This window comes from Ensifer sp. (genome assembly GCF_035999135.1).
Taxonomy (GTDB): Bacteria; Pseudomonadota; Alphaproteobacteria; order Rhizobiales; family Rhizobiaceae; genus Ensifer.
Map to the genome: position 1 here is coordinate 1 of NZ_DASYGZ010000146.1, position 56,317 is coordinate 56,317.

The 56,317-nt window shown below is 63.2% G+C and carries 56 protein-coding genes (1 of these 56 cut by a window edge); 21 read left to right on the plus strand and 35 right to left on the minus strand.

From position 1 onward, the window contains the following. The first annotated feature begins 88 nt into the window (after nt 1–88). On the plus strand, nt 89–2,737 hold the full coding sequence (gene pepN, locus VGO12_RS18630; RefSeq protein ID WP_327514243.1) for an aminopeptidase N: 2,649 nt from the start codon (nt 89–91) through the stop codon (nt 2,735–2,737). Between the two features lie 181 nt (nt 2,738–2,918). Next, complete coding sequence (locus VGO12_RS18635) at nt 2,919–5,246, plus strand: ATP-binding protein (protein ID WP_327514244.1); 2,328 nt, start codon at nt 2,919–2,921, stop codon at nt 5,244–5,246. 20 nt (nt 5,247–5,266) lie between these two features. Here the strand turns inward: VGO12_RS18635 and VGO12_RS18640 are convergent, their stop codons facing one another. The 12 genes from VGO12_RS18640 to VGO12_RS18695 all read right to left on the minus strand — a co-directional run bounded on the left by VGO12_RS18640 (nt 5,267) and on the right by VGO12_RS18695 (nt 19,713). After that, entirely contained in the window at nt 5,267–8,221 is a 2,955-nt protein-coding gene (locus VGO12_RS18640) for a bifunctional [glutamine synthetase] adenylyltransferase/[glutamine synthetase]-adenylyl-L-tyrosine phosphorylase (protein ID WP_327514245.1), read from the minus strand. Nucleotides 8,222–8,302: 81 nt separating this feature from the next. Next, nucleotides 8,303–9,706, minus strand: coding sequence for a sensor histidine kinase (locus tag VGO12_RS18645; RefSeq protein ID WP_327514246.1), 1,404 nt, complete (start codon nt 9,704–9,706; stop codon nt 8,303–8,305). Then, a complete protein-coding gene (locus tag VGO12_RS18650; RefSeq protein WP_327514247.1) occupies nt 9,703–10,401 on the minus strand; it encodes a response regulator transcription factor in 699 nt (232 codons plus the stop codon). The genes VGO12_RS18645 and VGO12_RS18650 overlap by 4 nt, the downstream gene beginning before the upstream one ends. Before the next feature lie 192 nt (nt 10,402–10,593). Beyond that, nucleotides 10,594–12,150, minus strand: a complete 1,557-nt coding sequence (locus VGO12_RS18655) for a Do family serine endopeptidase (protein WP_327514248.1) — start codon at nt 12,148–12,150, stop codon at nt 10,594–10,596. A 324-nt stretch (nt 12,151–12,474) separates the two neighbouring features. Continuing rightward, nucleotides 12,475–12,930, minus strand: a complete 456-nt coding sequence (locus tag VGO12_RS18660; RefSeq protein WP_327514249.1) for a cytochrome c-type biogenesis protein — start codon at nt 12,928–12,930, stop codon at nt 12,475–12,477. Further along, a complete protein-coding gene (locus VGO12_RS18665) occupies nt 12,927–14,924 on the minus strand; it encodes a heme lyase CcmF/NrfE family subunit (protein ID WP_327514380.1) in 1,998 nt (665 codons plus the stop codon). The genes VGO12_RS18660 and VGO12_RS18665 overlap by 4 nt, the downstream gene beginning before the upstream one ends. 62 nt (nt 14,925–14,986) lie before the next feature. Continuing rightward, entirely contained in the window at nt 14,987–15,439 is a 453-nt protein-coding gene (ccmE, locus tag VGO12_RS18670) for a cytochrome c maturation protein CcmE (RefSeq protein ID WP_327514250.1), read from the minus strand. Further along, nucleotides 15,436–16,578, minus strand: a complete 1,143-nt coding sequence (gene ccmI / locus VGO12_RS18675) for a c-type cytochrome biogenesis protein CcmI (RefSeq protein WP_327514251.1) — start codon at nt 16,576–16,578, stop codon at nt 15,436–15,438. Before ccmI ends, ccmE begins: the two co-directional genes overlap by 4 nt. 129 nt (nt 16,579–16,707) lie before the next feature. Next, nucleotides 16,708–17,148 (minus strand): hypothetical protein, encoded by a 441-nt coding sequence (locus VGO12_RS18680; RefSeq protein WP_327514252.1) that lies wholly within the window; start codon nt 17,146–17,148, stop codon nt 16,708–16,710. Nucleotides 17,149–17,368: 220 nt separating this feature from the next. Next, the gene (locus tag VGO12_RS18685) at nt 17,369–18,754 is read right to left on the minus strand and encodes a HAMP domain-containing sensor histidine kinase (RefSeq protein WP_327514253.1); all 1,386 of its coding nucleotides are present in this window, start codon (nt 18,752–18,754) and stop codon (nt 17,369–17,371) included. Next, complete coding sequence (feuP, locus tag VGO12_RS18690; RefSeq protein WP_327514254.1) at nt 18,744–19,415, minus strand: two-component system response regulator FeuP; 672 nt, start codon at nt 19,413–19,415, stop codon at nt 18,744–18,746. Before feuP ends, VGO12_RS18685 begins: the two co-directional genes overlap by 11 nt. 43 nt (nt 19,416–19,458) lie before the next feature. Beyond that, nucleotides 19,459–19,713, minus strand: coding sequence for a hypothetical protein (locus tag VGO12_RS18695; RefSeq protein ID WP_327514255.1), 255 nt, complete (start codon nt 19,711–19,713; stop codon nt 19,459–19,461). A gap of 904 nt (nt 19,714–20,617) precedes the next feature. On the opposite strand from VGO12_RS18695, the gene VGO12_RS18700 reads away from it, so the two are divergent. Together VGO12_RS18700 and VGO12_RS18705 are read left to right on the plus strand one after the other, a co-directional pair. Further along, nucleotides 20,618–20,758: a hypothetical protein gene (locus tag VGO12_RS18700; RefSeq protein WP_327514256.1), complete on the plus strand. Its 141-nt coding sequence runs from the start codon at nt 20,618–20,620 to the stop codon at nt 20,756–20,758. Nucleotides 20,759–21,015: 257 nt separating this feature from the next. Further along, nucleotides 21,016–21,354: an MmcQ/YjbR family DNA-binding protein gene (locus tag VGO12_RS18705; protein ID WP_327514257.1), complete on the plus strand. Its 339-nt coding sequence runs from the start codon at nt 21,016–21,018 to the stop codon at nt 21,352–21,354. A 63-nt stretch (nt 21,355–21,417) separates the two neighbouring features. Here VGO12_RS18705 and VGO12_RS18710 read toward each other — a convergent pair whose 3' ends face one another. Then, the gene (locus VGO12_RS18710; protein WP_327514381.1) at nt 21,418–21,885 is read right to left on the minus strand and encodes a YcgN family cysteine cluster protein; all 468 of its coding nucleotides are present in this window, start codon (nt 21,883–21,885) and stop codon (nt 21,418–21,420) included. A 266-nt stretch (nt 21,886–22,151) separates the two neighbouring features. On the opposite strand from VGO12_RS18710, the gene VGO12_RS18715 reads away from it, so the two are divergent. The 3 genes from VGO12_RS18715 (at nt 22,152) to VGO12_RS18725 (ending at nt 25,623) form a co-directional block, all read left to right on the plus strand. Then, the gene (locus tag VGO12_RS18715; RefSeq protein ID WP_327514258.1) at nt 22,152–24,353 is read left to right on the plus strand and encodes a transglycosylase domain-containing protein; all 2,202 of its coding nucleotides are present in this window, start codon (nt 22,152–22,154) and stop codon (nt 24,351–24,353) included. Nucleotides 24,354–24,497: 144 nt separating this feature from the next. Next, on the plus strand, nt 24,498–25,085 hold the full coding sequence (locus VGO12_RS18720) for a DUF1214 domain-containing protein (protein ID WP_327514259.1): 588 nt from the start codon (nt 24,498–24,500) through the stop codon (nt 25,083–25,085). After that, a complete protein-coding gene (locus VGO12_RS18725) occupies nt 25,078–25,623 on the plus strand; it encodes a DUF1254 domain-containing protein (RefSeq protein ID WP_327514260.1) in 546 nt (181 codons plus the stop codon). Before VGO12_RS18720 ends, VGO12_RS18725 begins: the two co-directional genes overlap by 8 nt. 215 nt (nt 25,624–25,838) lie before the next feature. Here the strand turns inward: VGO12_RS18725 and VGO12_RS18730 are convergent, their stop codons facing one another. The 3 genes from VGO12_RS18730 to VGO12_RS18740 form a co-directional block, all read right to left on the minus strand. After that, complete coding sequence (locus VGO12_RS18730) at nt 25,839–26,012, minus strand: hypothetical protein (protein ID WP_327514261.1); 174 nt, start codon at nt 26,010–26,012, stop codon at nt 25,839–25,841. Between the two features lie 356 nt (nt 26,013–26,368). Then, on the minus strand, nt 26,369–26,650 hold the full coding sequence (locus tag VGO12_RS18735; protein ID WP_327514262.1) for a hypothetical protein: 282 nt from the start codon (nt 26,648–26,650) through the stop codon (nt 26,369–26,371). Between the two features lie 137 nt (nt 26,651–26,787). Continuing rightward, nucleotides 26,788–27,516 carry an SH3 domain-containing protein gene (locus VGO12_RS18740; RefSeq protein ID WP_327514263.1) on the minus strand — a complete coding sequence of 243 codons (729 nt, stop codon included), beginning with the start codon at nt 27,514–27,516 and terminating at the stop codon, nt 26,788–26,790. Nucleotides 27,517–27,810: 294 nt separating this feature from the next. Between VGO12_RS18740 and VGO12_RS18745 the strand changes: the two genes are divergently transcribed. After that, nucleotides 27,811–28,869 carry a DUF2336 domain-containing protein gene (locus VGO12_RS18745; RefSeq protein ID WP_327514382.1) on the plus strand — a complete coding sequence of 353 codons (1,059 nt, stop codon included), beginning with the start codon at nt 27,811–27,813 and terminating at the stop codon, nt 28,867–28,869. Nucleotides 28,870–28,924: 55 nt separating this feature from the next. On the opposite strand, the gene VGO12_RS18750 is transcribed toward VGO12_RS18745, so the two are convergent. From VGO12_RS18750 to VGO12_RS18765, 4 genes are all read right to left on the minus strand, one after another. Beyond that, nucleotides 28,925–29,848, minus strand: a complete 924-nt coding sequence (locus VGO12_RS18750; protein ID WP_327514264.1) for a MerR family transcriptional regulator — start codon at nt 29,846–29,848, stop codon at nt 28,925–28,927. A gap of 65 nt (nt 29,849–29,913) precedes the next feature. After that, nucleotides 29,914–30,273 (minus strand): DUF1491 family protein, encoded by a 360-nt coding sequence (locus VGO12_RS18755; RefSeq protein ID WP_327514265.1) that lies wholly within the window; start codon nt 30,271–30,273, stop codon nt 29,914–29,916. Nucleotides 30,274–30,365: 92 nt separating this feature from the next. Beyond that, entirely contained in the window at nt 30,366–31,331 is a 966-nt protein-coding gene (locus VGO12_RS18760) for a peptidoglycan-binding domain-containing protein (protein WP_327514266.1), read from the minus strand. Continuing rightward, nucleotides 31,303–32,871 carry a HAMP domain-containing sensor histidine kinase gene (locus tag VGO12_RS18765; protein WP_327514383.1) on the minus strand — a complete coding sequence of 523 codons (1,569 nt, stop codon included), beginning with the start codon at nt 32,869–32,871 and terminating at the stop codon, nt 31,303–31,305. Before VGO12_RS18765 ends, VGO12_RS18760 begins: the two co-directional genes overlap by 29 nt. A 637-nt stretch (nt 32,872–33,508) precedes the next feature. On the opposite strand from VGO12_RS18765, the gene VGO12_RS18770 reads away from it, so the two are divergent. The 3 genes from VGO12_RS18770 (at nt 33,509) to VGO12_RS18780 (ending at nt 35,509) form a co-directional block, all read left to right on the plus strand. Further along, nucleotides 33,509–33,985, plus strand: coding sequence for a DUF5330 domain-containing protein (locus VGO12_RS18770; RefSeq protein ID WP_327514267.1), 477 nt, complete (start codon nt 33,509–33,511; stop codon nt 33,983–33,985). Nucleotides 33,986–34,170: 185 nt separating this feature from the next. Beyond that, a complete protein-coding gene (locus VGO12_RS18775) occupies nt 34,171–34,908 on the plus strand; it encodes a hypothetical protein (protein WP_327514268.1) in 738 nt (245 codons plus the stop codon). 178 nt (nt 34,909–35,086) lie between these two features. Further along, on the plus strand, nt 35,087–35,509 hold the full coding sequence (locus tag VGO12_RS18780; RefSeq protein WP_327514269.1) for a SufE family protein: 423 nt from the start codon (nt 35,087–35,089) through the stop codon (nt 35,507–35,509). A 170-nt stretch (nt 35,510–35,679) separates the two neighbouring features. On the opposite strand, the gene mucR is transcribed toward VGO12_RS18780, so the two are convergent. The 8 genes from mucR to VGO12_RS18820 all read right to left on the minus strand — a co-directional run bounded on the left by mucR (nt 35,680) and on the right by VGO12_RS18820 (nt 42,444). Further along, nucleotides 35,680–36,111 (minus strand): exopolysaccharide biosynthesis transcriptional regulator MucR, encoded by a 432-nt coding sequence (gene mucR, locus VGO12_RS18785; RefSeq protein WP_327514270.1) that lies wholly within the window; start codon nt 36,109–36,111, stop codon nt 35,680–35,682. A gap of 400 nt (nt 36,112–36,511) precedes the next feature. Beyond that, nucleotides 36,512–36,847 (minus strand): monovalent cation/H(+) antiporter subunit G, encoded by a 336-nt coding sequence (mnhG, locus tag VGO12_RS18790; RefSeq protein WP_414650750.1) that lies wholly within the window; start codon nt 36,845–36,847, stop codon nt 36,512–36,514. 20 nt (nt 36,848–36,867) lie between these two features. After that, a complete protein-coding gene (locus tag VGO12_RS18795; RefSeq protein ID WP_327514271.1) occupies nt 36,868–37,251 on the minus strand; it encodes a cation:proton antiporter in 384 nt (127 codons plus the stop codon). After that, a complete protein-coding gene (locus VGO12_RS18800) occupies nt 37,248–37,724 on the minus strand; it encodes a Na+/H+ antiporter subunit E (RefSeq protein ID WP_327514272.1) in 477 nt (158 codons plus the stop codon). The genes VGO12_RS18795 and VGO12_RS18800 overlap by 4 nt, the downstream gene beginning before the upstream one ends. Beyond that, on the minus strand, nt 37,721–39,283 hold the full coding sequence (locus VGO12_RS18805) for a Na+/H+ antiporter subunit D (protein ID WP_327514273.1): 1,563 nt from the start codon (nt 39,281–39,283) through the stop codon (nt 37,721–37,723). Before VGO12_RS18805 ends, VGO12_RS18800 begins: the two co-directional genes overlap by 4 nt. Nucleotides 39,284–39,290: 7 nt before the next feature. Further along, a complete protein-coding gene (locus VGO12_RS18810; protein ID WP_327514385.1) occupies nt 39,291–39,668 on the minus strand; it encodes a Na+/H+ antiporter subunit C in 378 nt (125 codons plus the stop codon). Continuing rightward, nucleotides 39,668–40,087 (minus strand): Na(+)/H(+) antiporter subunit B, encoded by a 420-nt coding sequence (locus VGO12_RS18815; RefSeq protein WP_327514274.1) that lies wholly within the window; start codon nt 40,085–40,087, stop codon nt 39,668–39,670. Before VGO12_RS18815 ends, VGO12_RS18810 begins: the two co-directional genes overlap by 1 nt. Next, nucleotides 40,084–42,444 carry a putative monovalent cation/H+ antiporter subunit A gene (locus tag VGO12_RS18820; RefSeq protein ID WP_327514275.1) on the minus strand — a complete coding sequence of 787 codons (2,361 nt, stop codon included), beginning with the start codon at nt 42,442–42,444 and terminating at the stop codon, nt 40,084–40,086. The genes VGO12_RS18815 and VGO12_RS18820 overlap by 4 nt, the downstream gene beginning before the upstream one ends. A 462-nt stretch (nt 42,445–42,906) precedes the next feature. On the opposite strand from VGO12_RS18820, the gene VGO12_RS18825 reads away from it, so the two are divergent. From VGO12_RS18825 to VGO12_RS18835, 3 genes are all read left to right on the plus strand, one after another. Then, the gene (locus VGO12_RS18825) at nt 42,907–44,499 is read left to right on the plus strand and encodes an EAL domain-containing protein (protein ID WP_327514276.1); all 1,593 of its coding nucleotides are present in this window, start codon (nt 42,907–42,909) and stop codon (nt 44,497–44,499) included. An 85-nt stretch (nt 44,500–44,584) separates the two neighbouring features. Next, nucleotides 44,585–44,992, plus strand: coding sequence for a peptide-methionine (R)-S-oxide reductase MsrB (msrB, locus tag VGO12_RS18830; protein WP_327514277.1), 408 nt, complete (start codon nt 44,585–44,587; stop codon nt 44,990–44,992). A 133-nt stretch (nt 44,993–45,125) separates the two neighbouring features. Continuing rightward, nucleotides 45,126–45,650 carry a hypothetical protein gene (locus VGO12_RS18835; protein WP_327514278.1) on the plus strand — a complete coding sequence of 175 codons (525 nt, stop codon included), beginning with the start codon at nt 45,126–45,128 and terminating at the stop codon, nt 45,648–45,650. A gap of 39 nt (nt 45,651–45,689) precedes the next feature. Here VGO12_RS18835 and trhA read toward each other — a convergent pair whose 3' ends face one another. Beyond that, nucleotides 45,690–46,352: a PAQR family membrane homeostasis protein TrhA gene (trhA, locus tag VGO12_RS18840; RefSeq protein ID WP_327514279.1), complete on the minus strand. Its 663-nt coding sequence runs from the start codon at nt 46,350–46,352 to the stop codon at nt 45,690–45,692. Nucleotides 46,353–46,587: 235 nt separating this feature from the next. Here trhA and VGO12_RS18845 point away from each other — a divergent pair, with 235 nt between their 5' ends. After that, nucleotides 46,588–47,076 carry a GNAT family N-acetyltransferase gene (locus VGO12_RS18845; protein WP_327514280.1) on the plus strand — a complete coding sequence of 163 codons (489 nt, stop codon included), beginning with the start codon at nt 46,588–46,590 and terminating at the stop codon, nt 47,074–47,076. Between the two features lie 8 nt (nt 47,077–47,084). Here the strand turns inward: VGO12_RS18845 and VGO12_RS18850 are convergent, their stop codons facing one another. After that, nucleotides 47,085–47,429: a TraR/DksA C4-type zinc finger protein gene (locus tag VGO12_RS18850; protein WP_327514281.1), complete on the minus strand. Its 345-nt coding sequence runs from the start codon at nt 47,427–47,429 to the stop codon at nt 47,085–47,087. Between the two features lie 65 nt (nt 47,430–47,494). After that, entirely contained in the window at nt 47,495–47,917 is a 423-nt protein-coding gene (locus VGO12_RS18855) for a universal stress protein (RefSeq protein ID WP_327514282.1), read from the minus strand. A gap of 304 nt (nt 47,918–48,221) precedes the next feature. Between VGO12_RS18855 and VGO12_RS18860 the strand changes: the two genes are divergently transcribed. Next, the gene (locus tag VGO12_RS18860) at nt 48,222–49,100 is read left to right on the plus strand and encodes a VOC family protein (RefSeq protein ID WP_327514283.1); all 879 of its coding nucleotides are present in this window, start codon (nt 48,222–48,224) and stop codon (nt 49,098–49,100) included. 53 nt (nt 49,101–49,153) lie between these two features. Here VGO12_RS18860 and VGO12_RS18865 read toward each other — a convergent pair whose 3' ends face one another. Further along, nucleotides 49,154–49,510: a helix-turn-helix domain-containing protein gene (locus VGO12_RS18865; RefSeq protein ID WP_327514284.1), complete on the minus strand. Its 357-nt coding sequence runs from the start codon at nt 49,508–49,510 to the stop codon at nt 49,154–49,156. 133 nt (nt 49,511–49,643) lie between these two features. On the opposite strand from VGO12_RS18865, the gene VGO12_RS18870 reads away from it, so the two are divergent. Both VGO12_RS18870 and VGO12_RS18875 read left to right on the plus strand, forming a co-directional pair. Next, nucleotides 49,644–50,483 (plus strand): SDR family oxidoreductase, encoded by an 840-nt coding sequence (locus VGO12_RS18870; protein WP_327514285.1) that lies wholly within the window; start codon nt 49,644–49,646, stop codon nt 50,481–50,483. 221 nt (nt 50,484–50,704) lie between these two features. Further along, nucleotides 50,705–52,864 carry a right-handed parallel beta-helix repeat-containing protein gene (locus VGO12_RS18875; protein ID WP_327514286.1) on the plus strand — a complete coding sequence of 720 codons (2,160 nt, stop codon included), beginning with the start codon at nt 50,705–50,707 and terminating at the stop codon, nt 52,862–52,864. Nucleotides 52,865–52,932: 68 nt separating this feature from the next. Here the strand turns inward: VGO12_RS18875 and VGO12_RS18880 are convergent, their stop codons facing one another. Continuing rightward, a complete protein-coding gene (locus VGO12_RS18880; RefSeq protein ID WP_327514287.1) occupies nt 52,933–53,298 on the minus strand; it encodes an SH3 domain-containing protein in 366 nt (121 codons plus the stop codon). 161 nt (nt 53,299–53,459) lie between these two features. Then, on the minus strand, nt 53,460–53,732 hold the full coding sequence (locus VGO12_RS18885; protein WP_327514288.1) for a DUF2798 domain-containing protein: 273 nt from the start codon (nt 53,730–53,732) through the stop codon (nt 53,460–53,462). Between the two features lie 147 nt (nt 53,733–53,879). Between VGO12_RS18885 and VGO12_RS18890 the strand changes: the two genes are divergently transcribed. Further along, a complete protein-coding gene (locus tag VGO12_RS18890; RefSeq protein ID WP_327514289.1) occupies nt 53,880–54,800 on the plus strand; it encodes a LysR family transcriptional regulator in 921 nt (306 codons plus the stop codon). Between the two features lie 28 nt (nt 54,801–54,828). Here the strand turns inward: VGO12_RS18890 and VGO12_RS18895 are convergent, their stop codons facing one another. Then, nucleotides 54,829–55,230 carry a helix-turn-helix domain-containing protein gene (locus tag VGO12_RS18895; RefSeq protein ID WP_327514290.1) on the minus strand — a complete coding sequence of 134 codons (402 nt, stop codon included), beginning with the start codon at nt 55,228–55,230 and terminating at the stop codon, nt 54,829–54,831. Between the two features lie 135 nt (nt 55,231–55,365). Here VGO12_RS18895 and gstA point away from each other — a divergent pair, with 135 nt between their 5' ends. Together gstA and VGO12_RS18905 are read left to right on the plus strand one after the other, a co-directional pair. Beyond that, nucleotides 55,366–55,980 (plus strand): glutathione transferase GstA, encoded by a 615-nt coding sequence (gene gstA / locus VGO12_RS18900; RefSeq protein ID WP_327514291.1) that lies wholly within the window; start codon nt 55,366–55,368, stop codon nt 55,978–55,980. Further along, a protein-coding gene (locus VGO12_RS18905; protein ID WP_327514292.1) for a nuclear transport factor 2 family protein crosses the window boundary here: on the plus strand, nt 55,977–56,317 show its 5' portion. It continues 55 nt past the right edge of the window; 341 of the gene's 396 nt are visible here — the first part of the coding sequence; it begins with the start codon at nt 55,977–55,979; its stop codon lies off the right edge, out of view. Before gstA ends, VGO12_RS18905 begins: the two co-directional genes overlap by 4 nt.

Below are 56,317 nucleotides of genomic sequence, written 5' to 3' on the forward strand. Positions count from 1 at the left end.
AATATCCGGCTTTTCGCCCCTTGGCCTTTTCACCATCACAGGCGCCCACTACAAATTCTCCAGTAGAACGGCGCAAGCGGGACTGACCATGCGGACAAATACTGGCCAGATCATTCATCTGGAAGACTACCGGCCGACCGATTTCGTTCTGGAGAGAGTGGACCTGACCTTCGAGCTCGACCCGAAGGAGACCAAGGTCGAAGCCCGGCTGATCTTCCACCGTCGTGAAGGCGTCGACAGCGCAGCACCGCTCGTGCTTGACGGCGACGAGCTCACGATGACCGGCCTGCTACTCGACCAGGAAGAGCTCGCCGCCACGCTCTACGACGTCGCCGACGACACGCTGACGATCCGCGGACTGCCCGAAACCGCCCCCTTCGAAATCACCGTCACGACACTGCTTTCGCCCGAGACCAACACCCAGTTGATGGGTCTCTACCGCACCAACGGCGTCTACAGCACCCAGTGCGAGGCCGAAGGCTTCCGTCGCATCACCTACTTTCCCGACCGCCCGGATGTGCTTGCCGTCTACACGGTCAACATCATCGCCGACAAGGCGTCCGCTCCCCTCCTGCTCTCGAACGGCAACTATCTCGGCGGCGCCGACATGGGTGACGGCCGCCACTTCGCCGCATGGTTCGATCCGCATCCCAAGCCAAGCTATCTCTTCGCGCTTGTTGCCGGCGATCTCGGCGTCGTCGAGGACACGTTCACGACGATGTCCGGCCGCCACGTCGCGTTGAAGATCTATGTCGAACACGGCAAGGAGCCACGCGCCTCCTACGCCATGGACGCGCTCAAGCGCTCGATGAAGTGGGACGAAGAGGCCTTCGGCCGCCAATACGATCTCGACATCTTCATGATCGTCGCCGTCTCCGACTTCAACATGGGGGCGATGGAGAACAAGGGCCTCAACGTCTTCAACGACAAATACGTGCTCGCCGACCCGGAAACGGCGACCGATGCCGACTACGCCAACATCGAGGCGATCATCGCGCATGAGTATTTCCACAACTGGACCGGCAACCGCATCACCTGCCGCGACTGGTTCCAGCTGTGCCTGAAGGAAGGTCTCACGGTTTACCGTGACCACGAATTCTCCGCCGACATGCGCTCGCGCGCGGTCAAGAGAATCGCGGAAGTGCGGCACCTGAAGTCCGAGCAGTTCCCCGAGGACGCAGGTCCGCTTGCCCACCCGGTTCGTCCGACGAAGTATCGGGAAATCAACAACTTCTATACGACGACCGTCTACGAAAAGGGTTCAGAAGTCACCCGGATGATCGCGACGATCCTCGGCCGCGACCTGTTCAAGACGGGCATGGACCTCTATTTCGACCGGCATGACGGCCAGGCCGTGACGATCGAGGATTTCGTCGCCTGCTTCGAAGAGGTAAGCGGTCGCAATCTCCGGCAGTTCGCACTCTGGTACCATCAGGCCGGAACACCGCTGGTGACCGCTTCGGGCGCCTACGACGCGGCGAACCGGACTTTCACGCTCTCGCTCGAGCAGACCGTGCCGGCGACGCCGGGACAGGGCGCCAAGGAGCCGATGCACATTCCGCTGAAGATGGGCCTTCTGCTGGACGACGGCAGCGAGGCCAAACCGTCGGCCGTCTCCGGCGCCGACATGACCGATGACGTGCTGCATCTCACCGAGCGCAAGCAGACGGTCGTCTTTTCCGGCATCCCGTCGCGGCCGGTACCCTCGTTCAACCGCAGCTTCTCCGCGCCGATCAACCTGCATATCGAGCAGAGCGCTGAAGACCTGGCGCTGATCGCCCACCACGAAAGCGATCTGTTCGCCCGCTGGCAGGCGCTCAATGCGATCGCGCTTGCCAATCTCGTCGAGGCGACGGCCAATGTTCGCGCCGGCAAGCCGGTCACCTGCGATCAGGCACTTATCGACGGCCTGATCCGCGCTGCCGCCGACCAGAGCCTTGAGCCGGCCTTCCGCTCGCAGGCGCTGGCCCTTCCGAGCGAATCCGACATCGCCCGGGAAATCGGCACCAACAACGACCCCGACGCCATCCACGCCGCGCGCCAGCAGGTTTTGACGGCAATTGCCGTTGCCGGCCGTGACACCTTCCTGAAGCTGGTCGACGAACTCGTTTCGACGGGTGACTTCAGCCCGGATGCCGAAAGCGCCGGACGACGCGCGCTGCGCAACACTGCGCTCACCTACCTCGTCCAGGCCGAAGGCGAGCCGGAACGGGCTGCCAAGGCGTTCGCCACCGCCAACAACATGACCGATCTCAGTCACGCGCTGGCCCTGCTTGCCCACCGGTTCCCGGATGCGAAAGAGACAGCCGAGGCGCTTGCGGCCTTCCGTGCGCGTTTCGCCGACAATGCGCTCGTCATCGACAAATGGTTCGCGGTTCAGGCGACCATTCCGGGCGCGGGCACGCTCGACCGGGTCAAGGCGCTGATGGCCGAACCGCTGTTCAACGGCAACAACCCGAACCGCGTGCGCTCGCTGGTCGGCACCTATGCCTTTGCCAACCCGACCGGCTTCAACCGCGCCGACGGCGAGGGCTACCGGTTCCTCGCGCGCCAGATCCTCGACATCGACCCGCGCAATCCGCAGCTTGCCGCCCGTATCCTGACCGCCATGCGCTCCTGGCGCTCGCTTGAAGACAAGCGTGCCGGGCATGCGCGCAAGGCGCTGAAGGAGATCGCGGCGGCAACGAAGCTGTCGGCCGATGTCGGCGACATCGTTGAACGCATGCTGAAAGCCTGACGGCTAAGCAATTGAACGTCTTATCAGGCCGGGCCGCGCGAGCAGCCCGGCCTATTATTTTCCAACGATAAGAAATGGTTAAGAAATCTTTACCGGCACGTATGGACAAGGAGAATCGCCCTGTGATTCATTGAGTCAGATTCGGGCGAGCGGCGCGCCGAATCATCAGAGGGTTTGAGAATTGGGAAAGATGGCGGACGCGCGACGGGCGAGCGCAGCCGACGGACGGTTGCGACTCAAGCTGCCGGGCCTTGCTGGCCTGGAGCAGGAGTTTATCTCGCGGGCGAAGATCTTCGCCGGCCCCGCTTCGCGACGCCTTGCCAATGCCGAGCCGGTGCTCAAGCGCTCCATTCCGATCCTGATCATCGCCTTCCTGATCATCGTCGCGGTCTCGCGCATGTCCAGCATCATGGGCGAACATGCCCGCATGGAAGAGAGCGCGCGCCAGGCGGTCGGTCTCGCGGCGGCGACAGCCGTCGCCGCCTTCCAGGCGGATGGCGCGGCACTCTTCGACGAGGGCCGCCGGGGCGAGGCCGAGCAGCGATTCAGCCAGTATCTGCCGACCGGGCTGCTTGATCCCGGCACCTTCATCCTGGCCGTTCGCAAGGACGGCAGGATCTTTGCCAGCACCCAGGAGGGCGGTCCCCTGATCGGCCGGACGCTGGCGGCGATGGCACCCGAGATCGCCACGCTGCAATATTTCGGCGAACATTCCAGCACCATGAAGACACCGATCGGTGGCGTCGAGCACATCGTGTCACTGGCGCAACTGCCCGACGCTGCAGGCGTCGTTCTCGCGGCCACGCCGATCACGCGGCTGGAGACGACCTGGCGCGATGAGGTCTCGCTCAATGTCACGCTCTTCGCCGGCATTTCGGCGATCCTGCTGATGGTGCTCTACGCCTACTATATCCAGGCCAAGCGCGCCCGCGATGCCGACTCGGACTTTGCCGAGTCCAACCTGCGCGTCGAGACGGCGCTGTCGCGCGGCCGCTGTGGCCTGTGGGATTTCGACCTCGCCAACCGGCGGCTGTTCTGGTCGCGTTCGATGTACGAGATGCTCGGCATGCCGGGCGAAAGCAGCGTGCTGTCGTTCGGCGACGCCGCAAGGCTGATGCACCCCGACGATCATGGCATCTACAGCGTGGCGCGCACGATCGCGCGTGGTGACGCGCGCCAGATCGACCAGGTGTTCCGCATGCGGCATCAGGACGGCCACTATGTGTGGCTTCGCGCCCGCGCCGAGATCATTCGCACCGCATCCGGCCGCGCGCACCTGATCGGTATCGCCATGGACGTGACCGAACAGCATCGTCTCGCGCAGCGCTATGCCGAAGCGGACCAGCGGCTCGCCGATGCCATCGAATGCACCTCGGAGGCCTTCGTGCTCTGGGACAAGCAGGACCGGCTGGTCATGTGCAACACCCATTTCCAGGAGGCCTACAAGCTTCCCGACCACGTGCTCGTTCCGGGCACCGAGCGCATCGCCGTACAGACGGCGGCGGCACGACCGGTGGTCGAACGCCGAATCGCCGATCCGGATCACAGCAACCAGTCACAGACGAGCGAGGTGCAGCTGGCAGACGAGCGCTGGCTGCAGATCAACGAGCGGCGCACGCGCGACGGCGGCCTCGTCTCCGTCGGCACCGACATCACGCTTCTGAAGCGTCACCAGGTGCGCCTGCGCGAATCCGAGCGGCGGCTGATGGCGACGATCGGCGACCTGTCGGCCTCGCGCATGACACTGGAGCGGCAGAAGACCGAGCTTTCGGTCGCCAACTCCAACTACCAGGCGGAGAAGGATCGCGCCGAGGCGGCCAACCGCGCCAAGTCGGAGTTTCTGGCAAACATGTCGCATGAGCTGCGGACGCCGCTCAACGCGATCCTCGGCTTTTCCGAGATCCTTCAAAACCAGATGTTCGGCCCGCTCGGTTCGGAAAAGTACAACGAGTACTCGCGTGACATCCACGACAGCGGAAAACATCTGCTCAACGTCATCAACGACATCCTCGACATGTCGAAGATCGAAGCGGGGCACATGCGCATCAGCCGCGAGACGATCGACCTCGCGCCGCTGATCGAGGAAACCCTGCGCTTCACCTCTATCCCCGCCGAGCAGAAGAACATTCACGTCGTGCAGCAGATTTCTTCGGGCCTCACCATCGTCGCCGATCGCCGGGCGATGAAGCAGGTGCTGCTCAACCTCTTGTCCAATGCGGTCAAGTTCACCAACGAAGGTGGGCGGATTTCGCTGCGGGCGCGCAAGGTGACGGGCGCGGTGACGCTGACGATCGCCGATTCCGGCATCGGCATTCCGCGCGACGCCCTGCAGAAGATCGGCCAACCCTTCGAGCAGGTGCAAAGCCAGTATGCCAAGAGCAAGGGCGGATCCGGCCTCGGGCTGGCGATTTCGCGCTCCCTTACCCGCCTGCACGGCGGCAGCATGAAAATTCACTCGGCCGAAAACGTCGGCACCATCATTTCGGTCCGTATCCCCGACCGCACCTGAGGCGCGGGCGGGCGAAGGCGCTAGGCCGAAACGACGGACTGGAAGACACGCCGCACCGCCTTCGACAGCCGGCGGACATCGCCCTCCAGCGTCTTCAGGTCCGGATAGTCCCCTGCGCGGCAGACGAGATCGATCAGTCCCGCCGGCGCCTCCTTCGGCTCGAATTCTCCCTCGATGCAGAGCCGCACGATCTGCGACAGCTCGGTAAACAGGTGCAGCGCCTCCAGCGCGACGTCGAGATCGTTGGGGTTCATCAGCGCGTCGCCGAGCAGTTTCAGCGCGTCGGCCGTACTTGTGCCTGCGCGCAAGGGCGGAACGCCCTTTGCCGGGGCAACGAGTGCCAGATACTGGGTGATGAACTCGATGTCGACGAGACCGCCCGGAATGAGCTTGAAGTCCCAGATGTCGCTTGGCGGCTTTTCGCTGTCGATCATCTCCCGCATCGAGATCACATCGGCGCTGACCTTGGCGGTATCGCGGCTGCGCGCTAGGATTTCGGCAAAGATTGCATCGGCCTCGCCGATCAACTTCTCGTCGCCGCAAAGGCAGCGCGCCCGCGTCAGCGCCAGATGCTCCCAGGTCCAGGCCTCCTCGCGCTGGTACTTGGCAAAGGCGTTGATCCTTGTCGCGACCGGCCCCTTGTTGCCCGACGGGCGTAAACGCATATCGACCTCGTAGAGCACGCCTTCGGCGGTCGGCGCCGATAGGGCTGCAATCAGGCGCTGGGTCAGCCGCGTGAAGTAACGGGTCGGATCGAGCGGCTTCGGGCCATCGGACTCGGTCGCGGCCTCGTCGTAGTCATAGAGCAAGATGAGATCGACGTCGGATCCCGCGGTCAGCTCGTGGCTGCCGAGCTTTCCCATCCCGACGACGGCGATGCGGCCGCCGGGGAAATCGCCATGGGCCGAACGCACTTCGTCCTTTACCGCCTTCACCGCCGCCGCGATGATCAGGTCGGCGAGATCGGTGAAGGCGCGACCGGCCTGAGCACCCGAAATCGCGCCCGTCAGCAGCCGGATGCCGATCAAAAACCGCTGTTCGGCGGCGATGATCCGCAGCCGGTCGAGCGCATCCTCATAGTGGCGCGCGCCGCCGACAAAGTTGGCGATGCGCGGCGCGAGATAGTCCCTGGTCGGCAACTCTGCCAGCAGCCCTGGATCGAGCATGCCGTCGAAGACATGCGGACGCGCGGCGATGATCTCCGCGAGCCTCGGGGCCGACGACATGACGTTGACGATCAGCGACAGCAGGGCCGGATTGTTGCCAAGCAGCGAGAACAGCTGGATGCCCGCCGGCAGGCCGGAGATGAAATTGTCGAAGCGCAGCAGCGCCTCGTCGGCGCGCCGGCTTTCACCGAAGACGCGAAGGAGCTCCGGCGTCAGTTCGGTCAGGCGTTCGCGCGCTTCGACCGACTGCGTCGCGCGGTAGCGGCCGTAGTGCCAGGTGCGGATCGTGTGGGAAATATCCGATGGCCGCTGGAAGCCGAGTTTCTTCAACGTCTCCAGCGTGTCTGGATCGTCGCGCTGGCCGGTAAAGACAAGGTTGCCGGTCTCGGTCGAAAGTTTCGCTTCCTGCTCGAACAGCTGGGCGTAACGGCGTTCGACGGTCTTCAGCACGCGCGACAGCGCCTTGGAAAACTGGGCCGTATCCTCAAAGCCGAGCATGTAGGCGATCCGCTTCAGCTCGGCTTCCGTTTCAGGCAGAACATGGGTCTGCTCGTCGCGCACCATCTGGATCCGATGCTCGACATCGCGCAGGAACCAATAGGCCTCGACGAGTTCGTCTGCCGTCTCCCCGTCGATCCAGCCGGCTTTGACGAGGGCGCGCAGCATCGGCTCGGTCGCGCGCTGGCGAAGATCCGGCATGCGCCCGCCGGCGATCAGTTGCTGGGTCTGGACGAAGAATTCGATCTCGCGGATGCCGCCGCGCCCGAGCTTGATGTTGTGGCCCTTGACCGCGATCTCGCCGTGCCCCTTGTGGGCATGGATCTGGCGCTTGATCGAATGGATATCGGCGATCGCCGCATAGTCGAGGTACTTGCGGAAAACGAAAGGCGTGAGCTCCTTCAGGAAGCGTTCGCCGGCATCGATATCACCAGCGACGGGCCGGGCCTTGATGAAGGCGGCGCGCTCCCAGTTCTGGCCCCTGCTCTCATAATAGAGCATCGCGGCCTCCACAGGGATCGCCAGCGGCGTCGAGCCCGGATCCGGCCGCAGCCTGAGGTCGGTGCGAAAGACATAACCGTCGCCCGTGCGCTCCTGCAGGATGCGGATCAGGCGCCGCAACAGCCGCGCGAATGTTTCGGACGCGTCATCGCGATCGACGATGATGCCCGATTGCGGATCGTAAAAGACGACGAGATCGATGTCGGAGGAGTAATTGAGCTCGAAGGCGCCGAGCTTGCCCATGCCGAGCACGATGACGCCTGAGCCGGCGCTCGGACTGGCAACGTCCTTGACGGCCAGCTTGCCGCCCTCGTGTGCGCTCAACAGCAGGTGATCGATCGCAGCCGACACGGCAGCACCTGCAAATTCGCTGAGCCACCGCGTCGTCTCGCGCCCGTCGATATGACGCGACAGGTCGGCGAGCGCGACGGCGAAGGCGAGCTCGCGTTTCGCCCGGCGGAGGCGGGTCATGACCTCGGTGTCGGGCAAGGCGGACCCACCCTCGGGCGGCCTCCACGCGTCGCGGGCGCGACGCACTCGCTCGCTCAGAAAGCCAGACAGGTCCGTGGACAGCAGTTCTTCGAGAATGGCCGGCTGGCTGCCGCCGGTGTCGCGCAGGAAGGGCGAAAGGGCAAAGGCCGAAACGACGAAGGTCTTGAACGGCGTTTCGGAGGCAAGCAGGCCGGAGATCCGCTCATGACCCTTGGCCATGTCCTTCAGCACCGAGAGCGCCGCCTTGGCATCGGCCTGGCTCGCCGGCCGTATCGGCACTGTCTCGATCGCCCAGCACTGCTGCACCTGTTCCTGCATGCCTTCCCCCTTCAGGAAGAGCGGGCGCCGACGGAATCCCGCCCGCACATCTCCTCATACCGCTCCTCGGAAACCGGTCTATCAGGTTGCGGCCGTCGGGAAAACCATCTGCACCGTCAAGCCCTTGCCTTCGGTGGACCCTGGCACCGTGTCGGTCAGGTGCAACGCCCCGTGATGCATTTCCATCACCGCTTCGACGAGCGACAGGCCAAGGCCGGTACCAGGTTTGGAGCGGCTTTCGTCCAGGCGGACGAAGCGCTTGACCACCTCGTCGCGCATCGCCTCGGGAATGCCTGGACCGTGATCGGAAACCGACAGGACCACCTGGTTATCCCGCTTTTCGAGCGCGACCCGAATGAGCGGATTTTGCGCACCCTCGGCATATTTGATCGCATTGTCGATCAGGTTGCCGAGAGCCTGCCCGACGAGTTCGCGGTTGCCCGAAATCGTGACGTTGCCGACAACTTCAGATTCGAGCCTCAGACCGACATCTTCCACCACGGGTTCATAGAGCTCGGCGCAGTCGGCGACGATCTGCGAGAGGTCGATCTCGCTCATCTCGGCGGCGGACGAGCCGGCCTCAACGCGTGAGATCATCAGAAGCGCGTTGAAGGTGCGGATCAGCTGGTCGGATTCGCCGATGATCTCTTCGAGCGCCCCGCGCTGGCTGGTGCCCTTGCGCGCAAGTGCTGCCTCTGCCTTGTTGCGCAGACGCGTCAGCGGCGTCTTCAGATCGTGGGCGATGTTGTCGGAGACTTGGCGCAGGCCTTCGTTCAGCTTTTCGATGCGGCCGAGCATGGCGTTCAGCGATTCCGAGAGACGATCGAATTCGTCGCCGGAGCCGCTCATCGGCAGGCGTTGCGACAGGTCCCCCGCCATGATCTTGGTGCTCGCTTCCGACATGCGGTCGATGCGCTTCAGCGCATTGCGGCCGATGCCGAACCAGATGACGAGCGCGCCGAGACCCATGACGCCGAGCGCCACCATCAGCGCCTGCCGCACCAGGGCGCGGAACTTCTGCGGTTCCTGCAGGTCGCGGCCGACGAGGATGCGCAGTCCGTTGTCGAGCACCAGCACATGGGCAAGCGCCACATGGCTGTCCTGCTTGGTCTCGTCGGTGTAGCGCTGGTAGGCGAACGGGCGCTCGGTCCAGCCTTCGCTGTCGAGCAGGCCCGGCTCGAGGCTCGCGACGTTGCCGGCGAGGATCTCGCCGCTCGGTCCGGCGATGACATAGAGATTGGCGCCCGGCTGACGCGCCCGACGCTCCAGCGAACGCAAAAGGCCATTCATGCCGGCGCGGTTGTAGACCTGCTCGATCTGCGCCACCTCGGCGGTGACGGCGTCACGGGTCTGCTGTTGCAGCAGCCGCTCGGACATGCCGGTGACATAGATGACCAGGAAAGCGGCACAGAGCGAAAAGAGGATCAGGTAAAGGGCGGAAAGCCGGACTGCGGTCGTTCTGAAGAGAACGCGAAGCTTGCTCATGCGGGCGCCCGGTCATCCTTGATCATGTAGCCGGCGCCACGAACGGTCCGAAGCAGCGGCACCTCGAAGTCCTTTTCGATCTTGGAGCGCAGCCGCGAGACGTGCACGTCGATGACATTCGTCTGCGGGTCGAAGTGATAGTCCCAGACGTTTTCGAGCAGCATGGTGCGGGTAACGACCTGGCCGGCATTCTTCATCAGATATTCGAGCAGCCGGAATTCGCGTGGCTGCAGCGGGATCTCCTTGCCCTGGCGCCGCACAGAATGCGAAAGCCGATCGAGTTCAAGATCGCCGACACGGTAGACCATGTCCTGCTCGGGCGTACCCTTGCGGCGGCCGAGCACTTCGACGCGGGCGAGCAGTTCGTTGAAGGCGTAGGGCTTCGGCAGATAGTCGTCGCCGCCGGCACGCAAGCCCGTGACCCGGTCATCCACCTGGCCGAGGGCGGACAGGATCAGCACCGGCGTGTGGATATCCTTGCGCCTGAGTTCGGTGATGACGGACAGGCCGTCGCGGCGCGGCAGCATGCGGTCGATCACCAGCACATCGTAGCTGTTCTCGCTGGCCATGAAGAGGCCGCTTTCGCCATCGCTGGCATGGTCGGAGACGATGCCCGCCTCGCGAAAGGCCTTCGCCAGATAGGCCGCCGCCTCGATATCGTCTTCAATGATCAGAATCTTCATACGCGCGACCATAGTCCCGGACCCCTGTCTGTCTCAACCGGTTTCGACTTTGGCGACAACCGGATTGGCGAGTACTCTCGTGAGGCAGAGCGGGACGCGGATGGTATACCGCGCACAAAAATTCTCTGATCCCGCTCCAAACGGCGAACGCCGCGATATCACCAGGAAATCGCGGCGCTCCGGTCATTCATTGGCCTGCCGCGATCAGCCCTTGTCGATGGGAAGGGCCACGAAGCGGCTGCCGTTATCGGCCTCGATCTGGAAGAGCGCCTTGCTACGGCCGTCCTTCTTGGCAGTGTTGATGACCTTCAGGATGTCGTCTGCGGACTTCACTTCCTGATTGTTCACCGAGACGATCTTCTCGCCCTGCTTCAGGCCGCGGTCGCCGGCGTCGGAATCTTCGTCGACAGAAGCGATGGTGACGCTCTTGCCGTCTTCGGACGGCACGACGGTGACGCCGAGGTCGGCGAGCGCCTGCTCGCTCGACGGCTGCGCCTCGTCCGTCTGGCTGTCGTCGCTCTTGGCGGCATCCTTGTCGTCCTTCGGCAGCGTGCCGATTTCGAGCTTGACGGTTTCAGCCTTGCCGTTGCGCCACAGCGCCAGGTCGACCGTGGTGCCGGGGCGGATCGCTGCAACCTTGCGAGCCAGATCACGCGGGTCCTTGACAGTGTCGCCGTTGAGCGCAGTCACGACGTCGCCCTTCTTGATACCGGCCTTTTCGCCCGGCGAACCGGCCTGCGGCTCGACAACCAGTGCACCGCTCGCTTCGGCCAGGCCGAGCGATTCGGCGATGTCCTTGGTCACCGGCTGGATCTGCACGCCGAGCCAGCCGCGGGAAACCGAACCGTCCTTGATCAGGTCGGCCACGACATCCTTGGCAGTGGCAGCCGGAATGGCGAAGGCGATGCCGACATTGCCGCCCGACGGCGAGAAGATCGCGGTGTTGATGCCGACCACTTCGCCCGAGAGGTTGAAGGTCGGGCCACCCGAGTTGCCGCGGTTCACCGCCGCGTCGACCTGCAGGTAATCGTCATAGGGGCCGGAGCCGATATCACGGCCACGGGCCGAGATGATGCCCGAGGTCACCGTGCCGCCGAGGCCGAACGGGTTGCCGACGGCAACCACCCAGTCACCGACCCGCACCTTGCTGTCATCGGCCCAGCCGACATAGGTGAACTTGCGCTTGTCGTCGACCTTGAGCACGGCAAGGTCGGTACGGCTGTCCTTGCCGACCAGCTTGGCGTCAAGCTCGGTACCATCGTTGAGAATGACCGTGAAGGCCGAGCCATCGGAAACGACGTGGTTGTTGGTGACGAGATAACCGTCCTCGGAAATGAAGAAGCCGGAGCCTTGCGACGTCGGACGCAGGCGACCTTCACCGTGCGGCGGGCGACGACCGGGGCCGCGGTCGGCACGGTCACCGTCGCGCGGGCCAAATTCCTTGAAGAAGCGCTTCAGCGGGTGGTCGTCCGGCAGATCATCGAAACCGCGGCCGTTGAAATCGAAGGAGAAACCGTTGCCCTCGTCGGAAACCGGATTGGCGCGCGACTGCACGCGGACCGAAACGACGGCCGGCGAGACTGCTTCGACCACATTGGCGAAGCTCGGCACCGAGGGCGCCTCTACCTTGACGGCCTCCGCGAACGACTGGGAAACACGAGCCGGCAGACCGGAGGCCAGCATCACGACAGCAAGGCCGGCAACCGTCGAGGCCTTGAGAGTGGTCTTGAGGGAGGGACGCAGGGATTGAGTCTTAAACATCCGTTTTGCCTTTTCTCTTCCTTGATGCAGCCTGAAAAGCCGCATCGAAACCTGGTTGCGAAACCCGCCTCAGGGAGGGAGGGCTCGTTTGGCTGACTGGAGGAACAGCCGATGAAGAAAGGTGTAACGGATGGGACCTTACTGAGTTCTGTCCGGAAGATGAATATTTGGTAATGTTGTCGAGAGGTGGCCAAGGTTGGCCGCGCGTTCGCCGCTGACAGCGCCTTGACGGCCGCGTAAACAGCTCTCGGCGGGAGCAATCGCCAGCGATATCAAGGCGTAACGAGCAGATACCGTCGCAAGGAGCCGCCCGCGCGCGGCCGGTCAGGGCTGAAGCAGCTTCTGCAGCTTTTCCTTCTCGTCCTCGGACAGCGGCGTGCCTTTCGGCTGCCGCGCGCGACGGCGGACTGCAACGACAAGAGTGATCGCTCCGATCAGCAACAAGGTCGCCGGCATGCCCCATAGGACGAGCGTCTTCGTCTCGAAGCGCGGTTTCAGAAGGACGAACTCGCCGTAGCGCGACACGACATAGTCGATCACCGCCGCGTCGCTGTCGCCGTTGGCCAGGCGCTCGCGCACCAGCACGCGCAGGTCCTTCGCCAGCTCGGCGTTGGAATCGTCGATCGACTGGTTCTGGCAGACCATGCAGCGCAGCTCGGCCGAGATCGCTCGCGCCCGCGCCTCGAGCCCAGGATCCGAAAGCACCTCATCCGGATTGACGGCGAAGGCCGGACCGAGCGAGCCGGCGAACAGCAGACATGCAAGCAGCAGGCGTTTCATTCGGCCGCCTCCACCCGGGCGGCCTTTGGCCGCTTGGCGCGCGACGGCGCGCCGACCCGCAAGCGACGATCGCTGAGAGACACGAAGCCACCCGCCATCATGAACAGCGTTCCGCCCCAGATGCACAGGATCATCGGCTTCCACCAGATGCGCACGACGATGCCGCCCTCGCCGATCTGGTCTCCGAGCGAGACGTAGAGCTGGCTCAAACCGAAGGTACGGATGCCGGCTTCCGTCGTCGGCATGCGGCGCGCCTGGTAGAGGCGCTTGGAAGACCAGACCTCGCTGACGGCAACGCCACCGCGGCTGATGGTGAAATGTCCGGATTCCTCGGAATAGTTCGGGCCGCTGCCATTGCGCATGCCGTCGAAGCGCAACGTATAGCCGCCGGCTTCCACCGTCATGCCGGGTTTCATCTCGACGACCGTTTCGGTCTCGAACGCGGTGACGGCAACGACACCGATCAGGGTGACGCCGAGACCGATATGGGCGAGCGCCGTGCCGAAAGCCGAGCGCGGCAAGCCGGAGAAGCGCTTCCAGGCGATATTGCTTGCGACCTTGCCGAGACCGGAGCGCAGCGCCAGGTCCGTGAGCGAGCCGGCAATGAGGTAGACGCCGAGCGCGATGCCGAACAGCGCCAGAACCGGACCGCCGTTCATGGCGTAATAGTAGGCCGTGCCGAACAGGAGACCGATCGCAACGGATGCGAAGAGGCGCTGCGAAACGCCGGCAAGGTCACCGCGCTTCCAGGCCAGCAATGGACCGAACGGCACCGCAAAGAGCAGCGGCAGCATCAGGAGACCGAAGGTCATGTTGAAGAAGGGCGGACCAACGGAGATCTTGTCGCCGGTCAAAGCCTCCAGCACCAACGGATAGAGCGTGCCGGTCAGGACCGTCGCCGTCGCCGTCGTCAGGATCAGGTTGTTGAAGACCAGAGCGCCCTCACGCGAAATCGGCGCAAAGATGCCGCCGGCTTTCAGGTGCGAGGCGCGCAGCGCGAACAGGAAGAAGGCGCCACCGATGAAGAAGACGAGGATCGCTAGGATGAAGATGCCGCGCGTCGGGTCGGTCGCAAAGGCGTGCACGGACGTCAAGACACCCGAGCGGACCAGGAAGGTACCGAGCAACGACAGCGAAAAGGTCATGATCGCCAGAAGCACGGTCCAGATCTTCAGCGCCTCGCGCTTCTCCATGACGAGCGCCGAGTGCAGCAGCGCCGTGCCGGCGAGCCATGGCATGAAGGAGGCGTTTTCGACCGGGTCCCAGAACCACCAGCCGCCCCAGCCAAGCTCGTAATAGGCCCAGTAGGACCCCATGGAGATGCCGGCGGTGAGGAAGGTCCAGGCGGCGAGTGTCCAGGGGCGGACCCAGCGCGCCCAGGCGGCATCGATGCGGCCTTCGATCAGTGCGGCAATGGCGAAGGAGAAGCAGACGGAGAAGCCGACATAGCCGAGATAGAGCAGCGGCGGATGGATGGCGAGACCGACATCCTGCAGGATCGGGTTCAGGTCCTTGCCTTCGCCGGGCGCCGGCACGAGCCGCGCGAACGGGTTGGAGGTCAACAGGATGAACAGCGCAAAGGCCGAGGCGATCCAGGCCTGCACGGCAAGCACATTTGCCTTCAGCGTCTCTGGCAGGTTGCGCCCGAACGCGGCAACCAGCGCCGAGAAGAACGTCAGGATCAAAAGCCAGAGCAGCATCGATCCCTCGTGGTTCCCCCACACGCCCGAGATCTTGTAAATCATCGGCTTCAGCGAATGGGAGTTTTCCCAGACGTTTCGCACCGAGAAATCCGAGGTCACGTAAGCGAAAGTGAGAGCGGCGAAGGCGAAAACGACGAGCAGGAAACAGGCAACGGCTGCGCTCGAGGCCAGCTCCATCAGACCGCGATCGTTGAGCCGCGCACCCAGGAGCGGCAGGGCGGCCTGAATGACCGCCGTCGCCAGCGCCAGAACCAGAGCGTAGTGCCCGAGCTCGATGATCGAAGCCTGCATCTGGGCGAGAACCGCCTGCACCAGGTCGAGCGCGTGGTATGCGGCTTCGGTGATCTCATTGATCATCGAACGGTCTCCTTCCCGCTGAGCTCGACGCCCTGCGCCTTCAGGCGATCGGCGACGTCCTTGGGCATGTAGGTCTCATCATGCTTGGCGAGCACCGAATCCGCCACGAAAACCGAACTGCCCGCCACAAAGGTCCCCTCGGTCACCACGCCCTGCCCTTCCCGGAAGAGATCGGGCAGGATGCCGGTATAGGTGACCGGCACGCCGTTCAGCGTGTCGGTCACGGTAAAGGTCACCGTCTTGCCGTCGCCGCGCTTGACCGACCCGGCTTCGACCAGGCCGCCGAGACGGATGCGCGTGCCGGGTGGAACGTCCGCCTTGGCAAGATCGCTCGGCACGTAGAAATAGGCAATCGCCTGGCTGAAGGCGAACATGACGAGGAAGGCCGCGAGCACGAGGAAACCGACACCGCCGCCGATGATCGCCAGTCTTTTCTGTTTGCGCGTCATTGCGTCACTCCGTCGGTCGCAATCCCCAGTTCACGGGCTAGCGCCAGCAACTGCTTGCCGCCATCACCTTCGGCCGGAAACGCCCTCAGCCCTTCCTTCAGCGCCGCCGCCGCCTTGTCGCGCTGATCGAGCACGACGTGGGAGCGGATCAGGCGCAACCACCCTTCAAGGTTGTCGGGGTTTTCCTTCAGCCGGCTCTCAAGGCTGCCGACCATGCCGCGGATCATTTCCTGGCGATCGCCGGCCGTCATGCTCTGAGCGGCCGCCACATCGTCGGCACTGGGGTTGCCGGGCGCAGCTCCGCTACCGGCCGCCCCACCCCCCAGTTCGGCGACATGCTGCCTGACGAGCGGCAACCAGGGCGCATCGGCAGGGGACGTCGCGGCCAGCCTTTTGAACGCCTCCAGCGCCTCCGCCTTTTTGCCTTCCTGCTTGAAGCCGAGCGCAAGGTAAAACTCCGAGCGCGGGTCGTTCGGATCGAGAGCAAGCGCCTGTTTCAACGCGTCTTGTGCCTTCGTCGTCACCAGACCGCCGGACTGTACGACCAGGGCCTCTGCGTATCCGCCAAGGCGCGCCGGGGTCGGCCCGAGCAGCCGGATCGCGCGGTCATAGGCATCGACCGCGTCCTCGACGCGCGCGGTGCGCATGTAGATCGGTGCGAGCAGGTCCCAGCCGGCACCATCATCGGGGTTCAAGGCCAGGTGGTTCTCGGCCTTGGCGATCAGAATGTTGATGTCGGTGTTGGGATCGGCAAGCCGAGCCGCGAGCGGCTGCGCCGGCAATTCCGGGCTGCCTGTCTGCAAGTAAAGACAGAGCCCTATAACGGGAAGACAGAGAAGCACGAAGGCCTGGGCCAGGCGGCTGACTGTGCGCCGCGGCGGCGCCACCGGCTGTCCGTCGCGATCACTGTCGCCCGCCGCAAGCAGCCGGCGCGCGACTTCGGCGCGCGCGAGCTCCGCATCATCGGCACCGATCAGCCCGCTGTCCTGGTCGCGCTTGAGCTCGTCGAGCTGGTCGCGATAGACCTCGACGTCATGGCTGTGAGGAGATGATGGGGCATCCCCTGACCGCATCAGCGGCAGGATGAGCACGATAGCGACGGCCGCCGTCAGGGTGGCGACAAGGATCCAGAACAACATGGACGCTCAATACTATGGGGCCCATGGCATTCCAACTCGAAAACCCCTGATGACGGAGATTTGAGGCGTTTCGCCGCAATGCGGATCAAGCCGACACGGCATGCTTCGCGCACGCCGGAAGCCTGACGCTCAGGTCAGCGGCGTCCAGCTGCCGTCGGCATTGCGGCAGGCGGCGCCCCGCGCCGTCTTCGGCTGGCCCTTGACGGTAACGGTGTGGCTGTACTGGCGGCAGTTCTGCGATCCGACCTGATAGGGCGCCGCGGCGACCACCGAACCGTTGACGCCGCGCCCGGCCCACTCGACCGGCTGTCCGCCCGGAGCCGCTTCCAGCGCGCGGTACTCCGCCTCCAGAGCCCTCTGGCGATCCGATGTGCCGATGTCGAGATCGCTCAAGCGCCCGATCACGCCACCCTGCAGCGCCGCAATATAGGTCGTGGAGGAGGCGCCGCGCGTGCCCGTCGAACCGAGACTTGCGCCAGCGCCCTTGCTGCCCGTCGTGCCGCAGCCGGCAAGCGCTACGGCCGACGCGATCACCGCGATCCTGCCGCCAACGACAAAAGCCCGTGTCATTTCTGCCTGGTTCCTCATGATCCGCGACACTCAACCATCCTATCCGCAGCCGCATTCGTGACGCTCGTTCCATTCGAGCAGAGCTGCGACTTGTCCTTGATTTTCTTTTGGCATTCCCAGCCGGCCGAAGCAACGGCGGGTCCTCTACCGCGCGACATTTTCAGGCGTGGGTGTGCCCCCCCGATCACGATGGGCATGGCCTCGCCTACCCGACACCAGCCTAAACCGCAGCCGGCAGGACAAGTTCGGCGCGCAAACCGCCCTCGTCGCGCCGCGAAAGGGTCAGGCTGCCCTGATACTCGCGCACGATCTCGCTGACGATCGAGAGTCCGAGGCCCGTCCCGGGCTTGCTCTCATCGAGCCGCTTGCCGCGTTTCATCGCGAGTGCGATCTGATCGGGATTGAGCCCCGGCCCGTCGTCGTCGACATCGAGCACGATCCATTGCCGGCCGGGCTCCTTGGCATGAACCTCGCTCGGCGCCGGCCTGACGTTCAGCCACACCTCGCCGCGAGCGTGACGGGCCGCGTTTTCGAGCAGGTTGCCGACCGTCTCTTCGACGTCCTGCAGTTCCATCGCCAAGACAAGGCCCGGCGGATCGATCGACAGATGAACCTGCTTTTCAGGATTAAGCTTGCGCACGACACGCACGAGGCGCTCGAGCGCCGGCTGCGCCTCCGTCCGCGCCAACACCGATTCACGCTGCGCGGCGATCCGGGCGCGGCTGAGATAGGATTGAACCTGCATCTGCATCGCGTCGACCTGGCTTCTGACCAGTTCGCCATGCGACGCTTCGAGCACCCGCGCCTCGTTGAGCAGCACGGCAATGGGCGTCTTCAGCGAATGGGCAAGATTGCCGACCTGCATGCGCGCGCGCTCCACGATGCGCCGGTTGCTGTCGATCAGGGCGTTGACTTCGTTGGCAAGGGGCTGGATTTCGCGCGGGAACGCGCCATCGAGCCTCTCGCTCTCGCCGGCACGGATCTTCTCAAGCGAGCGGCGTACCTGATCGAGCGGCCTGAGGCCGAAGAGAATGGTCAGCGCGTTGACGCCAAGTCCGCCAAGACCGAAGATCGAGAGCGCGATCGTCAGGTTGCGGGTGAAGCGGTTGATATCGGCTTCGAGCACGTCGCGATTGCCGGCCACACGAAAACGCGCCGTGTGGCCCTGGATATCGAGAACGACTTCGGTCTCGGAAACCTCGACTTCGTTCCCGAACGGGTCCTTGGTGGTGTAGAAACGGACATAGCCCGTATCGAAAGGCACCTCATCGACACTGGCGATCGGCAGTTTGCCGTTGCCGAGCGACGTCGAGATCAACGGCGGCGTATCGAACTCGCCGATCGGGTCGACCACCCAGTACCAGCCGGTCTGCGGCTGCGAGAAACGCAGATCGCCAAGCTGCGGGCTGCCTGAAAGCACCGTCTTCTCGTTGACCGAGATCGAATTGACGACGTTGAACAGCTGCGCCCGCAACAGATCCTTGAAGCCGCGCTCGGAACCCTGACGATAGAGCTCGGAAATCACCACTCCGATCACGACCAGCGAGACGACCGCCCAGACGGTGGAAACCGCCAGAACGCGGGCTGTGAGCGATCTAATTGCCATTGCCCGGCGCTTGCATTCGGTATCCGAGGCCGCGCACAGTCTCGATCAGATCGTTGCCGATCTTCTTGCGCAGTCGTCCGATGAAGACTTCGATGGTGTTGGAATCGCGATCGAAATCCTGGTCGTACATGTGCTCGACCAGCTCGGTGCGCGACACGACCTGACCCATGTGATGCATGAGATAGGACAGCAGGCGGAACTCGTGCGACGTCAGCTTGAGCGCCACGCCGTCGACGGTCGCCTTGGAACCCTTGGTGTCGAGGCGGACCGGACCGCAGACGATTTCCGAGCTTGCATGGCCCGCCGCACGACGGATGAGCGCGCGGATGCGCGCCAGCACCTCTTCGACATGGAAGGGCTTGGCGACATAGTCGTCTGCACCCGCGTCGATGCCGGCCACCTTGTCGCTCCAGCGATCGCGCGCCGTCAGGATGAGTACCGGCATGGTCTTGCCGTCGCCGCGCCATTTTTCGAGAACCGTGATCCCGTCCATTTGCGGCAGGCCGATATCAAGGATCACCGCGTCGTAGGGCTCGGCATCGCCGAGATAATGCCCCTCCTCGCCGTCATAGGCCTGATCAACGACGTAGCCGGCCTCTTTCAGCACTTCGGCCAGCTGCCGGTTCAGGTTGACGTCGTCCTCGACTATCAGAATGCGCATTCGTCTTTATTTCCCTCTCGTCGCCATCCGCCCTCGGGATAGCTTACATCGGCACCTTGACGGTCACCTTCTTCGGTCGCCCGCCATTGCCGGGAACAAGCACGGTGATCACACACTGGCCATCGGACGTCGGCTGCGCAGACAGGAGCTCGCCGCCGGTATCAGCGACGACCTGCGCTGCGGCAGCGCTGCAATCGCCGGCCACACGAACGACAACATCCGACGGCACGCTGATCGCCGGCGGACTGAAGCCCGAGAGGCTTGCAGCAAGCGCGGCTATGATCACTGGTGAAGACATGAACGCACTTTCGACTTGGGAAGCAACATGGCAGAAGCAATAACCGAACGAGGCTGAATGGCAAATGAATGTCAGCCTTGCCGGCCGGCAGACACCTGTCGGAGACTGCACCGCGCCCGCCCGACTGAGACCATAGATTGCAGCGATTCCATCTCGGACGGAACCCGTTGCGGCGGGATTGTCGCCCAAGCCTGGCGGTTGCGCGGCCCGCAATACCGCGCACCACATCCCGGCAAAGGGTATCGCCGCAAGCTGTGACAGCCTTTTGTTAAGGCTGTTTTGGTAGATCGAACTGCACGACAAGGATTAGGCCCGCCCCTCGCCAAGTCGTTCCCGACGGCGTCTAGCCTGCCTTTGGATCCCGTGCGGGACGAGGCAATTTCGCAATCCTGCGAATCCGTTGGCGACCGTCTCTCGCAATCTGATTCAGCCGCCTGCCCGAGTGATTGAAGGCGATCACAATTTGATTCCGGCAAGCGGCCCAAGCCCCTGATATGCTTCAACGGTGGCGTGACAACCGCGCAGCGGCGCGCCCTCTTTAGACCTTCCCCATTTCGGCCACGCTCCACATTTCACCGGCACAGAGGCGCCGAAATACTTTTCACCGGCCCATGTATTCGTCGAGCATTTGCGAGATAAACCGGGAAAGACGTGCAGTAGTTATCTCAACCATCTCCCGTACAACGAGATGCGGAAATGACGGCAATTTACTTCAAAAGAACAACTACAGACCGACGCCATATTCTCCATTGACAATCGGCTGTGGATCAACGAAAAATTAATCGATTTAAATATTTTTCAATCGTTTAAATGATTTAAGCTGCTGATTTACAAAGCCTTTACGATGTGAAATTGTCCGTTCTATTAAACGTTCACGAAACCGTCACAGCCCCGGGAGGATCGGATGCAGACACAAGCGAACAGCCAGACAGCATCTCAGGACGCCAAGGTACCGCAATCGCTGCTTGACCGCTTCGAAAACGAATGGCGCGCGATGCGTGCGGCCAACGACACAGCGCCGAAGCCGATCCAGCCGGCCGAGTAACGGCGTGAGCCAGGTGGGCCGGACGTGCCCGCCATCCACGCTTCAGCCCTCTTCTCAATAAAATCTGTACCAGCACCGCCAGGCAGCGCCTGACAGCGGTGCTGTGCGTTTTGGCCCTGCGGAAGCATGGCTTCTTCGACGCCGGGCAGCCGTTGCCGTCCGCACGGCAATCAGCCGGTGGTTGTCGGACGTCCCGTCGTTCTTGCCGTGATCTTCGGTCTTTTGGCCATTCGGCAAAACCATGTTACTCTTGCCGGATGCTGACCGAAGAGATCGAAAAACTCGCGCTAAGCTTGCCGGGAACGGAGGAAAACGCGCATTTCGGCACCCGGGATTTCCGTGTGGGAAAACGCATTTTCATGACCTTGCCGGAGGCCGGCCGCGCGGTGTTCAAGTTCACGCCCGACCAGCAGCGCATGCTCCTGGAAATGGAGCCGGGCGTCTGCGCCGCCGTGCCCGGCGGCTGGGGCGACAGAGGCTGGACCTCGTTCTACTTCGTCGAGGCGGATGAAGATCTCGTGCGCCAATCCATGGAGACGGCGTGGCGCAACGTCGCCCCCAAGAGCCTTGTCAAGAAAAACGGCAACGGACACTGAGCCGAGACTGCAGCTTGCGCACGATCGGCTGCATCTCCAGTCCGCAGCCCTGCTCAAGCCCTCTCAATCAACGCTTTCCTCACCCACCTCCAGCGGCCAGGTAACGAGGTAGTCTTCATAGTCCTCGACGTCGATGCCGTCTTCGGCGACGGTGCGGCCGCGCACCGATATTCCGGCCGCATGGACCGTCTGCGGATCGCCCGATATCAGCGGATGCCACCAGTAGAGGTCGCGGCCCTCGGCGACCAGCCGATAACCGCATGTCGGCGGCAACCAGGTGATCTCGCGCACGGCGTCTGGCGTCAGCTGAATGCAGTCCGGCACGGTTGCCTGACGGTTGACGTAGTCCTTGCAACGACAGCTCTCGCCGTCGAGCAGGGTACAGCGGATCGAGGTCCAGGCGATCTCGCCGGTTTCCCAATCTTCCAGTTTGTTGAGACAACAGAGACCGCAGCCATCGCACAGGCTTTCCCACTCGGTATCGGTCATGTCCTCAAGGCTCTTCGCCTTCCAGAAAGGCATTTCGCCCATCGTCATCACACTTTCGTCAAATCGTCCGCGCACCTCGTCAGGCTGGTCATAGCAGACGCGCACGGATCGCAGTAGCAAATTGGGTTTCCGGATGCCTGTCCTGCGGCCGATAAGGCTCAAAGGAAACAGCCAGACGAGAATTTTCGCAGAAAATTGCCGGTTTTTTAAGGCTGGCGGCGCGATATGCAAGTAGATTGGAATTTGACGCCGTGCAAATATTGGGCGGCGCCGGCATGATGCCGTAGAGCCTTCAGGACGTTGAGACCGTGCGGGAACCGAGGAAAGACGACAACCGGCCAAAGAAGCGGCACATCTTTCTGAGAATCGACTCCTTTATCGATTCGACGGTCTGGAATGCCGGCTTCAAACTCGGGCAATGGTGGGAAGACACCACCATCTTCTTTCGCCGTTTCCGCGTCACCGGCTGGAAAAAAGTGGTCTTCGAGGTACTCGGCGAAGGCATGAACTGGGGCAGCGTCGGCGCGGTGCTGATGCTGGCACTGGCGCTTCCCGCCTTTGAAGAGACCAAGGGCAACTGGCGCGCCCAAAGCGATTTTGCCGTCACCTTCCTTGACCGATACGGCAACGAAATCGGCCACCGCGGCATCATTCACGAAGACTCCGTACCGATCGACGAATTGCCAGATCACCTGATCAAGGCGGTGCTGGCCACCGAAGACCGGCGTTTCTTCGACCATTGGGGCATCGACTTCCTCGGCCTTGCGCGCGCCATGACCGAGAACGCCCGCGCAGGCGGCGTCGTCCAGGGCGGCTCGACGCTGACCCAGCAGCTTGCCAAGAACCTCTTTCTGTCCAACGAGCGGACGATCGAGCGCAAGATCAAGGAAGCATTCCTCGCCGTCTGGCTCGAGTGCAATCTCTCGAAGAAGGAAATCCTCAGGCTCTATCTCGACCGCGCCTATATGGGCGGCGGCACCTTCGGCGCGGCAGCGGCGGCGCAGTTCTATTTCGGCAAGTCGATCACCGACGTCAATCTCGCGGAATCGGCGATGCTCGCCGGCCTGTTCAAAGCGCCGGCGCGCTATGCACCGCACGTCAACCTGCCGGCCGCTCGCGGCCGCGCCAACGAGGTTCTGACCAATCTCGTCCAGGGCGGGCTGATGACCGAGGGACAGGTGATCGCCGCGCGCCTCAATCCTGCAACCGTCGTCGACCGCGCGCAGGTGAAGGCGCCCGACTTTTTCCTCGACTGGGCTTTCGACGAAGTCCAGCGGATCGCCCGTCCCTTCGCTCAGCATTCGCTGATCGTGCGCACCACGATCGACATGGGCCTGCAGAACGCGGCCGAGGATTCGGTGGAATCGAGCCTGCGCCAGTACGGCGAGAGTTTTCGCGTGAAGCAGGGTGCCCTGGTCATGGTCGAAAACGGGGGCGCGGTGCGCGCCATGGTCGGCGGCCGCGACTACGGCGAAAGCCAGTTCAACCGCGCGACCCGCGCCCTCAGGCAGCCCGGCTCATCCTTCAAGGTCTATACCTATGCGGCCGCAATGGAAAAGGGCATGACGCCGGAAACGGTGGTCGTCGATGCCCCAATCACCTGGCGCGGCTGGTCGCCGCAAAACTACGGCCGCAGCTATGCCGGCCGGATCACGATCCTGACGGCCATCGCCAAGTCGATCAACACCATCCCCGTTCGTCTCGCCAAGGACAAGCTCGGCACCGAGCTTATCGCGCAGACGGCCAAGGAGATGGGGATCGAAACGCCCATTCGTACCGACAAGACCATGCCGCTCGGCACATCGGAGGTGACGGTGCTCGACCAGGCGACGGCCTATGCGGTCTTCCCGGCCGGGGGTCTGCAGTCGCGCCGCCACGGCATCAGCCAGATCCTCAATTACGATGGCGACATCCTCTACGATTTCGGTCGGGATGCTCCGCCGGCCCGGCGCATTCTTTCCGAAACCGCCACCGCGTCGATGAACTCCATGCTGACGCAGATCCCGATCATCGGCACGGCCCGAAAGGCGGCACTCGACAATGGCGTCGTCGTCGGCGGCAAGACCGGCACCACGCAGGCCTATCGCGACGCCTGGTTCGTCGGCTTCACCGGCGACTACACGACCGCTGTCTGGTTCGGCAATGACGACTATACCTCGACGAACAACATGACCGGCGGTTCGCTGCCGGCGATGACCTTCAAGCGGCTGATGGATTATGCCGAGCAAGGCATAGAGCACCGCGCTATCCCCGGCGGCATCGCACCGGCGGCGCCCGCAAAGCAGCCGCAGGTCGCGACAGCCAAGCCCGACGAAAACGCCCTGCCGCCGCTCGTGCGGCCACGCTCGCTGTCGAGCGACGTCACCCGCCTTTTGCGTGTAATCGGCGAGACCTTCGAAAAGGCGCCGGCGCTGAAAGCGCCCGAGAAAGCCGGCGGCAAGCTCGCCGCACTCGGTGCGGCGGAAGAACAGATGACCGGACACGCGAGGCGCGATGGCACGAGCAACTGATCGCTCCCTGAGTTCCGCCACTGCGCGGCGTCGCGCCGGTGATGGCCGGCTCGCGGCTGCCGTTGCACCGGCGGCTGATTTCGGCGAGATAGAGAGGCAACCCCGTGATGCCTCGCCGCAAGACCTTATCCGATAGAGCCGCCCTTGTTTCGAATTCCCTTCCTCGTCGCCTTCACCCTTGCCATCGCCTTTGGCGGCGGCATTGCGTCGGCCGTGTGGGCGCTCAAGGCGACGGTCGGGTTCGGCGCGATCGCCATCGGTCCCTGGGTCGCCTTCCCCGAAGCGCAGACGGCCAATGCCGACCCCTATGCCAAGGCGCATCGCGCGCGCGCCGGCGAGCTTCTTTATGGCGGCGCCGAAGGCCTGATGTTCACGGCCCAGGTCGACGACAAGGGTGAAAAGCTGCAGGCGGCCTGCTCCTATGACGTGACCGGCCTCACGCCACAGGCGCGCTTCTGGACGCTCTATGCGGCCAATGACGACGCACAGCCGCTGCGCCCGGGGTCGGATCTGCCGTCCGCTCTCAATTCCTGGACGGTGCTGCGCGGCGAAAACAGCAACTTCACCATCCATGTTTCTGCGAACGCGCAACCGGACAACTGGCTTGCCATCCGTCATTCGGGCACGTTCCGCCTCGTCCTGACGTTGCTCGATACGCCGACGGCGGGCTCGTCCGGTCTGATCGACCTCGCCATGCCCATCATCACTAAGACGGGATGCGGCGATGCGTAGCGTTTTCTTCGTCACAGTGCTCGGACTCGTCGGCGCCGCGCTTCTGCACATCATCATCGTGCTGGCGCTGCCGCAGTTCACCGGCCGCGACGCCTATACCCGCGTGCTCGGGCTTCTGGAGATGGACAGCTTCTTCGCGCTCACGAGCACGCAGGGACCGACCGGACTTGCCAACGACGACCCTTATCTGAGGACCGCCGTCTGCAGCTTCTCGATCGAAGACGGCCCGGCACGGTTTCTCGCCAGCGGCAACGTGCCGTTCTGGTCGCTTGCGGTGTTCGACAGCAATTCGAACGAAGTCTTCAGCATGAACGACCACACGTCTGTCAACGGCAAGCTCGACCTTGTCGTCGCCACGCCGATCCAGCTGGTCGAACTGCGCAAGTCCCCGCCCGAGGCACTCGCACAATCCATCATGGTTGAGATGAAGGAGCAGGACGGCTATGCCGTTTTGAGGGCGATGGCGCCCGTGGACAGTTTTGAAGAGCAGGTTCGCAATTTCCTGGCGGGATCGAGCTGTGAGCCGTTCCGTCGCTGAGATCAGAGGCAAACCTCTGGTCCTTGCACGGCGCTCATTCCGCCGACAGACAGGCGATCGTGCTGCCGCCCAGCGAAGATGGTGCGGTCAGCGGATAGGCATGAAGCGGCCGCGAAACGGCGACACCTCGGAAGACGGGAGTGGAAAATCGCCCGGAGGATGGGCGAGGAAACGCGCGCGGCGAAGCTATCGCTAGCGCCTAAAAAACGCGATGCTTACTGTTTCTTGATCCGACGACCGTCCGGCGCCGTCGGCTGCGGGTCGCGACCATCGAGCCGCTCGTAGCGGATGCCCGTGAACAGAAACACCTGGGCTCCCCCCGAAATGACCGGAGGCCTGCGTGGTGGTATGCGAACCTTGCGGTCCTGAATTCTGATTACGTCTGCCATGCTCGTCTCCATAAAGTCTTGAGACGGATGAACTATCGTACAGATTTCACCCTGCCCTTTTCGGGCCAGCGCATTTTTCCAGGCTTTGCCTGGACAGGCGCGCTTTTCTCGTTTGCTCCTTCTTCCGGTCACCCGGATGTTGCTCGTCCGGTTCACTCGACGCAGCCCGATGATATCGGGTCCCAATCGATAGAGCCACAGGCTGGTTAACAAGTTGCTAATACAGCTCCATCAACCGCAACCTGTGTTCATTATTACCCCGGGCAGAGCATGATGATGTACCCGAGGTAACACCCTTCGACGGATCGGCGAGACGCCAGTACACGCGGTTTGAACGCGATCTCTACGCCCAAGCGCTACCGCCTGGAAATCAGGCCGAACAGGAAGGACACGCCCGCGACCGCGGCGAGTGTCGACAACGGTTCCTCGCGAACCCTTTCGCGCACGCGCTCGGCCAATAAATCCGCCTCGCCTTGCATGACCGCCTTCGTGCCTACTCCAATCGCAGAGACGGCATCGGCCAGGCGGGCGATTTCCGCGCGCAGTTCGGCGATCTGGGCATCCACTTCGGCGCGCGCGCCTGAGTCAGCGACGCTCTCGGCAACCTTTTCCACCGCTTGCAGTTTCTTCTCGACCATTACAACGCTCCCTTGTCTGCCCGTTTTCAACGCGCCGACCGCCGTTTGGTTCCCCTGCACGTCGCTGAACCTGCCTAAAACGCAGACGGGCGGCCAAGGCCGCCCGTCGTTGTCGCATGGATCGGCAGGTCTGCCGCTCAGTTCTCGCAGTAGGGGTCGTCGACCCGGCAACGCACCATCGGAACCGGGCGGGCGCCCTCATAAAATCCGTTGTCGTCCTGCCGGACCCGAACGCCGTCGCTGCCGCGCTCCCAGCTGCGCCGTTCCTCGCGCTCGCTGCGCTCCGAACGCTCCGTGCGTTCGGTGCGCTCACGCTTCCATTCGCCGTCGCGACGCCATTCCTCTTCGCGCTTGCGGCGCTCCCAGTCGCGTTGCTCCTGGCGACGGTCACGCTCCCAATCGCGGCGGTCGCGCTCGCGCTGACGCTCCCAGTCACGGCGATCACGCCGGTCGTCGACCCAGTCCGGCCCGCGGCGCCAGCGATCGCGATCGCGATAGAAGTCGCGGCCGCGATAGTTGCGATCCCAATAGCTGTCGAACTGGAAGACAACCGTCGGGATACCGAGCGGGCGATAGTAGCGCGGCTCGACATAGACGCGATTGCGGCGATAGTCGGCCTGGACGTAACGGCCGGCTACCCAGCCGCGTCCACCGTAGAACGAGACGTCGCACCAGGGCAGATCCGCAAGGCACCCGTGGATTTCCACCGATTCGCCGGCCGGGATCATAGACACCGCCGGATAGCGGGTGCTCGGCCCCGAGCGCATGTTGACGTTGGCCGTGGCAAAGCCCTCAGCGGCCTCAGCCAGAGCTGGGGCCGCAAGGAGCGCGCAGACCGCCGCCACGCGCAGAATAAATTTCTTCAAAGTTCCATATCTCCCATGGAGAGGCCCCTCTTCACTTGGCCCCCAAACGTCGGCGGGCGTCCGGGCCCTTCACCGTCGCCGCGATACCTCAGGACCGCATGTGGATTTTTTATGGCTGATCCGGGGATCTCCCCGGACAAATCGCGGGATCGGCCGAGAACCGGCTGCGGATGGCGCGGCGATCCGGCGCCGCAAGCCTGAATAAAGCTCCAACATCCATAGTTAACAGTACGCTAACGCTTTTCTTTTAATTTTTACGACGTGTGCCGTTCCGGATCGCCGGCAATGGCGATCATGTTTTGCGTGCAGGGAATTATCGTGACGGATCGCTTTCGTGAGTTGGAAAGGCCACAGACAGGCCGCTTGAAGGACGTTGTCCTGATGGCGACCGTCACCGGTTTCGAAAGCCTGCGTCTGCCGCGCAAGTCCGACATGAAGCAGTTTGCCGAGCTGTTCGAGCCGTTGTTTCTCGGCTCCAGCAACGAGGCCCGCCGGCAGGCCGCGGCCGCCCTTTCCCAGTGCCAGCATGTTCCAGACGCCGTCGCGGCATTGATCGGCGGCATGCCGATCTCGATCGCCGCCATCTTTCTCACCCGGTCAAAAGCGATTTCCGACCGGGCGCTGATCGCCGTCATCCGCGAGCGCGGGCCCGAGCATGCAGCGGCAATCGCGCGCCGTGCAAACCTCTCCCCGCTTGTCGTCGATGCCCTGGTCGAACACCACAATCCGCCCGGGCTTGCGGCCCGCACAGGCACGGCGAGCAAACCGTCCCAGACGGAGCCCACTGTTGTCTCGGAACGCTCAGTGCGGGAAGAAACGCTGCGCCGAGAGATCAAGGCGCTCGCGCGCGCCGGTGGACGCGACGACGCCTTGCCGGCCGGTGCGTTCGATGCCATCGGCGACGTCCATGCCGCCTTTCTGGTGCGCTTTGCCCGCAGCGGCGAGATCATTCTGTTCTCCCGCGTCCTTGGTCAGTCGCTGAGCACCGAAGACGCGCAGGTCGAGCGCATCCTGCTCGACATTTCCGGCCAGCGCCTGGCAACGAGCCTCGTTGCCGTTGAACTGGCAGCAGCCGACGCCGGCTTCGTGCTCAAGGCGCTTTACCCGCATCTGAGCGAGCCCTATGGCGCGACGAGCCACGCCGAAGCGCTGATCGGCGCGCTGGACCCCAGTGCATGCCGCGCGCAGCTCGAGGCCTGGCTCAGGGACGAGCCCGCCGCGCCCACCCCGGCGGGAAGGCACGAACCCCACTTTGCCGACACGGCCGCCAACGACATACGCCAGCCGGCGGCCCGCAAGGTCGCGGCCACAGCACTCGCACCCCAGCGGCTCTTCGGCCGCCGGCGCGGCTAGGAGCCGACGGCGGAACGCCGTCTCCTTGCCTGTTGCGCCGACGATCTCAACGTTTTCAGAGATGCTGCTTCATCGCATCGATGATCCAGTTCCATTCGCGCGCCGTCGGAACCTGCGGCCCCTGCCCCTGCAACACAGCCATCAGCTCCTGATAGCGGGCCGAACGCGCATGATGCTTGCGATACTGCTCGAGCTGCCAATCGAGAAACGCCCTGTCCGGATTGCGCTTCATCGCCCTGGCCGAGCTTGCGAGCCAGTCGGCCGCGATGTCCTTGCCGCTAGCCGAACGCGGGCTCGCGCCATTTTCGATGGCGCTTCGAACCCGCGCAAAGGTGGCATCGGCAGCCGTGGCATAGGCCGCAGGATCGAACTCCCCGGTCCACAGCGCGGACATATGGGCGCGCATCTCGGCGGCGTAGGCCTTGTCGGATAACATCTCCATCAGCTCCGCCCAGGCGTCGAATTGCTCCGGCGTCGGATCATCGGGAAGATCCGGCGTACCGGCATCCATCATCCTCTTCTTCCACTCCAGATCCACCGGCGCGCCGCCGGCAACCTCGTCATAGAAGCGCTCGAGCGCCTTTCGGAATTCCGTCTTTGAAAGCTTGGTCACGGTCCACAGTCTCCTGAGATCGGTTGAGGAGGGTTCATGGATCTTCAAAGCCATTCGCAAGGCCGCAGCGATCCGGCGCTTCGCCCGAATTTCGGTTTCGAGCGTACGCAACCTCAGCACCAGGACGTCGCTCAGCGACGCCCGGCTGCTCAGGATCTTGCGGATCTCTTCAAGGCTCACCCCTGCCTCGCGAAGCGCAAGGACAAGATCGAGCCGGGCAAGATCCGCGCCGGAATACATGCGGTAACCGCTCTCGGTCCGGGTCGAGGGCGGCAGCAGACCGCGGTCGGAATAGAACCGAAGCCTTCTGACCGGAACACCGCTCAGCTTCGAGAGTTCGCCTATCGAGTAGATTTGATCGTCCATGCGACCGTCCTAGGGCTTCCACCAAGTGGAGAGTCAAGCCGTCTGCCGCCGATCGGGGGACCGCGTCAGCGCTGCCCTGCCCCATCCTCGGAAACGACGTCGAATAGGTCACCGCGGTCGTCGAGCTCGATCTCGACGATCCAGCAATCCGGGTCGAAACGGATCTCGCTCGCGAGCGCCGCATCGACGCGCTCGGCCTCGCTGTCACGGAGCCGCACCTCGAACTTGCGGCCGAGATCGACCTCGTCGTCGAAGAAATTCTGCGGCGCCGGCGCAAAAAGCGTCTCGGTGCCGAGCCGCGTGCGCTGGCGGATGAAGATTGCGCCAGCGTCCTCCGCTCCCTTGCGCAGAACGGCCGCGTAGCCGCCGAGCGCAAAGGCCCGCCGCAACAGGGACGAAACGAAGATGTGAGATTTCAGGCGCATTGAAGCCTGATACACGCGACGGCCGAGGGAGGCAAATCTGCGACTGCCGGCGGCGGGAAAGAAGCGGAGCAGCAAGCTCACACCGGCCGGCCTTAGAGCGCGCCGATTTCCTTGAGCTTTTTCAACACCTGGGGATTGGGCTCGCCGGTTTGCGGCAGCCGATAGTGCTTCTCGAAATGCCGGATCGCCGCCTTCGTCTGTTCGCCGGCAACGCCATCGACGGTCACGTCCGCGTAGGCGAGATTGCTCAGCCCTTTCTGGATATTGAGCACGAGCTCGCTCGAAACCGGAATTTCTGCCCGGGGCGTAAAGGAACTTTCCTTTTCGGCTGACCGGATTGCGGCGGCGACGGGATCGATTTCCACACCGCTCTCTTTTGCCTGGGCCAGCGGTCGTCCGGCGGGGGTGACCAGAGCCAGCTTCTGGCCCGACGCAGCACGCAGCGCTTTCAACAGCTCGGCACTCGCAGCTCCGGTTTCGGCGCGGCCTGCCCGTTCCTCGAAGCGCAGGATTGCAGCCGTCGTTCGCGGGCCACTGCGGCCATCGGGTGCCCCGTCGTAGAGGCCGATCTGGTTCAATTCGCCCTGAATATCGGCGACAAGCTTCGATGGCCCGGCATCAGGAACGCTTGCGACACGCTCCGGTGACGGCTTTTGCAGCGGCTCATCCGCCGATGCGGTCGCAATCACCTCCTCGACATTGTCGGTCTTGGGCTCGGCTTCGCGCTCGATGACGAAGGTGGTCACGTTCTTCGGCGCGATCTCCTCGCCCTTGGCGATCGCGATCCGCTGGGCCGTCTCGGCGCTGACAAGCGGTACGCGCGTGCGCAGGAGCGGTGACGGGTGCACCCCGTGCTGATACCACATGGCGTTGGCCGCCACGAAAGAGAAGACGACGAGGAAAGCGGCCGAGCCGCCTGAAACCAGCGGATGGCGCGCCATCAGCCGGCCGGCAAGCCCAGCACCCTGTCCGGCAAGGACCAGCCCGCGCACGGCCAGGCCGGGCGTGCGCCGCGCGGCCTTTTTCCGTTCAGGCTGTTTTCGCTTGCGCGGCGCCATATCCTCGTTCCTCGTTCAAACCCTTCCCCTCGAACCGTCCCGTTTCGACGGCCGGCGTCCCATCGCAGTCTCGCAGGCGCGGCGGAAACTCCACCGTGACCGACGTGCGTTCTTCTTCGCGCTCGGCTGAGGCGATGCCGGATCCGTCGCGCGGAAGCATGACGACAATGACGGTGCCCTCGCCCTCGCGGCTGCGGATCGTGAGTTCGCCACCGTGAAGTGCCACCAGTCCCTTGACCAGCGAAAGGCCGAGACCGGTGCCTTCATAGCGGCGAGTATAGTCGTTTTGGATCTGGACAAAAGGTTGACCGAGAAGTGCCAGCTTGTCGGCAGCGATCCCGATGCCGGTATCGCTGACGGAAAGCTTCAGCATCGCGCCCTCCGCCTCCGCATCGATCGTCACCACGCCACCATGCTCGGTGAACTTCACGGCGTTGCCGACGAGGTTGATCAGGATTTGCTGGAAGGCGCGCTGGTCGGCGTTGATTTCGCCAAGACCGCGGGTGATCCGGCTTGCAAGCTTGACGCCCTTTTCGGCCGCCTGATGCGACAGCATCGCCTCGCAGGCCGAAACCGCATCGGCGACACGGAAAGGCTCCGGCATCAGCTCGTAGCGCCCGGCTTCGATCTTGCTCATGTCGAGCATGGTGTTGACGACGGAAAGCAGGTGCTCGCCCGACTTGTGGATAAGCCCGACATACTCCCGCTGGCGATCGTTCTCGAGCTTGCCGAAGTACTCTCCCGCCAGCACGTCGGAGAAGCCGAGGATGGCGTTGAGCGGCGTGCGCAGTTCGTGGCTGACAGCGGCAAGGAAGCGGGTCTTGGCATCGTTGGCCGATACCGCCTCGGCGGTCCGGGCCGCAGCCTCCGCCCGAAGGCCCGCCTCTTGCGAAACGTCGCGCGACTGCGCAAGGATCGCCACCAGAGAGCCGGTGTCGTCGCACAGCGGCGCCAATTCGCAGGACATGAAGACGAATTGCTCGCCTTCGACCGGCAACGTGCGACGCTCGATGCGGATGTCGACCGTCGCCCGATCCCCGCCCTGGCGAAGAATGTCGATCGCGCTGAGGAACGTGATGCGATCGGAAACATGGATCTGCTCGATGAAACCGCGCCCCGTCGGGTCGCGCATCAAGGTCAGGTGCTCGGCGGCATCGCGCCCGTGGACCGAGAGGACATTGCCGCGCAGGTCGTGCACGGTGACCAGGCCCGCAAAGAGATCGTAGGCGGCCGACAGATCCGGCAAGGCATTATCCGACGGCGCGTTTGCCGAAGCATCCGGCGCGCGGCCACGGGCAATGGCGCCGGCCGCAGCCAGCAGCGATGCCGAAGCCCACAGAGCGGTGCCAAGCGGAAGAGCGGAGGATACCGGCAACACGAGCGAAAGGGCGAGAGGCACCACCGGCAGAGCGGTCAGCGAGAATGCGGCAACCGTGCGCAGGCGCTTTGCGTCGCGCCGGCCGGCGGTCGACGCATCCTCACGACGGGGCAGCCACAAGGCCGCGACTTCGTCCGCACGGGACGCCCATCTGCCAGCCATGTTACGCAATACGCTCACGCTATACCCTGCTACATTTGTTGTTCTTGCGAGGCCGGTCCCGTCGATTTCCGCAATTCGCGAGCGGGGACTCAAAACTGCCTCGTGACATGTCGGAATCTCGCATCCCCGGCTTAATGAAAGGATAAACCCGGCCCGGTCGGGACGGCGCGAAACGGCGCAAAAATCCCGTTTTGAGGCAAATGGGCCGACCTTCATTTCTTGTGGTTAACGGGGCGTAAGCAACGGATTTCCGTGCATTTTCCGGGCAGCGTTAAGGATTGTGGCGCGCCTTTTCCAGTCCCACGGCCGAGACTTTCGGGGTTCCGCTCAAGGGCGCTGCCACGAACCTTAACGGCGAAAGCTAAAATGCGACACAAATGCCCATCAAATCGCCGGACACCGCCGTTTCATTAAAATTTGAAGCAAATGCCGCTCGATTTGGAAAAGGGCTCTTGTGATTCCCGGCCTAATGTCGGTGGCAACAAAGGGCCAGGCGGATCGATGCCGCGGGTCTGGAGGAAACGACGGCAGCGTGGACGGGTATCAGGGGATACGACGGCGCTGCGGGGTGCCGAAGGTGCAAAAGCCGGCTACAAGACTGGCGGGCCTCGGCGGCCAAACGAAGGATGGGCAGAACATGTGGTTTCTCATCAAGGCAACATTCTGGTTTTCGCTGGTGCTGGTGTTGCTGCCGTTCCTCGATCCCTCCAGCTCGCAGAAGCTCGAGCACGCCCCCAAGGTGGAGCTTGGCGACACCTTCGCCGCCGCCAACGAAGCGTTTCAATACATCAGCGCCATCTGCATCCAGAAACCCGAGATCTGCGAAAAGGGTGCTGAAACCTTCGTCGCCCTCGGTCACCGCGCTCGCGAAGGCGCCCGTATCGCTTACGAATTCCTGGACACCCAGTTTGCCGAAACCGATGCCGTGAAGCCTGACGCCAAGGTGGTGACGGGAACCGTTGCAGCGGTGCCGGCAACGGGCCTGCCGACGATAGCCGGTTCGGCGACCGACCCGGCGCCTGCCGAGGTCAGCACGCTCGACGCCGAGCCCGTCTTCAAGCGCACGCCGGTTCCCGAGAAGCGCCTGGATCCGAAGGCGGCCGTAACCCAATAGCGCGCCTCGCCGGTCCATCTCAATCCTGACTTAACTGCCTGACTTGCCGCCGTGTCGCGGCCGCCGCGAGGATCCCATCCCCTCGCGGCGTTTTCTTTTTTCGAACTCAACCATTGATCGTCGTCAGCCAGCCACGCACAAGCCGTGGCTGCTTAGGTGCCCGCCACGACAGGCGGAGACACCCCATGCAGATCTACGGACTTTTCACCAACACCGGGGTGACGCGACCAACCGCAACCGGCACGTCGACCGCCGGCAACGGCGAAGTCATCGGTTCGGGCGCGGCCGCCCAGCGACTCCTTGCCGACGACGAGACCAGCGCGTCTCGCGCGGCGATCGCCAAGAAGAAGCTCGACGACATCAAGGAGCAGCTACGGATGCTCCGATTCTGGGCGTCGGATCCGGAAACGCTTGCAAAGCTCGCCAAGCAGCTCGCCCAGCAACTCGGCACCGTCGCCCAGCAATTGGCCGGCGCCGGGGCGTCCAGCGGTACGGCAGCCATCGCAGGCGCGTCCGGAGTGTCGGCAGCGGCCGCCTCTGCCGCGACGCTCGCGGAAACGGCCAGCGCGCAGGGCAGTGACGATTCGACGGACGCGAACGCAGGCCTTGCCGATCGCGGCAAGGAGACGGACGCTGCCGCGGACCGGTCGACATTCGTGCAGCGCGCCTACCGCGAATTCTCCGGCGCCGACGATCAGTCCGATTCGACAGCGAGCCTTGCAGCCGAGCTCAAATCCGTCGCGGAACAAGTGAAGCAGCTGCTCAGGAAGGCGGAGCAGGATTTGCGCGCCAAGGGATCGGTGCGGGAGGCGGATGAAGCGCGCGCGGCGGGCCAGGCCTTGTCCGCCAGCGTCGATCAGCTTGGCGGCATCGATATGGTCGCCGGCGGTTCCAGCCGTATCCCGACAAGCGTTTCCGTCTGACCCGGCATCGGGACACCCTTCGCCCTTCGCCAGCAATTGCCGGTTCTCAACGGCGATGCCATCGCCTATATGAGGACGGATAGCCCAGAGAGCCGACGGCGAAGGGCATGGACAGGGATCGACCGGTTCGCAGCCTTATCCTGCGAGCGTATAATCCCCGGATAGCTGGACCCGAAGCATGACGACGCTTGAACAGATCATTGACGATTTTGCCTTCCTCGAGGAATGGGAGGATCGCTATCGCTATGTGATCGAACTCGGCAAGGCCTTGCCGGAGATGCCCGAAGCCAAGCGCACCCAGGAACACAAGGTTCAGGGCTGCGCCAGCCAGGTGTGGCTGGTGACGGATGCTTCCGGAAACGCCGATGATCCGGTGCTGACCTTCGAGGGCGAGTCGGACGCCCATATCGTTCGCGGCCTGGTCGCCATCGTACTGGCGATATATTCCGGCAAACGCGCCTCTGAAATCGCCGCGATCGACGCCATCGACACCTTCGGCAAGATCGGCCTGATCGAACACCTGTCGACGCAGCGCGCCAATGGCCTGCGCTCGATGATCCGTCGGATCAAGGGTGAAGCGGAACTGCGGCTGGCCGCCTGAAGACAACCGCGGCATCGACCGCGGTTCGCACTCCGCCAGAGCCAGAAAACACAAAGGCCGGACGCTTGAGGCCCGGCCATTGTGACGTACAAATGCGACTTACCAAATCTTCACCCGGCGAAACGGCGGCCAGGGCGATATCTGATCACCGGGATCAAGGTCCCCAGTGATTACTTGCCGCGGCGCTTGCGGCGCTGACCGAGACCCATCTCCTTGGCAAGGCGCGAACGGGCTTCGGCGTAGGCGGGCGCGACCATCGGATAATCGGTCGGCAGGTCCCACTTCTCGCGATATTCTTCCGGCGACAGGCTGTGGTGCGTCATCAGGTGGCGCTTCAGCGACTTGAAGGTGCCGCCGCATTCCAGGCAGGTGATCTGATCGTCCTGCACAGACTTGCGAACCGAAACGGCCGGCTTCGGCTTTTCAACGGGAATGACCACCGGTGCCGGAGCGGACGTATTGTTGAGCGCCGAATGCACGTCTGCGATCAGCGTGGGAAGCTCGGCGACCGGAACCACATGATTGCTGACGTAAGCGGCAACGATTTCCGCCGTCAGCTCAACCAGAAGTTCATGGCTCGCGCCAAGCGCTGTTTCAGTCATTTCTTTCTCCTATCGGACTAAGCACAACCCGAAACGGCGTTTCGGGGTAGGAACGCATGCAAGATCCGCCGGGAAGCCTTCTCTGGCTTGGGATAGACCATCATCGCGGCAAGGAGAAACGCTGGCCACGAAATCAAGAGTTGGGATTTTGACTATCAATCTCGCTGCCGAGTCACCGGTGACGACCGAACTCTCTAAGCAACAACCAACATTCACAACTCAAGCTGGAATTTCAGATCAAAGTATTTTCCACGACGACACTTTACAACTACTCGATTAACATCGATGGGCAAAAAGTCCAAACATAAATTTGGCGCTACTTAGCAACTTTATATCGAAATTGCTAAAATGGCCACACTCGATCGTAAAGTTCTGAAATACAGATTCAGAATTGCGTCGTTCAGCCGCGGCGCGGCTCTTCCTTTTGCGGAAGCTGATCTATCACGGATAGCTTTGCCAGCCTGTAACCTGCCTGATGTGCGGCCTTTGCCAAGAGATGAGCAGAGATTGGCGCAGTCAGCACGAAGAAAAAGAAACCGGCAAGCGCTCGAATCAGTATTGCGACGTCAAGAGAATGTATGCCCGCGGCCAAAAGCAAGAGGCCCGATCCGATGGTGCCGGCCTTGGACGCCGCATGCATGCGCGTATAGAGATCGGGAAACCGCACAATACCCACGGCCGCCAGCAGCGAAAACGTGGCGCCGACGATCAGCAGGGCGGCGACAAGCACAGCCATGGCAATCTCGAAAAAGGGGCTCATCGGCGTCCTCCCTTGCGCTTGCGCTGTCCGGCATTGGTACGCGCTCCGGCTGCACGCCTGCCTTTCGCCGCGCCGGCCTCAGCGCCTCCGGTTTCCGGCGCAAGGCCGCGCGCCAGGATGAAGCGCGCGAAGGCAACGGTTGCCAGGAAGCCGACGAGGCCGAGTGCGATGGCAATATCGATGTAGAGGTTGAAGCCGGTGCGGATCGCGACCACGGCAATCAGCCCGATGGCGATGGCCACCAGCATGTCGAGCGCAAGAACCCGGTCGGGCAGCGTCGGGCCACGAATGATCCGCCACACCGTCACCAGGAGTGCCAAGGACAGCACGACAAGCGCGAAACCGGTGGCGAGAGCCTCGATCTGTTCGGCCAGGTTCATTCGAACGCCTCCTTGATCCGCCGCTCGAAACCGCGGGCAATATCGCGCTTCAGCGCGCCAGGATCGGCGCAGTCGAGCGCATGGACGTAAAGCGTCCGGCGATCTTCAGACACGTCGACCGACAGCGTCCCCGGCGTGAGTGTGATGAGATTGGCGAGCAAGGCGATCTCGAAGTCGCTCTTGACCGTCAGCGGATAGGCGAAGATGCCGGGCTTCAGCACCATTTTCGGCTGCACCACCATCCAGGCAACCTTGGTCGCCGAGACCGCCAGTTCCTTGAAGAAAAGCGCCGTCAGCACGAAGAGCCTCAGCGGGCGCACCGGATAGGCCACAGGCTGGAGTTCGCGCCGGATCAAAAGCAGCGAAAGCGCCCCGACCGCAAAGCCGAGGACAAGGTTTGCTGGCGTGAAGCTGGCGCTGATCGCCACCCATACTGCCGTGAACACCAGGTTGATGGTCAGGAACTTGGTCACCTGGCACCTCCGGGAAAGACCGAGTTCACGTAGGCCGACGGCTCGGCGAGCCCCGCCGCGGCACTCTGTATCGTCGAAAGCGCCGGCTCAGGATAGACGCCGATCGCAAGGATCAGAACGGTCAGTGCCGCAAGCGGTACGAGCGTTGCCGGCGAAATCCGCGCCGGCGCCGGAGCAACCTTCCCTTCCGGCAGGTCACGCCAGTAGGCGAGCAGGAAGAAGCGGCCGGTGACGACGGTCGTCAGGAAACCGGTCACAAGCAATGCGGCGGCCAGCCACCAGGCACCGATATCGAGTGCCGCCTTGACCAGCATGACCTTCGGCCAGAAGCCGGAGAACGGAGGCAGGCCGGAAACGGCGAAGCAGAGCATCAGCGTCAGCGCTGCAAACGCCGCATGGCGTCGATAGAGGCCGGCCAGCGACTGGAGCGAGAAGCCGCCGCCAAGCCGGGCAGCAATGCCTGAGGCAAAATAGAGCGCGGTCATGACCAGCATGGAATGCAGCGCATAGAAGATCGCGCCGCCGATGCCGCCAGGACCGCCCACCGCGACACCGGCGAGGATCGAGCCGATGCCGGAGACCACGAGATAGCCGAGCATGCGGCGGAAGTCCGACTGAGCAAGCGCGCCGAAGGCGCCGACAAGCATCGTCAGCGCGCCGGCAAGCGCAATGACGAAGCTCAGCTCTTCGCGCTCCACCGGCAACAGCATGATCGTGACGCGGATGAGCGCGTAGATGCCGACCTTGGTCAGAAGACCGGCGAAAAGCGCCGAAACGACGACACGAGGCGTGTGGTAGGAGGCCGGCAGCCAGAAATTGACAGGGAAGGCTGCGGCTTTCATGCCGAAAGCGAGCACGAACAACGCGGTCAGGGTCATCAGCGGCGCCGTGCCGGCGAGCCCTTCGGCCTTTCGGGCAATGTCGGCCATGTTCAGCGTGCCGAAGGTCGCATAGAGATAGCCGGTGGTGATCAGGAACAGCGTGGTGGCGACCAGGTTGAGAAAGCCGTACTTCACCGCGCCGTCGATCTGCTCACGCTCGGACCCAAGCACGATCAGGCCGAAGGACGAGATCAGCAACACCTCGAACCAGACGTAGAGGTTGAAGACGTCCCCCGTCAGGAAGGCGCCCGACACGCCCGCCATCAACAGCATCAGGAACGGATAGAAGCCGTAGCGGCGGCCGCTGTCATTGATGTCGGCCAGCGAATAGATGCCGCCGGCCAGCGCCGCAACCGAGGCCGTCAGGGCAAAGAGCGCGCCTGTCAGGTCGACCGTGAAGGCGATGCCGAAGGGCGGCAGCCAGCGCCCCATGACCATCGTTACGGGCCCATTGGCGAGCACGTGGCGAAGGAGCAGGACGTCGATCAGCACGAGCCCGGCGAGGCCCGCGACGGCGATGAACGGATGCCAGCCGATCGGCCGGCGCAACATCACGAGCAGCGCGCCGACGGCGAGGCACCAGGCAACGGGCAGGATCACCAGCCAATCGGCCAGCGCCACGGGCTCGAGCACGAGTGCTGCGGAAAGGTCAGCGGGGAGAGAAGTCGAAGCGGCCATGGGTCGGTCAATATCCAAGCGGCGGAGCCGGCTCGTCTTTCGGCTCGGCGACGCGCATCTCGTCGGTATTGTCTGTTTGCAGTTCCTCGTAGGCCCTCCAGGAGAGAACCAGCAGGAAGGCGAAGAAAGAGAAGGAGATGACGATCGCCGTCAGGATCAGCGCCTGCGGCAACGCATTGGCCGCAGGTCCGACAAGCGCATCCTGATCGCCTGGAATGACCGGCGGCACGCCGCGGGTCAGCCGGCCACCGGTGAAGATGAGCAGATTGACGGCGTTGCCGAGGATCGCAACGCCCAGCAACACGCGAATGATGTATTTCGACAGGAGCAGGTAGATCGCAACGGTGAAGAAGATGCCGACCAGCAGCGCGAACCAGGCTTCCATCATTCGCCTCCCCGCTCTTCGAGCGACAGGGCGATCGAACTGATCGCGCCGACGACCACGAGATAAACGCCGCCGTCAAACAGCGTCACCGTCGACAGCGGGATCTCCACCCCGAGAACGGAGGGATAGATCCACAGTCCGGTCATGAAGGGCACCCGCGCCGCCATCGAGATCAGGCCAGCGACGGTGGCTGCAAACAATCCGGCGCCAGCAATCGCCATCGGATGAAAATAGATGGCGCGGCGCACCGTCTCGACACCACAGGCAATGCCGTAGATCGCCAGGGCCGAGACCGCAATCAGCCCGCCAATGAAGCCGCCGCCCGGTTCGTTGTGTCCGCGCAGCAGGACGAAGATCGAAAACAGCACCATCAGGCTCGTCAGGAACGGCGCGACGGCGCGAAAGATCACCGATTTCATGCGCGCTCCTCCGCATCCGGGTCGTTGTCGGCGATGCGGCGGAGCGATCCGGCCCGCAGCCGCACGAGCGACAGGATGGCAAGGCCCGTGACCATCACCACGGCGATCTCGCCGAGCGTGTCAGTCCCGCGGAAGTCAACGATGATGACGTTCACGACATTGGCGCCGTGCGCAATCGACTTCGAATAGAGATTGAAGAAATCCGTCAGCGTCGCATCGAAGGGAACGCCGGTCACCTTCAGGAGCATCAGGCCAAAGCCAAGGCCGCAGGCGAGCGCGATGGTGAAATCCGGGATCGTCTGCGCGACCGGCCGATGATCGGACGGCGAGAGCCTGAGACGCGTCATCACCAACGCCAGAACGACGACCGAAAGCGTCTCGATCATGAACTGGGTGAAGGCGAGATCGGGCGCGCCGTAGAGCAGGAAAATCACGGCGACCGCAAAACCCTGGATGCCGAGCGACACGATGGCCGTCAGCCGGTCGGCCGCAAGCACCACGGCGGCAAGCCCGATCACGGCGATCGCCATGATCGCGAGTTCGTGCAGTGGCACGTCGGCGGCGAAGAACGGCGCGCGCGGAAACTCGCCGTAGGATAGCGGCACGACCAGGAGCACGAAGGCAACCAGAACGAAGGTCGCGGTCATGTAGACCTCGAGGCGGCCCGACTGCAGCCGTCGCGTCAAGGCAACGGAGAAACGAACGAGCCCCTGGATGAACTGATCGAAGCCGCGGTCCGGGCCCCAACCGATATCGGCAAGCACCGCGCCGACGAAGGCGCGCACCCGGTCGAGCTTGACATAGACGATCGCGCCGAGCACCGCCGTGGCGATCGACATCGCAAGCGGCGCGCCAATGTGGGGAACGACCGAGATGGTGACGTCGCGCGACGCACCGGCAATGGCTGAGGCCATCGGGGTCGACACGAGTTCGTGCGTGAGCCCCGAAAGCAGCGCGGCTGACAGCCCCTTGGCGGAAAGCAGCGCCGGTCCGAGCCAAAGCAGGATCGGAGCTTCGTGCGGGGCAAGCGGCGTCTGCGACCTTTCGCCGATGAAAGGCTTCAGGGCGACGGCAAAGGCAACCGCAAACATCAGCGCGTTGCCGACGAGGGCGAGAACGGCAAAGATGATCATGCGACCATCGAAGCCCGAAAGCGCATAGTAGATCTCTTCCTTGGCAATGAAGCCGAAGAAGGGCACGAGGCCGCCCATCGAGAACGCCGCGGCAAGCGCGATGACGAATGTAAGCGGCATGGCGGAGCGCAGGCCCGAAAGCCGGGTCACATCGCGGGTGCCCGTCTCGTGGTCGATGATGCCGGCCACCATGAACAGGGCTCCCTTGAACAGGGAGTGCGCCACCAGGTAGAGCGCCGCCGCCTCGATCGCGTGCGGCACGTCCAGTCCCGTCAACATCACCAAGAGGCCGAGCGAGGCCATGGTCGTATAGGCGAGCATCAATTTCAGGTCAGTTTGACGGCAGGCGAGTGCGGCACCGATGACAAGGGTTGCGCCGCCGAAGAGCGGCAGCAGGATCTGCCATTCGGGCGTTCCGCCGAGCACGGGATTGAGCCGCATCAAGAGGTAGACGCCGGCCTTCACCATCGTCGCGGAGTGCAGGTAGGCGGAAACCGGGGTCGGCGCCTCCATCGCGTTCGGAAGCCAGAAGTGGAAGGGGAACTGCGCCGACTTGGTAAAGGCGCCGCCGAGCACGAGGAGGAGTGCTGCGAGATAGAACGGGCTTTCGCGCATCTCCGGCCCGAAGGCGGTGAGCAGCGAGAGCTGGGTGACACCGGTGACGTTCCAGATGACCAGCAGTCCGGCAAGCAGGAACAGCCCGCCTCCCCCGGTCACGACCAGCGCCTGAAGGGCGGCGCGGCGCGCCGCCTCGCGCGAATGATCAAAACCGATGAGCAGGAACGACGTGATCGAGGTCAGTTCCCAGAAGACGAAGAGCATCAGGAAGCTGTCGGAAACGACAAGCCCGAGCATCGATCCCATGAACATCAGGATAAACGAGAAGAACCGCCCCTGTTGCGGATGACCTTTCAGGTATCCGCCGGCGTAAAGGACGATCAGCATGCCGATGCCGGCGATCAGGAGAACGAAGGTCAGCGACAGACCATCGATCAGCCAGGAAAAGCTGACATTGAACGACGGGATCCAGGCATAGCCGCCGGTGACGACCTCCCCCTTTGCCACTTCCGGCCAGAAGCGCGTGAAATGCAGGACGATCGCCGCCGGAAAAAGTGCGAGAACCCAGGCGGCGTTGTGCCCGAGAAGACGCGTCAGCTGCGGCGCGAGCAACGCCGCGACGAAAGGGAGTGCGAGAGCCAGCAATGTCAGGGCCGAAACGTCCATCGTTCGGGCTTTCTCCTTTGTTTTCTTTACCAATCAATCCATTGAGCGCCCGACATAAAAGAAGGGTGTTGGCGCCTCAAGCCTTATGCAGGTAAAATCGACGTTATGTGCCGCCAAATCGGCCAAGCCATTCGAAATAGCAGGTTTTGCATTATCAGATTCGCTGAATTCGCGCGCCGGTGAACCGAATCGTTAAAATGCTGTTAGCAACATACTCACGCGCAGCCTGCACATCGATCGAACGCGCTGGAAACGGCACAGCAAGACGTGTTAGTTGTATTTCGAGACCCGCTCAATTCAGAATAAACAGCCGGAAGTTGTCGGCTCAAACAGTGACGTGCAAGGGCTCGCGACTTCTGCCTTCGACCACAATGATGACGGCAAGGCTGCTAGGCCTCTGACAGTCGAACTGCCGCCAAAAACACGAAACAGCAGACACCATCTTCAACGGGCGAGGCCTGCTTGGAACGATCTCGGATAGTCGTCATCGCCAGTGTTCTGGCCGCGCTCGGCGCTATCCTGCCGATGCTGGCAGCCTATTACCTGTCGTGGTCGATCGCCGTGCGCAGCGAACAGGCCCGGCTCGCGCGCCTTGCCGACTACGCCATCATGCGCGCGGACGCGGCTCTTGACGAAGCGGCTCATGCGCTGCGGGCCGCCGACAGGTTCGACCTGCCGCCCTGCATGACGGCCCACATCGCGGCGATGCGATCCCTCGTCGTCAACACGACCGCGATCGAGGATATCGGCTACTTTGAGAACGGGTTGCTTCGATGCACCTCCTGGGGTTATCCGCCCCGCCGGCTTACGCGCGCGCCGCCCGCTGACTTTATCGCCGACGGCGGTATCGAAGTGATCCCGCGGATGTACCCGACGATCAGCACCGGCACGGCCATGACCGCCTTTCGCTATCGATCCTACACGGTGCTGACCAACCCGGCCCGCTTTGTCGACGTGATCGCCGAGCCCGGGACCCGGCTGGCCGTCGCCACGAAAAACGCCGTCGTGGTCAGCACCTTGAACGATCCGGACGCCTCCCTGACGGCGCGGCTCGCCGAGCTCCCCAAAACCGGCAGCCATGCCGGCGATCTCTTTGCGACCTCTCAAGGGGCGAACTGGATCGCGGTTGCAAGCGCCCCCGACATCGCCATGCTCAAGGACATGGACCGGGAGCGGTTGCTGCTCCTGCCGGTCGGTGCCGTGGTCGCAGCCTTGATGGTCGGCCTCGTCGTCTGGATGTCGCGCCGCCGCCTGTCGCCGCTTGGCGAACTTTCGATCGCCGTTCACCGGCGCGAGTTCGTCGTGCACTACCAGCCCCTGGTCGAGCTCAACACAGGCATCTGCGTCGGGGCGGAGGCGCTGGTGCGCTGGCGCCGTCCGGACGGCCAGATGGTACGCCCCGATCTGTTCATTCCGCTGGCGGAGGAGAACGGACTGATCGAGGAAATCACCGACCAGGTGATCCAGACCGCGATCGCCGAACTCAAGGCCGTGCTCGTCGGCGATCGCTCGCTGCACATCGCGGTCAACCTTGCGGCCAACGACATCAAGTCCGGCCGCATCCTGCCCGTCATCGAGGCCATGCTCGCCAACACCGGCGTCCTGCCCCAGCAAATCTGGCTGGAGGCGACCGAGCGCGGCTTCATGGACGTGAAATCGGCAAGGGTTACCATCGAGGAGGCGCGCCGACGCGGCCACTCGGTGGCGATCGACGATTTCGGCACCGGCTACTCGAGCCTGCAATACCTGCAGGAACTGCCACTCGACGCGCTGAAGATCGACAAATCCTTCATCGATACCATCGGCACGGATTCCGCCACCAGCTCAATCACCCCGCACATCATCGACATCGCCAAGTCACTTGATCTCTACATCGTCGCCGAGGGTATCGAACGTCGGGAGCAGGCCGACTATCTCAAGGAGCGTGGCGTGCAGTACGGCCAGGGCTACCTGTTTTCCAAGCCGCTTCCGGCCGCGGAGTTCATTGCGTTCTACGGCGACAGCAAGCGGCGGCGCGGGGTCGGCCCGGCAGTCATCCGCCGCGAAATCGCATGAGATTCTGAACTGCCTGTCTGCGGGCGCGGTTTGCGCACCTTTCGTCGCGCTCCTATATTGGGACGGCAACGACAGGAGATTTGCGATGACGACTGTAAGGACGCCCAAGGTGGTCAAGACCGATGCGGAATGGCGGGCGCAGCTTTCGCCGGAACAGTACCGCATTACCCGGCAGCAGGGCACCGAGCGTCCGTTCACCGGCCCGTTCCTCAACAACAAGCAGACCGGCACCTATGAGTGCGTCGGCTGTGGCCGCGCTCTCTTCCGCTCCGACACGAAATTCGATTCCGGTTGCGGTTGGCCGAGCTATTTCGCAGCAATCGACGATCAGGCGATCCGCGAGATCGAGGACCGCTCGCATGCCATGGTGCGCACCGAGATCCGCTGCGCCGACTGCGATGCCCATCTCGGCCACGTCTTCCCCGACGGCCCGCCGCCGACCGGTCTGCGTTATTGCCTCAACGGCCACGCCATGACGTTTACCGAGGATTGACGCGTTTGCCGAGGATTGACACTGGCGCGCGGAAGGAGTGGCATGGGGGCCGGTGTTCCCCTAGAAACAGGCCCTGTGCCAGTTGTCGTGATATAGGACGACAGTGTGCCGAGCGAGCCGAGAGGAGGTCCGCATGCTACGCATCCTGACTGCACTCGCTCTTTTCCTGTCGCCCGCCCTCACCGCGGTGGCTGCCGAAGACTGGCAACCCTATGCGAACGCGCGCTTCGGCTACGTGCTCGACATCCCCCCCGGCTTCGAACTGCAGAGCGAAGGCGACAATGGTGACGGCGCGAGCTTCCATGCCAACGACAATGGCGCGACGCTATCGGTATTCGGCAGCACGCTTCTCGACGGTGATTTCGAAACCGACGTCAACGATCGCATCGGCTACGAGCGCGAGGGGCAATGGCGGATCGTCTATTCCCGCGTCACGTCGGCCTGGGCAAGTTTTTCCGGATCGCGTGGCGAGGACGTTTTCTATACGCGGGCCGTCGCACTGTGTGATGGCAGCGCTGCATACTTCCGCCTGCAGTATCGCAAGAGCCGTCTGACAAGCTTCGACGGCGTGATCTCGCGCATGGCCGAAGCGCTGAGGCCCTCGGAAGGGTGTCAGCATCCGCCCGTTGCGGCGGTATCGAACGAAGCTCCGAACTGAACGCTCGGAAGATAGCCAAACATTGACCCAGCGAGCGGCTCAGGTTGCGGAGGCCGCACTGAAACAGGTCACGACAGCCGAATAGTGCACCGCCGCTCCCGCGACGACGAAGCCGTGCCAGATCGCGTTCTGAAAGCGCAGCTTCTCCCACACATGAAAGATGACGCCGGCAGAATAGATGATGCCGCCGATCAGGATCAGCACCATGGTCGTCACGGTCAGCGTCGAAAGCAACGGCCCGACCGCAAGCACACCGCTCCACCCCATCGCCAGATAAAGCAGAATGGCCAGCCGGTCGAAGCGGCCGGGGAAAAGGCACTTGATCGCAACGCCGAGTGCCGCGATCGCCCAGATGCCGACCAGCATCACGAACAGGAACGGATCATCCAGGCCGCGCTGGAGGAAGGGCGTATAGGTCGCTGCTATGAGGACGAAAATCGACGAATGGTCGAAGCGGCGCAGAAACCATTTGGTGCGCGAGACCGGGTAAAGATTGTAGAGAAACGAAATCGAGAGCGTGGCAAGCAATCCTGCTCCGTAAACGGCTGCGGCGGCCAGCTGGCCGGTCGTGCTCCAAAGGGTCGCATAGAAGATCAGCGCGGTGACGCCGACGAGTGCGGCGGCAAGGCCGATGCCATGCACGATGCCGTCGGCGATCAGCTCCGAGCGGTCATAGTTCCATTTGACGCCAGCAATCTCCACGCAATCCCTCTTCCGGTTCTTTTCGCGGCACGCTCGTTGATGTCGCACCGTCGCCCGGCAATCATCCTGCCACAGCGGCGCTCGGCCGCAAAGACAGGCGGGCATGGCAAAAGCATCAACTTTTGCAACGCATTACAACAACCGCCTGAGGTATCTCCGACGCCCGTCAAGGACTTGCTTACGGGTCTCGCGATGACCACATGGGAGCGACGAAAAAGCAAACGGGGGTTACAGCATGACGATCCTGCGAGCCCCTCACCCGGGACAGGCGACAGAGCTCAGCGAACTTTGCCTGCGATCGAAAGCCGTGTGGGGTTACGACGCTGCGTTTATCGAGGCGTGCCGGCCATCCTTGACGCTGAACGCCGAGGACTGGACGGATAGCGACCTGCAGATTGCCGTCGACGGCGATCGGATCCTCGGCATGGCGCAGGTCCGCACAGACGGGCTGACCAGCGAACTCGACAAACTGTTCGTCGATCCGCAAGCGCAGGCGGGCGGCGTCGGCCGGAAGCTCTTCGACTGGTGCGTCGAGACAGCGCGCCGCCGCGACGCCCTCGTCATGACCATCGATGCCGACCCGGGCGCCGCAGATTTCTATCGGCGCATGGGCGCCATCGACGATGGCGTCGTCGCCTCGACCGCGATCCCCGGCCGCTTTCTGCCGCGACTGAAGCTGGCGTTGGCGGACGTCGTGACGAGCCAAACAGGGCACGACCGGTAGCGTAGCGTTCACCGTCCGCCGCGCGAAACCTCTGCGGCGCAGTCCTGGCAGAGCGGCGCATGGGGTACGGCCTGCAAGCGTGCGGACGAAATCGGCAAACCGCAGCGCACGCAGGTCCCGAACGTGCCCGCCGCGATCCGGTCGAGTGCTGCGTCGATCGCGCGGATCTCCTCTTGCCCGGCAAGGCCGAGACCCTCCAAGACCTCGTCGCCTTCCCGTTCCGTCACGCGATCGGGTACATCGGCGTTCATCGGCTCATCGAGATCATGCTCGATCTTGACCAGGCGCCCCTGCAATTCCTGTTTGCGGTGCGTGAGGCGTTCGCGGAATTCGTCAACCGCATGTTTGTCCATCTGAACACTCCTTGGCGGTGGCGGCGCGAGGTTGTCGCGCCGCACGCACTCTTTTCATTGGCAGCTTACCGGTCGACCAGGACGGCGCAGGGGCAATGGCTGACAACCCGGTTTGCGGTCGAACCGATGAAATAGTCGATCAGCCCAGGGGCATGCGATGCAATGATTACCAGGTCGGCGTTTTCCTCGCCGGCGAAGGCATTGATGGTGCCGGCGGCACCGCCGGTGCGGATTTCGACGCGGCCGTTGATCCCGTGTTTGGTCTTCAGGGCATCCAGGGTCTTTTGCGCCTGCTTGCGGGATTCCTCGACCATCTCCAGCGGAAAGTCGACGATCATGTACCCTTGTGCGTAAGCGTTCAGATCCTCGACGACATTCAGCAGGATAATCTCGCCCCCTTCGTCGATCAGCTTCTCGGCGATGCCGAGCACAGACTCGCCATGTTCGAGCTGATCCATGGCAATCGGGACGATGATCTTCTTGTACATGCTTCACTCCTTCTGTTGCCCACCCGGATCGCCGGCGCTCGATGCGACAGGTCAAACCGTCGCCTGGAGATTGCGCCTCGGCTGCGCATTCAGCTTTGATTGAAATCAAATCGGCAGCGGCACGGCCACAAGATCCCTCTCAAAAGAGGTAGGGCGACGGACTCCACTGTCAACGCTCATCGAACACAACATCAAGCAACCGACAGGCTTCCGTGAACGGACGCGCCGGCCCATATTCCCGGCAACAGTTTCAACGAAACTGAGCCGCACAACGAGGCTCAGCGTCGATGCAAAGGAGACAGAGATGACGTCGCAACAGACGCACGACATTCCGGCCGAGCACGCACTCGCCATGCCTGCTCATGTCGATCACGCCCATCTGGTGGTCCAGGATTTGCCCGTCGTTTCCGCCTGGTATCAGACAATCATGGGACTGAAACCGATCGACAGCAGCGCAAGCGGTGAAACGCTCGGGGTTGCCGACCGGCCGCTTCTGACGCTGACGACGCAAGGCAATGCGGCCAGGGCGCCACGCAATGCGCCTGGCCTCTTCCACAACGCCTTTCTGGTGCCGGATCGCGCGGAGCTCGGCCGCTGGCTGGCGCATGCCGCGCACAACAATATCCGGCTCCAGGGCGCGTCCGATCACCTGGTGAGCGAGGCGATCTACCTTGCCGACCCCGAGGGCAACGGCATCGAAGTCTATCGCGACCGGCCGCGCAGCGAATGGAGCTTCAAGCCGGACGGCACCGTCGGCATGGATACGCTTCCACTCGACCTGCAGGCGCTCTATGACGAGGCGCCGAAGAATACATGGAACGGCATGGCAGACGGCACCGCCATCGGCCATATCCATCTGCAGGTTTCGAATATTCCCGAGGCCGATGCATTCTTCCGCGACGTGCTTGGGCTTGGGCTGATGGCGCGTTATCCCGGCGCCAGCTTTTTCGGTTCGGGCAAATACCATCACCACGTTGCCGCCAACATCTGGAACTCGCGCGGCGCGCCGAAGCGTGATGGCCACATGACGGGCCTTTCGGACTATACGATCCAGTTCAGGGAACAAGCCGAGCTCGCTGCGGCGCTTGCCAAACTCGACGGGCTGGAAATTCCGGTCAGCCGGAACGGCAACGGCCACACCCTTGTCGATCCCTGGGGCATCGGCCTGAAACTGGTCGCCTGATCACCCCTCTCCCAGGCCGCGGGTCTCCGCGGTCATTTCCGGCCGCAGCCGCCTCAGGCGCTGCGGTCGTATTTTTGTTGAGCGGCAAGGACCGCCTCGATGTTGTCTTCGGCCCAGCGCGAGAGCGCCGCGACGGTGGACGCGAGTGTGCGACCAAGCGGCGTGATCGCGTATTCGACGGTGACCGGGACGGTGGCGAAAACGCTGCGGCTGACGAGACCGTCCCGCTCCAGTTTCTTCAAAATCTGCGACAGGACCTTTTGGGAGATACCCTCGATCTCGCGCTTCAATTGATTGAAGCGCACCGGCTGTTCGTTGAGCTTGCCGAGCACCAGAACGGCCCATTTGTCGGCAAGCCGATCCAACACGAGACGGGTCGGGCAAGCCTGAGCATAAACGTCGTATTCCATCGCGCGCGGGCTCCAAGATGGTTTCCATGCGGAAACCATGTCACCGAAAACTGCCTCCTTTACAGCATTTTTCCGAGTTTATATCTAGTTTCCATTGGAACTATAGTTTCATTGGGAAACCAAGGAGAAGACGATGACAGGCAAGATTTTGGTTCTCACGGCGAACGGAACCATCGGGGGCAAGTTGGTTGTCGCACTCGTTGCCCGCGGCGAAGCCGTCAAGGCCGCGACACGCAAGGCGACACCGATCGAGGGCGCCGAGGCCGTCACCTTCGATTATCTCGATGCCTCGACGCATGACACTGCGCTTGTTGGTGTCGATCGCTTGTTCGTGCTGGCGCCGGGGGGTCATCTCGATCCCGTGGGTCTGCTCGGTCCGATCGTCAAGACGGCCGCAGCGCGCGGCATCAAGATCGTGCTGATGACCGTGATCGGCGTCGATGCGGATGACAGCATCCCCTATCGCCAGGTCGAACTGCTGCTCGAAAAATCTGGCACGCCCTACGTCATCCTGCGACCGAACTGGTTCGCGGACAATTTCCACAGCTACTGGATCGAGGGCATCCGCCACGGCACGATCTCCGTCCCGGCGGCCGAGGGCAAGACCAGCTTCATAGACGCCCGCGACATCGCCGAAAGTGCGGCGGTCGCCTTGACGAGTGACGCCTTCAACGGACGGGCCTTCAACCTGACCGGTCCGGAAGCGCTGAGCTACGACGAAGCTGCCGCCATCCTGTCGCGCGTCACCGGAAGACCGATCGCCTATGCACCGGTCGACGACGAGACCTTCGTCGACATCCTGACCGGCGCGGGCGTCCCTTCAGATTACGCACGCTTCCTCGCATCGATCTTCTACCCCGTGCGCCAGGGCTGGGTCGCGACACCGACCGGCGACGTCAAGACGCTGACCGGCCATGAGCCGCGCAGTGTCGAGACCTATGCCAGGGACAACATTGCCGCCTTGAAGAGCTAAACGGCCTTTTTCGCGCCGCCCGCCCGCTGTCTGGCGGGCGGTCGGCGCGATACGACGACACAGCCCTAAGGTTGCGCATCGAACGTACGCACCGCCTGCGTCAACACGCCGCTGGATAGCGTACACTTTGCCGATCAATAAACTTGAGTATTACAATCACATATCTTAACCGCATGCCCAAGCGGCCTAGACTAAGGTCGAATATATGCGGAGTTAATGATATGAAAAATAAGCAAATTTTTATCGCCGCCCTGGCAAGCGGCACATTGCTTTCGAGCCCTTCGCTCGCACTCGACCTTCGGCCCCAGGCGGAAATCGAAGGCGGGTTTTTCAGCGGCGGCTCGGCGGCAAGCGGCGGTTTTTTCCTGCCCTTCGTGCTCGATTCGGGCAATGCCATTTTCATCGATACACGCGGAGCGATCGAAAACGATGCCGTCCGCCAGGGCTCCATCGGCGCCGGTTATCGCTTCCGCGCCAATGATCAGTGGGTCATCGGCGCCTACGGCTACTACGACTACCTGAAGAGCACCCACGGCAATTCGTTCAGCCAGGTGTCGTTCGGCCTCGAAGCACTCAGCGGCGACCTGGAAATGCGCAGCAATTTCTATCTGCCGCTGACCGGCGCCAAGTCGCTCAGCGCCTTCAATGCTGCCTATGTGCGCGACCACGTGCTCGTGTTCCAGGAAGGCAAGGAACGGGCGCGCCGCGGCATCGATGCCGAAATCGGCGGCCGGCTGCCGGTCTTTGCCGAAGATTCCGACGTGCAGCTGAAGGTGTTCGGCGGCAGCTACTGGTATGGCGGCCGCAACCTCGACGACATGTTCGGCGCCAAGCTGCGCGCGGAACTGACATTTGCCGACCTTCCGGGTCTGTCCGAGGGCTCAACCGTCTCGCTCGGCGTCACCGGCACCTATGACAACGAAGACAAGCTGAAGGGCGCCGTCACGGCGCGGCTGCGCATCCCGTTCGGCGCCACCGGCTCGACCGGCGACGCTTTCGACCCGATGACCCAGCGGGTCGAGCGCGCGACGAAAATCCGCACCCATGCCGGAGCGACCGGCGATATCGAAACGGCGCAGTTCGTCGACAGCGGCCGTGACGCCGGACGGGTCGTCAACATCTCCACGGCATCCGGCAGTGCCAGCGACATCAACGCGCTGATCGGCGCTGCCGGCGCCAATGCGCTGATCCTGGCCGATGGAAATCTCGGTCTCGACCGGACGCTGGCGCTTGGCAACGGCCAGACACTTCTTGGCGGCGGTGGCGAGATCGCCGTGCGCGGCGCGCGCAGCGGCGCTACCGCAACCTTCGTCAATACGGGTGCGGCGACCACCATCACCGGCTACAACCCCGCTCAGGACGTGATCTCCATGGCGTCGGGCAGCACCGTCTCGCAGCTTTCGGTGCGCGGCGGCCTTGCCGGCATCTCCGCCACCGACGCGACTAATGTCACCGTCGACAATGTCGACATTGCCGCGACCAATCATGACGGCATTCGCTTCACGCGAGTGAACGGCGCTGTGGTTGAGGGCAGCCGGATCCACGACCTCTACATCTGCGAGAACAACACAACTTGCGAATTCTCGATCTACAACCCGAACAAGGCGCCCTATGCCGCGATCAGTTCGGTCGGCGGCCGCAACGTGACGGTGCGCGACACTGTCATCGACAAGGTCACCTACGGCGTCTTTGCCGGCGGCGAGTTCAGGAAGGTCGGGCGAACGGACTACGAGTTGGTCACCGGCACGGAAAACGTCACGCTCGACAATGTCACGATCAGCAATTCGCGCCGCGAAGGCGTGCTGCTGGTGGCGGGCAAGGGCGCCAAGCTCGACCGGGTAACCATCGACAATTCCAAGCAGGATCGCGATATGGACCTGATGGTGCTGCAGGGCACCTCTGATGTTAGGATCAACGACATGCGTCTGTCCGGTGGCATCAACGGCCTGATGCTGGTCTCCAGCCCGAACCTGGACGTAAAAACCACCAACGTTCAGGTGAAGGGGCTGAAGATCGACGGCACGCGCAATGCCGGCATCTTCTTCAATCCGGTCTCGGGCATTGCGCTTGAGGACGTCGCCGTGACCAATGCCGGCACCTACGGCGCCTACATCTATGGCAGCGACTACGAGTTCCTGGGCGGTCCCGTCAGCGACATCACGCTGAAGAACATGACGGTCGACAAGGCCGGCAAGGCGGGCCTCTATTTCTCAGGCCCGACCGAAAACATCAACGGCAATGTCACGGTGACCAATACGCCGAAGGATTGCCTGCTTGACACCGGCTGGACGGCCGGAACGATCACCCAGTCGCCGGGCTCGGTGCTGACGGTCAACGGGACCAAGCTTGACCAGAGCAACGCCGCCACGCGTTGCCGTTAAAGGCTCCAGCCGCGCCCGGGTGACCGGGCGTGGCTCCGACCGCCGATATGAATGCCTGGCTTCTAGGGTCAGAACCGCGCAGGGCGGATGAACTTGCCGTAGACCCACCCTTCCTGCCAATTCCCGTTGCGTTGCGGATCATGCCAGATCTGGCACCAGGTGGCGCGCACCGCCCGCTGTTGGGCAATGGCCGACCATCGGGCGATGCGCTTCAAGTCCACGCCGTTCATGCAGCGCCCGGTCATCTGCAGCCTCGTGCCATTGGGATAGCCGGCGCGCACGGCCGAGGACGAGGATGGCCAGGCCCGCGCGTTGAGCACATCGTTCCAGTCGACACCGGCGACTTCCCAGGCCACGAAGGTGCTGGCGGCCGCCGGCACTCCTGTCGTGAGCGCTACCGCCAGAATGGCGGCCGATACCAGTTTTGTCAGCATGCCCATCTCGAATGCCCCCTGGCTGGAGCCGCCTGTGACTGGCGGCACCGATGAGGATGCGACGGCAGAGCTGAATTGCAAGTGAATGGACGAGAGGCTCGTCAACGGGACGATGCGAATGCATCGGTTGCCCGTCCCGGTCGACCCGGGACGGTTGATGCTCAGGCCGGCAGGCGGCAGACGAAGCCGACGAGCCGGGCGACGAACGGGCGAACGAATAGTACGCAGACGAAGGCGACAGGCATCGCCAGCGCGTAGGCGCCGATCACGCGCACGGGGTAGCCGGCGTCGATGCCCGTATTGGCGCCGACGATGACGCAGGACATCAGGAACGCCATGATCGCCGACATGAAGAAGGCAAAGGCGACGGGGGCGGCGCGCGGCGGCAGCTTGCGGCTGCGGGCGATCCGCGGAGCAGACAGCGTGTCTTCCATAGGCAGGTCTCCGATATTGACCGAGGGGTCCTCCCCTCGCTTCGAGCCGCACTATACGGATCGCATGGCGGCGAAGTAGGCCATTGCAGCCTCGCTCAGAAGTAGGCAAAACTATCGAATAGCAATATCAATTCGATGGATGTCATTATGGACACTTTGCGTGGCGTCGAGAGTTTCGTCAGGAGCGTCGAGGAGGGCAGCATCGCGGCTGCGGCACGAAAGCTCGGGATCACGCCCGCGTCGGCAAGCCAGAACATCGCGCGGCTGGAGCGAACGCTCGGCAGCCGGCTGCTCAGTCGCACCACGCGCCAGCTTGGTCTGACGGAAAGCGGTAGGATTTATTACGAGCGGGTGCGTGGCGTCGTGCATGAACTGGAGCTTGCGGCCGCAGCCGTCTCCGCGCTCAGCGCCGAGCCACGCGGGTCGCTCAAGATCTCAGCATCCGTTGCCTTCGGTCGCCACGTCGTGGCACCGCTCGTGCCGTCGTTTGCGGCGAAATACCCCGAGGTCTCGATCGAGCTCGTCGTCACCGACCGGGAGATCGACCATATCGGCGAAGGCATCGACATCAGCGTGCGCTTTGGCCTGCAACTGGAACAGGGGCTGATCGCGCGCAAGCTTGCCTCGGTGCCGATGATCATCTGTGCAGCGCCCGCCTACCTTCAGCGACGCGGCCGGCCGGAAAGGCCGGAGGATCTCGTCCATCACGATTGCCTGGTTTATCGCTACGCCGGGCACGGCCGCATCTTCCGCTGGGCCTTCATGCGCGACGGCATGCGCTTCGAGCCGGAGCTGAAGGCGTCGATTGTCAGCAACGACATCGATACGCTCGCGGAAATGGCGATCGCCGGCGCCGGCATCACCCGGCTCGGCGCCTTTATCGCCACACCCTTGATCGAGCGCGGACTGGTGGTTCCGCTGTTCGGCGGGCTGCCGTGCGAGGGCGTGGCCAACACCGACCACGAACCCTTCGACTTCTACGCCTGCTTTGCCGACCGCCAGGCGGAAACACCGAAGGTCCGGGCGTTCATCGATCACGCGGTCAAGACATTGAAAGGCCGCTGGTAGCCACAACCATTGCCGGATGGAAACGCTATCAGGCGGACACAGCCTCGGAGGCATTCTGCGCCGCGGCATCTGCCTCAAGTTTCGCTTCGCGGCGAAGCTTGAGCTTGTAGCCGACCTCGACGATCGCGTGGATCGCGGGCACGAACTCCTCTCCGAGGTCGCTGAGCCGGTATTCGACGGATGGCGGCGACGTCGGCACGATCCGCCGCTCGATCGCGCCCTTCTCCTCCATTTCCTTCAGCCGTGTGCTCAGCACCTTTGCCGAAATCCCGGGAATGTCGATCTTGAGCTCGCTGAAACGGCGCGGACCGCCGCTTAAGTACCAGATGATGTTGGGTGCCCAGGCACCGCCGAGCATGACCATACACTCGCCCACCGGGCAGGTCGGTGGCAATGCGGCGGCCCTGTTCTTTCGAATCTTCAAGCTCATGGGCAAAATTCTCCAGTTACCGCGGGGAAACCGGAAACGTCGGTAACATAAAGTAATCTGATATACAAAAGTTATCGCCTGGGGTTAGGTTCCGCACGTCTCGACGGAGACCACAATTGCAAAAGGAACATTGCCATGAAGCTTTATTACGCCCCCGGCGCCTGCTCGCTTTCCCCACACATCAGCCTGCGCGAAGCCGGCGTCGCGTTCGAGATCGTCAGGGTCGATACCACGACGCACCTCACCGAAGGCGGCGCCGATTTCAAGGCGATCAATCCCAAGGGCTACGTTCCGGCGCTGGTGCTGGAAACGGGCGACGTCGTCACCGAGGGTGCAGCCGTCGTGCAGTACATCGCCGATCGCTTTCCCGAGGCAAAGCTGGCGCCGGAAAACGGCACGCTCGAGCGCACCCGCCTGCAGGAACAGCTGAATTTCATCTCCTCCGAACTGCACAAGGCGTTTTCACCGCTGTTCAGCAAGACGGCAAGCAGCGAGGCGAAAGAGGCCGCGACAATTCAGCTCGCCAAGCGCTTCGGCAACCTGGAGGATCAGTTAGCGGACGGACGTCCCTATCTGCTCGGCGATGCCTTCACCGTCGCCGATGCCTATCTGTTCACCGTCATCAACTGGAGCAGCCACGTCGGCGTTTCGCTCGCCCCCTTCCCGCGCCTCGACGCCTACCTGCAACGGATCGGCGAGCGACCGGCTGTGCGCGCCGCAATGCAGGCAGAAGGGTTGCTTGCGGCATGAGCGCCTCACCGAACGATCCGCAATATGCAGCTGTCATCGACGTGCTGCAGCGCTATTTCGACGGGCTCTATCGCAGCGATACCGGCATCCTCAGGCAGGTCTTCCATCCCAAGGCGCTTTATGCCACGGCGACGGACGGTTCCCTGCTGGAACTCGACATGGACAGGTACTTTCCGATCGTCGACAAACGTCCTTCGCCCGAAAGCCGCGGCGAGACGCGCGCGGACCGGATCCTCTCGATCGAGTTCGTCGGGCCGGTGACGGCGCTCGCCAAGGTCCAGTGCGCCATTGCAGAGAAGGCCTTTACCGATCTGTTGTCTCTGGTCTTCGTCGACGG

Coding starts and splice junctions, on each gene's coding strand:
- pepN (WP_327514243.1), top strand. CDS start 89: ATGCGGACAAATACTGGCCAGATCATTCATCTGGAAGACTACCGGCCG.
- VGO12_RS18640 (WP_327514245.1), bottom strand. CDS start 8,221: ATGCAGGAACAGGTGCAGCAGTGCTGGGCGATCGAGACAGTGCCGATA.
- VGO12_RS18645 (WP_327514246.1), bottom strand. CDS start 9,706: ATGAGCAAGCTTCGCGTTCTCTTCAGAACGACCGCAGTCCGGCTTTCC.
- VGO12_RS18650 (WP_327514247.1), bottom strand. CDS start 10,401: ATGGTCGCGCGTATGAAGATTCTGATCATTGAAGACGATATCGAGGCG.
- VGO12_RS18655 (WP_327514248.1), bottom strand. CDS start 12,150: ATGTTTAAGACTCAATCCCTGCGTCCCTCCCTCAAGACCACTCTCAAG.
- VGO12_RS18660 (WP_327514249.1), bottom strand. CDS start 12,930: ATGAAACGCCTGCTGCTTGCATGTCTGCTGTTCGCCGGCTCGCTCGGT.
- VGO12_RS18665 (WP_327514380.1), bottom strand. CDS start 14,924: ATGCAGGCTTCGATCATCGAGCTCGGGCACTACGCTCTGGTTCTGGCG.
- ccmE (WP_327514250.1), bottom strand. CDS start 15,439: ATGACGCGCAAACAGAAAAGACTGGCGATCATCGGCGGCGGTGTCGGT.
- ccmI (WP_327514251.1), bottom strand. CDS start 16,578: ATGTTGTTCTGGATCCTTGTCGCCACCCTGACGGCGGCCGTCGCTATC.
- VGO12_RS18680 (WP_327514252.1), bottom strand. CDS start 17,148: ATGACACGGGCTTTTGTCGTTGGCGGCAGGATCGCGGTGATCGCGTCG.
- VGO12_RS18685 (WP_327514253.1), bottom strand. CDS start 18,754: ATGGCAATTAGATCGCTCACAGCCCGCGTTCTGGCGGTTTCCACCGTC.
- feuP (WP_327514254.1), bottom strand. CDS start 19,415: ATGCGCATTCTGATAGTCGAGGACGACGTCAACCTGAACCGGCAGCTG.
- VGO12_RS18695 (WP_327514255.1), bottom strand. CDS start 19,713: ATGTCTTCACCAGTGATCATAGCCGCGCTTGCTGCAAGCCTCTCGGGC.
- VGO12_RS18700 (WP_327514256.1), top strand. CDS start 20,618: ATGCAGACACAAGCGAACAGCCAGACAGCATCTCAGGACGCCAAGGTA.
- VGO12_RS18705 (WP_327514257.1), top strand. CDS start 21,016: ATGCTGACCGAAGAGATCGAAAAACTCGCGCTAAGCTTGCCGGGAACG.
- VGO12_RS18710 (WP_327514381.1), bottom strand. CDS start 21,885: ATGGGCGAAATGCCTTTCTGGAAGGCGAAGAGCCTTGAGGACATGACC.
- VGO12_RS18725 (WP_327514260.1), top strand. CDS start 25,078: ATGCGTAGCGTTTTCTTCGTCACAGTGCTCGGACTCGTCGGCGCCGCG.
- VGO12_RS18730 (WP_327514261.1), bottom strand. CDS start 26,012: ATGGCAGACGTAATCAGAATTCAGGACCGCAAGGTTCGCATACCACCA.
- VGO12_RS18735 (WP_327514262.1), bottom strand. CDS start 26,650: ATGGTCGAGAAGAAACTGCAAGCGGTGGAAAAGGTTGCCGAGAGCGTC.
- VGO12_RS18745 (WP_327514382.1), top strand. CDS start 27,811: ATGTTTTGCGTGCAGGGAATTATCGTGACGGATCGCTTTCGTGAGTTG.
- VGO12_RS18750 (WP_327514264.1), bottom strand. CDS start 29,848: ATGGACGATCAAATCTACTCGATAGGCGAACTCTCGAAGCTGAGCGGT.
- VGO12_RS18755 (WP_327514265.1), bottom strand. CDS start 30,273: ATGCGCCTGAAATCTCACATCTTCGTTTCGTCCCTGTTGCGGCGGGCC.
- VGO12_RS18760 (WP_327514266.1), bottom strand. CDS start 31,331: ATGGCGCCGCGCAAGCGAAAACAGCCTGAACGGAAAAAGGCCGCGCGG.
- VGO12_RS18765 (WP_327514383.1), bottom strand. CDS start 32,871: ATGGCTGGCAGATGGGCGTCCCGTGCGGACGAAGTCGCGGCCTTGTGG.
- VGO12_RS18770 (WP_327514267.1), top strand. CDS start 33,509: ATGTGGTTTCTCATCAAGGCAACATTCTGGTTTTCGCTGGTGCTGGTG.
- VGO12_RS18775 (WP_327514268.1), top strand. CDS start 34,171: ATGCAGATCTACGGACTTTTCACCAACACCGGGGTGACGCGACCAACC.
- VGO12_RS18780 (WP_327514269.1), top strand. CDS start 35,087: ATGACGACGCTTGAACAGATCATTGACGATTTTGCCTTCCTCGAGGAA.
- mucR (WP_327514270.1), bottom strand. CDS start 36,111: ATGACTGAAACAGCGCTTGGCGCGAGCCATGAACTTCTGGTTGAGCTG.
- mnhG (WP_414650750.1), bottom strand. CDS start 36,847: ATGGCTGTGCTTGTCGCCGCCCTGCTGATCGTCGGCGCCACGTTTTCG.
- VGO12_RS18795 (WP_327514271.1), bottom strand. CDS start 37,251: ATGAACCTGGCCGAACAGATCGAGGCTCTCGCCACCGGTTTCGCGCTT.
- VGO12_RS18805 (WP_327514273.1), bottom strand. CDS start 39,283: ATGGCCGCTTCGACTTCTCTCCCCGCTGACCTTTCCGCAGCACTCGTG.
- VGO12_RS18810 (WP_327514385.1), bottom strand. CDS start 39,668: ATGGAAGCCTGGTTCGCGCTGCTGGTCGGCATCTTCTTCACCGTTGCG.
- VGO12_RS18815 (WP_327514274.1), bottom strand. CDS start 40,087: ATGAAATCGGTGATCTTTCGCGCCGTCGCGCCGTTCCTGACGAGCCTG.
- VGO12_RS18820 (WP_327514275.1), bottom strand. CDS start 42,444: ATGGACGTTTCGGCCCTGACATTGCTGGCTCTCGCACTCCCTTTCGTC.
- msrB (WP_327514277.1), top strand. CDS start 44,585: ATGACGACTGTAAGGACGCCCAAGGTGGTCAAGACCGATGCGGAATGG.
- VGO12_RS18835 (WP_327514278.1), top strand. CDS start 45,126: ATGCTACGCATCCTGACTGCACTCGCTCTTTTCCTGTCGCCCGCCCTC.
- VGO12_RS18845 (WP_327514280.1), top strand. CDS start 46,588: ATGACGATCCTGCGAGCCCCTCACCCGGGACAGGCGACAGAGCTCAGC.
- VGO12_RS18850 (WP_327514281.1), bottom strand. CDS start 47,429: ATGGACAAACATGCGGTTGACGAATTCCGCGAACGCCTCACGCACCGC.
- VGO12_RS18855 (WP_327514282.1), bottom strand. CDS start 47,917: ATGTACAAGAAGATCATCGTCCCGATTGCCATGGATCAGCTCGAACAT.
- VGO12_RS18860 (WP_327514283.1), top strand. CDS start 48,222: ATGACGTCGCAACAGACGCACGACATTCCGGCCGAGCACGCACTCGCC.
- VGO12_RS18865 (WP_327514284.1), bottom strand. CDS start 49,510: ATGGAATACGACGTTTATGCTCAGGCTTGCCCGACCCGTCTCGTGTTG.
- VGO12_RS18870 (WP_327514285.1), top strand. CDS start 49,644: ATGACAGGCAAGATTTTGGTTCTCACGGCGAACGGAACCATCGGGGGC.
- VGO12_RS18875 (WP_327514286.1), top strand. CDS start 50,705: ATGAAAAATAAGCAAATTTTTATCGCCGCCCTGGCAAGCGGCACATTG.
- VGO12_RS18880 (WP_327514287.1), bottom strand. CDS start 53,298: ATGCTGACAAAACTGGTATCGGCCGCCATTCTGGCGGTAGCGCTCACG.
- VGO12_RS18885 (WP_327514288.1), bottom strand. CDS start 53,732: ATGGAAGACACGCTGTCTGCTCCGCGGATCGCCCGCAGCCGCAAGCTG.
- VGO12_RS18890 (WP_327514289.1), top strand. CDS start 53,880: ATGGACACTTTGCGTGGCGTCGAGAGTTTCGTCAGGAGCGTCGAGGAG.
- VGO12_RS18895 (WP_327514290.1), bottom strand. CDS start 55,230: ATGAGCTTGAAGATTCGAAAGAACAGGGCCGCCGCATTGCCACCGACC.
- gstA (WP_327514291.1), top strand. CDS start 55,366: ATGAAGCTTTATTACGCCCCCGGCGCCTGCTCGCTTTCCCCACACATC.